The sequence below is a fragment of the Pelagibacterium lacus genome, assembly GCF_003345525.1.
Lineage (GTDB): Bacteria > Pseudomonadota > Alphaproteobacteria > Rhizobiales > Devosiaceae > Pelagibacterium > Pelagibacterium lacus.
This window is the reverse complement of sequence record NZ_QQNH01000007.1, coordinates 113,543-169,286: the sequence shown is the minus strand read 5'-3', so window position 1 is coordinate 169,286 and position 55,744 is coordinate 113,543. Positions and strand designations below refer to the sequence as shown.

Below are 55,744 nucleotides of genomic sequence, written 5' to 3'. Positions count from 1 at the left end.
GGACGCGGTGTCCTCCACCTCGGGCAACAAGGCCTTTGCCAGTTGCTTGCCCAGTTCGACCCCCCACTGATCGTAGGAATTGACGTTCCAGATCACGCCCTGAACGAACACCTTGTGCTCGTAAAGCGCTACCAGCTTGCCCAGGGTGGCCGGGTCGAGCTGGGAATAGAGTATGGTGTTGGACGGGCGATTGCCGGGAAAGACCTTGTGCGGGACGAGCGCCTTGATCTCTTCCTTGGAGAGACCGGTTCCCTTGAGATCGGCCGCCGCTTCCTCCTTGGTCTTGCCCAGCATCAGGGCTTCGGACTGCGCGAAGCAATTGGCCACCAGCTTGGCGTGATGGGGCGGCATCGCCTCGTGCGGATTGGCGGCAACGAGGAAATCGCACGGGATCACCGAGGTGCCCTGGTGGATCAGCTGATAGAAGGCGTGCTGGCCGTTGGTCCCCGGCTCGCCCCAGATGATCGGCCCGGTTTCCCAGCGCGCCGATTTGCCATTGAGGGTCACCGACTTGCCATTGGATTCCATGTCCTGCTGCTGCAGATAGGCCGGAAACCGCGACAGGCGCTGATCATAGGGCAGCACCGCATGGGTCGCGAAGCCCCAGGCATTGCGATACCAGACGCCAAGCAGGCCCATGATCACCGGCAGGTTCTCTTCGAGCGGTGCGGTGCGGAAATGCTGGTCCATTTCATAGGCGCCGCGCAGGAAGGCCTCGAAATTGTCGTAGCCGACGGCAATGGCCACCGGCAGGCCGATGGCCGACCAGACCGAATAGCGCCCGCCGACCCAGTCCCAGAACCCGAAAATACGATCCTCACGAATGCCGAAGGCCTGGCAGCCCTCGATATTGGTCGACACCGCGGCGAAATGGTCGTTGACGGCCTGTTCGCCCAGCGCGTCGGCCAGCCATTTGCGAGCCGAATGCGCGTTGGTCATCGTCTCGTCGGTGGTAAAGGTCTTGGACGCCACGATGAACAGCGTGCGCGCGGGGTCGAGGGTCTTCAGTGTGTCGTGGATATGGGCGCCGTCGACATTGGAAACGTAGTGGGCGTGCAGGTTCGGACGCATATAGGGCGCCAGCGCCAGCGTGACCATGGCCGGCCCCAGATCCGATCCGCCGATGCCGATATTGACGATATCGGTGAACTGGTCGCCCAGGGCGCCCCGGATCGCGCCGTCGCGGATGTCGTTGGAAAAGCCCTCGATGCGAGCCAGAACGTCCCGCACGCCGGCCATGACATCGGCGCCATCCACCAGCACCGGGTCGTCCCCAAAATAGCGCAGCGCCATATGCAGCACGGAGCGGTGCTCGGTGCTGTTGATCGGCTCGCCCGCCCACATGGCATCGCGACGCGCCTCGATATCCACATCGCGCGCAAGGTCGAACAGGGCCCGCATCGACTGGCTGTCGATGCGATTTTTGGAATAATCGAGCAGGAGATCGCCGGCGCTGACGGAATATGTCGAGAAGCGGTCGGGATCATGTACGAACAGTTCGCGCATTGTCGTGCGCATGAGCCGCTTTTTCTGCTGTTTCAGGCCCTCGAAAGCGGCTTTGCGCGCTTTGTTCGACATGCTTAAATCCCTATTCAAGCGCCGGCAAATCGCCCTTGATCCAGCCTTCGCGGACCGATGCGCAATATTGATCGAAAGTCGAATATTCAATCGCATTTCGCATGCCCGCCATCAACTCCTGATAATAGGAAAGGTTGATCTGGCTCAAAATCATGGCGCCCAATATCTCCTCGCACCGCACGAGATGGTGCAGGTAGGCGCGGGAAAAGCGGCGGGCGGTCGGATTGGGCGACGTCTCGTCCAAGGGGCGGGGATCGTCCTTGTGCCGTGCATTCTTGAGATTGACCACGCCAAAGCGCGTATAGGCATGCCCGTGGCGCCCGGCCCTCGTGGGATGGACACAATCGAACATGTCGATGCCCCGCGCGACCGCGCCGAGCAAATCGTCGGGCTTGCCCACGCCCATCAGGTAGCGCGGCTTCTCGGTCGGCAGATGGGGGGTGATCTCATCGAGAACGGAAAACATCACGTCCTGGGGTTCGCCGACGGCAAGCCCGCCAACGGCGTAGCCATGAAAGCCGATCTCGATGAGGTGTCGCGCTGAGCGGGCGCGGAGATGGTGATTGTCGCCGCCCTGGACGATGCCGAACAGCGCCCTGCCCTTGGCGTCGTTGAAGGCCTGCTTCGAGCGTTCCGCCCAGCGCACGGAGAGTTCCATCGCCCGGTTAAGCTCGTCCTCTTCGGCCGGCAGGCTCACACATTCGTCAAGCTGCATGATGATATCGGAATCGAGCAGCTTCTGGATTTCGATGGAGCGCTCGGGCGTCAGGCTGTGGGACGAGCCGTCAATATGGGACTTGAAGGTGACCCCCTGCTCGTCGAGCTTGCGCAGTTTGGCGAGGCTCATCACCTGAAAGCCGCCGGAATCGGTGAGGATCGGACGGGGCCAATCCATGAAGTCGTGCAATCCGCCCATGCGGGCCACCCGCTCGGCGCCGGGGCGCAGCATGAGGTGATAGGTGTTGCCCAGAACGATATCGGCCCCGGTGTCCCGCACCTGCTCGGGATACATGGCCTTGACGGTCCCGGCGGTTCCCACCGGCATGAAGGCCGGTGTCCTGATGTCGCCGCGCGGCGTGTCGATCTGCCCGCGACGGGCCCGGCCATCGGTGGCTTGAAGGGTAAACCGAAAATCCTGTGTCATTGGTCCGGCCGAAAAAGAAGCGAGGAGTCGCCGTAGGAATAGAAGCGATATTGGGTATCGATCGCGTGCCTATAGGCTTTGTGCATGGTCTCCAAGCCGCAAAATGCGGAAACCAGCATGAACAGCGTCGAGCGCGGCAGGTGAAAATTGGTCATCAGCACATCGACGACCCGAAACGGGAAGCCGGGGGTGATGAAGATATCCGTTTCGCCGGCAAACGGTTCGAGCGTACCGGTCTTTTGGGCCGCGCTCTCGAGAAGCCGCAGGCTGGTGGTGCCGACGGCGACGATGCGGCCGCCCCGCTGTTTCGCCGCCGTGACCCGCGCGACCACCTCGGCAGAAACGACGCCCCATTCCGCGTGCATCCTGTGGTCTTCGGTATCGTCTGCCTTCATGGGCAGGAAGGTGCCGGCCCCAACATGAAGCGTTATATATTCGATGCTTACGCCGATCTCTTCCAGTCTTTTCAGAAGTTCAGGCGTAAAGTGCAAGCCCGCTGTAGGCGCGGCGACGGCGCCGTCATGCTCGGCATAAACGGTCTGATAATCGGTCTTGTCGCGATCTTCCAGCGCCCGCTTGGCCCCGATATAGGGCGGCAATGGCATGGCGCCGCGCGCCTTGATGGCCTCATCGAGCCGGGCATCCGACAGATCGAAAGCGAGGGTGACCTGGCCCTCTTCGATCGCCGTCACCGTAGCCATCATCTCATCGAGGCCGTCGATTTCGGACGTCGCGCCGAAAGCGATACGATCACCCGCTTTCAGGCGCTTGGCTGGTCGGGCAAAGGCAAGCCAGGTATTGCCGTCGACGCGCTTATGCAGATTGACGGAAACCGAGGCCGAAAACGCCTCCCGATGGCGGATGCCTTTCAATTCCGCAGGGATGACCCGCGTGTCATTGACTACGAGAACATCCCCGGGTCGAAGAAGACCATCGAGATTGGACACTGTGCGATCCGACAGCATGCCTTTTTCGTCCACCACGAGCAGTTTTGCACTGTCGCGCGGCGAAGCCGGATGCAGCGCGATGCGGTCCTCGGGCAGTTCGAAATCGAAAAGATCGACTTTCATTACGCTACACTCAAAAAATGAACCCCGGCCATCGCCGGGGTTCTAGCCTGCCAATACAGGGAATGCAAAATCATTGGCGCGGCAAATATCAGGCCGCGTCGGCCGCGACTTTCATCGAGACGATCTTGTCCGGATTGCGCACGGGTTCGCCTTTTTCGAGCTGATCGACAACATCCATGCCTTCGATGACCTTGCCGAACACCGAATACTGGCCATTGAGCCAGGAGGCTTCGTCGAAGCAGATGAAGAACTGCGAATTGGCCGAGTTGGGATTGGCCGCGCGAGCCGCGGAAACGGTGCCACGCACATGCTTTTCCTGGCTGAATTCGGCCTTGAGATCGGGCTTGTCCGAACCGCCGGTGCCGTTGCCCTTGGGGCAGCCGACCTGGGCCATGAAGCCGTCGATCACGCGGTGGAAGACGATGCCGTCATAGAAGCCTTCGCGGGTCAACTCCTTGATGCGGTTGACATGTTCGGGTGCGAGGTCGGGGCGCAGTTCGATGGTGACCGTGCCCTTGGTCGTCTCCATTATGATGGTGTTTTCCGGATCCTTGATATCGGCCATGTTTGGTTCCTTATTGTCGATTATTGGGCTTGTGTGACGCGAAGCGACACCATTATGTCGGGGTCGGTGACAGCGCCATTGGCGCTGGCCGGGCCTTTCTTGAGGCCGTCGACCAGATCCATCCCCTCGATGACATTGCCGAACAGGGTGTACTGGCCGTTGAGGTGAGGAGAGTCGGCGGTGACGATGAAGAACTGCGAGTTGGCGGAATTGGGATCCATGGAACGAGCCATGCCGAGCGTTCCGCGAACGAAGGATTCATTGGAGAACTCCGCCGCCAGATCGGGCAGGTCCGATCCGCCGGTGCCATTGCCGCGGGGATCGCCGGTCTGGGCCATGAAACCATCGATGACGCGATGGAATTTCAGCCCGTCGTAAAAGCCGGAATTGGCCAATTCTGTCATCCGCGCCACGTGCTGGGGCGCCAGGTCGGGCCGCAGGGCGATGGTGACCTCGCCGGTCTCCAGGGTGAGGATCGCGATCGGCGCGTCGGCGGGAATTTCCGCTGCAGGCGCTTGCGCATTGGCGGGCGTTTGCCCAAACGGCAGATAGGGCCATGCCAGCATGACCGCGAAAAGGCCCACCAGGGCAAAGACCAGCGCGCCGATTGGACGGCTGGCGGTTTTTTGGGCGTGTCTTGCCATCATTGCTCCAGAAGTTTGAGGACGGCGCGCGGGACGAAGGGCGTTATATCCCCGCCCATCTGCGAGATCTGGCGCACCAGCGTTGCGGAAATATGGCGCACATAAGGACTGGCCGGAACAAAGACCGTCTGGATGTCGGGCGCCATCTGGGCATTCATGCCCACCATCTGCATTTCATAATTGTAGTCGGTCGTATCGCGCAGGCCGCGAATGACGATGCCGGCGCCGAACCGCTGGGCCGCCTGCACCATAAGCCCGTCGAATTCGACGATCTCGATGGCGACACCCTTGCGCGTCCCGATCGCTCCCGCCGTCTCGACGAGCAGGCTGCGCCGCTGATCGACCGAGAGCATGGGCTGCTTGGCGGCGTGCATGCCGATGCCGACCACCAGCCTGTCGACGAGTTTGCAGGCCCGCTCGATTACATCGAGATGGCCATTGGTGACCGGATCGAAGGACCCAGGATAAAAGCCTACGCGTTCGCTCATGTGCCGGGTTTTCTCATGGGTGGGGAAAGAGCGCAAGCGGCATGGAGGACCATGCCGCTCGTTGATCAGGCCGGATCGCTGTCGGTTTCGGCTTCCGGGTCGTCGCCGTGCTCGGGTTCGCTGATCCGCTCAACCGAGACCACCTTCTCATCGGCGGCGGTGCGGAAGACGGTAACGCCCTGGCTCGAGCGCCCGACGATCCGGATGCCCTCGACCGGAACGCGGATCACCTGCCCGCCATCGGTCACCAGCATGAGCTGGTTCTCGTCCTCGACGGGGAAGGAGCCGACGAGCTTGCCGTTGCGGGCGTTGACCGCCATGGCGACGATGCCCTTGCCGCCGCGCCCGGTCACCCGATACTCGAAGGACGAGGTGCGCTTGCCGAAGCCCTTTTCGGAGATGGTGAGGACGAATTGCTCCGCCGCGCTCATGGCCGCATAGCGTTCCTGTTCCAGCGGCGCATCGCCGGACCCTTCATCGTCCGTCTCCCCGCCATCGTCGGCCTCGCCGCGAACCGCGCGGCTCATCTTGAGATAGGCGGCGCGTTCGTCGGCGGTCGCCTCGAAATGCCGCAGGATCGACATGGCGATCACGTCATCGCCCTCGGCGAGATTGATGCCCCGCACGCCCGTCGAATCCCGGCCCTTGAACACGCGCACATCGGTGATGGCAAAGCGAATGCACTGGCCGTTGGCGGTGGTGATGAGAATATCGTCGGTCTCGGACGCCGTCTCGACGCCGACAATGCCGTCGCCCTCATCGAGCTTCATGGCGATCTTGCCGTTCTGGCGAACCTCGACGAAATCGGAAAGCTTGTTGCGGCGCACATTGCCCGATCGCGTCACGAACATGACGTCGAGGCTGGCCCAGCTTTCCTCGTCCTCCGGCAGCGGCATGATCGAGGTGATGCGCTCCCCTTCCTCGAGCGGAAGCATGTTGATCAGGGCCTTGCCGCGCGCCTGCGGCGCCGCGACCGGAAGCCGCCAGACCTTCATCTTGTAGACGATGCCGCGGGACGAGAAGAACAGCACCGGGGTGTGGGTATTGGCCACGAACAGCCGCGACACGAAATCCTCGTCGCGGGTCGACATGCCCGAACGTCCCTTGCCCCCACGCCGCTGGGCGCGATAGGTCGAAAGCGGAACGCGCTTGATGTAGCCGGCGTGGGAAACCGTCACCACCATGTCTTCACGCGCGATCAGGTCCTCATCGTCCAGATCGCCGGCGAATTCGTCGATCGTGGTGAGACGCGGGGTGGCGTATTGCTCCCTGATTTCGGAGAGCTCGGCACGGATGATGCCGAGAACGCGCTCGCGCGACCGCAGGATGTCGAGATAGTCCTTGATCTGCTCGCCCAGGGCGTTGAGTTCATCGCCGATCTCGTTGCGGCCCAGGGCCGTGAGGCGCGACAGGGTGAGGGCAAGAATGGCGCGGGCCTGTTCGTCGGACAGCCGGAAGGTCCCGTCCGCATTGGTCTTGTGCCGGGGATCGTCGATCAGGCTGATCAGATCGATCACATCGGCCGCCGGCCAATCGCGCTCAAGCAGCTTTTCGCGCGCCGTCGCCGGATCAGGCGAGGAACGGATCAGGCGGATCACCTCGTCGACATTGTTGACGGCCACCAGAAGCCCGACCAGCACATGGGCACGGTCACGGGCCTTGTTGAGCAGGAACCGGGTCCGACGCGTGATCACTTCCTCGCGGAAGTCGAGAAACGCCTCGAGGATGTTCTTGAGCGGCATCAGTTCGGGCTTGCCGCCGTTGAGCGCCACGAAATTGCACCCGAAGGAGGTTTGGAGCATCGAGTAGCGGTAGAGCTGGTTGAGCACCACATCGGCGACGGCGTCGCGCTTGATCTCGATGACCACCCGCATGCCCTGGCGGTCGGATTCGTCTCGGATGTCGGCGATCCCCTCGATGCGCTTGTCGCGCACCATCTCGGCGATCTTCTCGATCATCGTGGCCTTGTTCACCTGATAGGGAATCTCGTGAACGATCAGGGCTTCGCGCTCCTTGCGCACCTCCTCAACGGTGACGCGCCCACGCATGAGCACCGACCCCCGGCCGGTCTCATAGGCCGAGCGGATGCCGGACTTGCCGATGATGATGCCGGCGGTGGGAAAATCCGGCCCCGGCATGATTTCCATCAGTTCATCGACGGTGATGGCGGCATTGTCCATCAGCGCCAGACAGGCGTCGATCACCTCGCCCAGATTGTGGCTGGGGATATTGGTGGCCATGCCCACGGCGATGCCGCCGCCGCCATTGACCAGCAGGTTGGGGAAGCGGGCCGGAAGCACGGTGGGCTCCCTTTCGCTCGCATCGTAGTTGTCGCGGAAATCGACCGTATCCTTGTCGAGGTCGTCGAGCAGGGAGTTGGTGACCTTTTCCATGCGCGCTTCGGTGTACCGCATGGCGGCGGGCATATCGCCGTCGACCGAGCCGAAATTGCCCTGCCCGTCGATCAGGGGCACCCGCATGGAGAAGGTCTGTGCCATGCGGACCAACGACATATAGACGGCATCATCGGAGTGCGGATGATATTTACCGATCACGTCGCCGACCACGCGTGCCGACTTGCGATAGGGCTTGTTGTGTTCATAGCCCTGCTCATGCATGGAGAACAGGATGCGGCGATGCACGGGTTTCAATCCGTCGCGAACGTCGGGAAGCGCGCGCGAAACGATCACGCTCATGGCGTAATCGAGATAGGACTGGCGCATTTCGTCGGAAATCGAGACGGCATTTATGCCCGAGGGCAGGATGTCACCCGAATTGTCTTCTGGCGTATCGGTCACGATGCTCGTTTCTGAGACTGATTCTTCTGGACATCGGTTTATGCGATTCCGATGAAAGAAGCCAGTTTGGCGCCCGATTGTGGTGTTCCCAAACCACACTTATTCCGCAAATGGCGCCCATTGATATCGATTACACAATGTCTCTTGCGAAGGCGCCGGCAATCGGTTGAATGACGGCCAGCCTTTTTGCCTTTTTACGAGTGATCCCCATGTCCGGCATAAGTTCCTCCCGGAGCGCAGCGCCGCTTCGTTTCGGCGTGCGCCCCGATCGCATCGCGATTTCGCTGCTGTTTCTGACCAATGGATTCCTGATCGGCAGTTGGGCGCCCAAAATTCCCGTGCTCATGGGGCGGCTCGGCATCTCGGAATCGACGATGGGCATGTTCATCCTGGTGTTCGGGCTGGGATCGATCGTCATGATGCCGATCATGGGAGCGCTGACGGCCAGGAACGGCTCGGCGCTGGTGCTCAAAGTCGCTTCGGCCCTGGTCGTGCCGTTCCTGCTGCTGGTAACGCTGGCGCCCGATATCGTCACCACGGCGATCGCCATCGCCGCCTTTGGCGGGTTCACCGGCGGCATGGACGTCGCCATGAACACCAATGCCGTCGCGGTGGAAAAGCGCATGGGGCGGGCGATCATGTCGTCCTGCCACGGTTTCTGGAGCCTCGGAGCGCTGCTGGGCTCCGCCCTGGGCGGGCTGCTCCTGGGATCGGTGGGGGAACTGGGCCATGCTGTCATCCTGACCATGCTGGCGGCAGCGGCGGTGTTCTTCGCCCTGCCCATGCTGGCCGAGGACCAGCCCAGCGCGGAAGAGAGGTCGAAGACCAGATTACGCTTCCCCTCCTCGCCCCTGCCCTATCTCGTCGGCATCATGGCGCTGTTCTCGATGATCCCCGAAGGCGCCATCCTCGACTGGGGCGCGCTCTACCTGCAGCGGGACCATGGGGCCAGCATCGAACTGGCGGCGCTGGGTTTCGCGGCGTTCTCCGCCACCATGGCGATCATGCGATTTGCCGGCGACGCCATTCGCCAGCGGCTGGGCGCAGTGCGCACCTTGCGCATCTGCGGATGCTTCGCCCTCGTCGGCATGATGCTCGGCGCGCTCGCCCCTTCGGCCGAACTGGCCATTGCCGGCTTCGCCCTGGCGGGGATCGGCATCTCCAATATGGTGCCCATCGCCTTTTCCGCGGCGGGCAACCTGCCCGGCGTGCCGTCTGGCATTGGGCTCTCGATCGTGACGGTCACCGGCTATTCGGGTATTCTCGTCGCACCCTCGGCGATCGGGTTCATCGCCGAGCGGACCGGGTTCTCGCCGGTATTGTTCGGCACGGCCCTGCTGGTGCTGGTCACGCTGGCCCTGTCGCGACTGGCGCGATACGGGAACTTCTCCATCGAGTGAGCGGGAACCCGGCATCGGGTCGATGAGTTGACCGGATACCTCGCCAGACAAGGAGTTGCCCCGATGCAGGACATGGATTTCAAGCTCGACCATAAGGCCTGGGTTCTGGTCGCCGATGGGGAAAAGGCCCTGTTCTTCGTGAACAGGGGCAGCCGCACAAGGCCCGATTTTCATGTCGTGCGCGAAATGGAGCAGGACAATCCGCCCACCCGCGAACAGGGCACCGACGCGCCGGGCCGGATGAGCGATCCTGGCCCCAACCAGAGAAGCGCCATGGAGCAGACCGACTGGCATCGGCTGGCCGAGGAGCGGTTCGCCAAGGATGCCGCCGAGTTGCTGTATAAATATGCCCATCAAAACCGCTTCACGGAGATCGTCCTGTGCGCCGCCCCACGCGTACTGGGCGAGTTGCGCAAAGAATTGCACCAGGAGGTCAGTGACCGGGTGATCGGGGAAGTGCCCAAGACACTCACCAACCATCCCGTCGAGCAGATCGAGAAAATCCTCAGCGCGGGTTGATTGGCCGTGCCTGAGAAGGATCAGATCGCCAGTCCGCGTCATCTGGGCGCCGGCGACTGGAAGACGGTGGTGCTGCGGACCTTCAAGACCATGGCGCAGCCCGACACGTCGCTGCGCTGCGCCGGGGTGGCGTTTTTCAGCTTCGTCTCGATCTTCCCGGCGATCGCCATCGTGGTGCTGCTGGTCGGCATCCTCGGCGATCGCGGTTTCCTCATCGACCAGATCGAGCGCCTCTCCGATTTCATGCCCGAGATCGCCCTGACGGTCATCGTCGACCAGCTCGATTCGCTTTTGAACCAGCCGCGTAGCGGCTTGGGCATCGGGCTTGCGGTTTCGGTCGTCGCGGCGCTGTGGAGCGGCTCGCGCGGGGTGGACGCGCTGATCTATGCCGCATCGGCGGCCTATTACGAGCGGCCTCAGCGCAATTTCTTCATTGCGGCGGCGCTGTCCTTCACGGTGACCATCGCTTCGGCGGCCTTCATGATCGTGGCTCTGTCGCTGGTCGCCGCAATTCCCATCATCACCTCGTTCTCGCCCATACCGGGCACCGCGGAACGGCTGGCGCTGCTGCTGCGCTGGCCGGCCTTGATGGCGCTGGCCATCCTCGCCTTCGCGCTCCTCTATCGCTTCACCATCGACCGGCGTTCGGCGCGCATCCGCTGGATCTGGCCTGGTTCGGTACTGGCCTCGCTGTTGTGGATGGGTGTGTGCCTGTTGTTCTCGCTCTATGTGGAGAATTTCGGCGAGTTCGAAGCGAGCTTCGGCTCCCTCGCCGCAGCCGTGGTGCTGCTGTTCTGGCTCTATATCTCGGCCCTGATCTTCGTCCTCGGCGCCGCCTTCAATGCCGAGATCGAATTGCAGACGACCCGCGACACGACGATCGGCCCCGACCGGCCGATGGGCCAGCGCGGCGCCTATGTCGCCGATCACGTGGTCGACTAGGCCTCCAGAACGGCTGCGAACTGTTCCAGCGCGCCGTCGATCTCGTCCCGGGTGATCACCAGGGGCGGAGCAATGCGGATGGTATCGGTGTGGGTATCCTTGGCGAGGATGCCCAAGTCACGCAACGCATAGCAGAATTTCCGCGCGCCGCCGGCTTCGGGATAGAGGTCGATGGCCAGCATCAGCCCCCGGCCCCGGACGCCCTTCACGTGGTTCGAGCGGATCGATCCGAGGCCGTCGAGGAAATAGGGCCCGAGCCGGGCCGCGTTGTCGATCATACCCTCTTCCGAGAGCACCTTGAGGGCCATGCGTGCAACGGCACAGGCCAGAGGATTGCCGCCAAAAGTCGAGCCGTGCTGCCCAGGCTGAAGCACGCCAAGCACATCGGTGTTCGAGAGCACCGCGGAGACGGGATAAAAGCCGCCGGAGAGTGCCTTGCCCAATAGGGTTACATCGGCCTCGATCCCCTCATGCTCTTCGGCCAACAACCGTCCCGTCCGCCCCAGCCCGGTCTGGATTTCGTCGAGTATGAGCATGACGTTGTTTCGGCTGCACAGCTCCCGCACGCGTGTGAAATAGCCGGCGGGCGGGATGATGACTCCCGCCTCGCCCTGGATCGGCTCGACGAGAAAGCCCACGGTGTTGGGGCCGATCGCATGCTCGAAGGCGGCGGCGTCGCCAAAGGGAATGACCTTGAAGCCGGGCGCGAACGGCCCGAAATTGTTGCGTGCCGCGGGGTCCGTGGAAAATCCGACGATGCCCATGGTGCGGCCATGGAAATTGTTGGCGCAGACGATGATCTCGGCGGCGTTCTTCTCGACGCCCTTGACCTCGTAGCCCCATTTGCGCACGGCCTTTATGGCGCTTTCGACCGCCTCGGCGCCGGTGTTCATCGGCAGCACCTTATGCGAACCGGTCAACGCCGCCAGTTCCTCGTAGAAATAGCCAAGCTGATCGTTGCGAAAGGCGCGCGAGGTGAGGGTCAGCTTCCGGGCCTGCGCGATCATCGCCTCGAGGATGCGCGGGTGGCAGTGGCCCTGATTGACGGCGGAATAGGCCGAAAGGCAATCGAGATAACGCTTTCCATCGGTATCATAGACATAAACGCCCTCACCGCGCTCCAGCACCACATCCAATGGCTGGTAATTGTGCGCCCCAAGGGTGGATTCCAGCGCGATGAGATCTTTGGTGGTGGTCATGTGGCTCTCCAAAATCAGGCGGGCTGGGTGGGACGGTCGAAAATGCGGCGGCCGAAGGCGCTCGCGGCCAGTTCCACCATCAGCCGCGCGCTGCGCCCGCGATCATCGAGGAAGGGATTGAGCTCGACGAGATCGAGGCTGATCATGCGCGCGCTGCGATGGATCATCTCCATGGCCAGATGCGCTTCGCGGAAGGTCGCGCCGCCCGGCACGGTGGTCCCCACGCCGGGCGCGGTCTCGGGCTCGATGAAATCGACGTCGAGACTGACATGCAGAAGCGCGTCGTCGCGCTCCACCTCCCCCAGGATGCGCCGCAAAATGGCCCCGATGCCGAATTCGTCGATGGCGGCCATGTCGTTGACATCGGCGCCGCGCGCTTCCAGCAGGTCGACCTCGGCGCGGTCGATGGAGCGGGCACCGACCAGATGAAAGCGGGTGGCAGGCATTTTCGGGCATGCGAGCATGCCGTCGAAACCCGGCTCGCCGCAGAAGAACGCCGCCGGCATGCCGTGCATATTGCCGCTGGTCGAAGTGTGCGGGGTGTTGAAATCCGCATGGGCATCCAGCCAGAGAACATGCAACGCCCTTCTTTGCCGCTCGGCGAAACGGAGCGCGGCGGCAACGCTGCCGAAGGAAAGCGCATGGTCGCCCCCGAGATAGACCGCCGCGCCCTCGGCCAGCGCCGTCTCGCCCAAGTCGGCGAGGGCCGCGGCAAAGCCGGCGACGACCGCCGCGTTATGCGCCGTTCCGGGCAGTGCCAACTCTCCGGCATCGGGGGAGACGTCGCCAAAATCGGTGACGCTATGACCCAGGCTGGCGAGCGCTTCGGCGATGCCGGCGATGCGCAGGGCCTTGGGGCCCATGGAACAGCCCTGCCGGCCCGCCCCTTCCTCGATGGGAACGCCGATAAGGCCTATGGTCCGTGGATTTCCGCGCATGGATTGCCTCCCCAATTCGCCAAGCTTGGACAAGCCCGCCGGCAAGGGAAAGTTGCAATTGTGCTCACAACAGGCATAACTTCAGCCAATCTGATCAGGATGACTGAGCATAATGGCAAATCTCGACGACATCGATCGCAAGATCATCGCCATTCTGCGCGACGACGCCCGGGCGCCGATTGCCAGCATGGCTGCGGCGCTGGGGGTCACTCGTGCGACGATAAAAGCCCGCATCGCCAAGATGGAGGCGGCCGGGACGATCACCGGCTATGCGGTGCGGCTGGGTGCCCCGGGGGAGGGCGCAGGCGTGCGGGCCATCGCGATGATCGAAGTGGAAGGGCGTGGCACCGATCGGGTCGCGCGGCACATGGCGGGCCTTCCCCAGGTCCGATCGCTCCATTCGACGAACGGGAAATGGGACATGGTGGCCGAAATCGAAACGGACACGCTTGCCGAGTTCGACGACGTGCTGCGGGCCATACGCCTGATCGACGGGATCAGCCTCACCGAAACCAGCATCCTCCTGGCCCCGCGCTTGCAGCGCTGATCGGACCGGATGGACGGGCCCCGTGCATCCCCCTACCGATGGCCGCCGATCAGAACGGGATATCGTCGTCCATGCCGCCGGGCTCGAACGCCGGGGCGCTGGAGGGACGCTGACGGTTCTCGACCTGCCGGCTGCCGCCATAGCTCCCCTGATTGCCATAGCTGCCGCTCTCGCCGCTGCCTTCGCCGCGTCCGTCGAGCATGGTCAGGGTCGAGTTGAAGCCCTGCAGGACGATCTCGGTCGTATACTGGTCCTGCCCGTCCTTTTCCCATTTGCGTGTCTGGAGCTGGCCTTCGATATAGACCTTCGACCCCTTGCGCAGATAATTCTGCGCGACCTTGGCCAGCCCTTCGTTGAAGATCACCACGCGGTGCCATTCGGTTCGCTCGCGCTGCTCGCCGGTGTTGCGGTCGCGCCAGCGTTCCGAAGTCGCGATGCGCAGATTGACCACCGGGCTGCCGCTGGGCAGCGAGCGCACCTCGGGGTCGGCGCCCAGATTGCCGATCAGAATGACCTTGTTGACGCTTCCCGACATGATCGTGCCTTCCTGTCTCTCATCCGCCGGATTGCTTCCGGCCAGTCACATTCGAAGTGGCGCACTATAGCGACATCCGGTTCTCAAAGGCATGCCCCTGCCGCGGCTGTTCACAACTTCATGCACCTTCGTGCCCAGCGCCTAGTACTCTCTTTGTTCTCATGCGGACATCGCGATGTTAAGCTTGACGCGCGGCATTTGTTCTTATTATGTTCGCATGAATGGCTGAGTTGCGAATCGTTGCCTTGCGGTCGGCCGTTGGGACGCTTAAGTGAACCGGATGCATTCCACCCCCGTTATAGTGCTGCCTGCCGGCCCCCTTGCCCTGGACTTTTCGATATCATGAGCGACACAGCCAATCCCAATCGCGACATCATCATCCGTGGTGCCAAGGAACACAATCTCAAGAATATCGACGTCCGGCTGCCGCGGGACAAGCTGATCGTGATGACCGGCCTATCCGGGTCGGGCAAATCGTCGCTCGCCTTCGACACCATCTATGCCGAAGGGCAGCGGCGATATGTGGAAAGCCTTTCGGCCTATGCCCGGCAGTTCCTCGAGATGATGCAGAAGCCCGATGTGGAGAGCATCGAAGGCCTCTCGCCGGCCATCTCCATCGAGCAGAAGACCACCTCGCGCAATCCGCGCTCGACGGTGGGCACCGTCACCGAGATCTATGACTATCTGCGCCTGCTGTTCGCACGGGTCGGCATTCCCTATTCGCCGGCCACCGGCCTGCCCATCGAGAGCCAGACGGTGTCGCAGATGGTCGACAAGGTGCTGGCGCTCGAGGAGGGTACGCGGCTTTATCTCCTGGCGCCGATCGTGCGCGGGCGAAAGGGAGAATATCGCAAGGAACTGGCCGAACTGCAGAAAAAGGGCTTCCAGCGCGTCAAGATCGACGGGGAGTTCCACGAGATCGAGGACGCCCCGGCGCTCGACAAGAAGCTGAAGCACGACATCGAGGTGGTGGTCGACCGCCTGGTGGTTCGCGACGATATCGGCAGCCGGCTGGCCGAGAGCTTCGAAACTGCCCTGCGTCTCGCCGATGGCATCGCTTTTGCCGAGTTCGCCGACCAGGCCGACGCGAATGGCCAGCCCAGACGGCTGACCTTTTCGGAGAAATTCGCCTGTCCGGTGTCCGGCTTCACGATCGCCGAGATCGAGCCGCGACTGTTTTCCTTCAACAACCCGTTCGGCGCCTGCCCCGTCTGTTCGGGGCTGGGCACCGAAGCCAAGATCGACCCCATGCTGGTGGTGCCGGACGCCTCGCTCTCGCTGCGCGACGGGGCCGTCCTCCCGTGGTCGAAGACCTCCTCGCCCTATTACATGCAGACGTTGCAGGCCGTTACCCGGCACTTCAAGGCTTCGACCGGCACGGCCTGGCAGGACCTGCCCTTCGAGGTGCAGCATGGGGTGCTGTACGGCACCGACAAGACGCCCATCGAATTCGTCTATGATGACGGGCTGCGCAAATATACCACGCGGAAGCCCTTCGAGGGGGTGATCGGCAATCTCGAGCGGCGCTATCGCGAGACGGAATCCTCGGCGGCCCGCGAAGATATAGAGCGCTATATGTCGGCCGCCCCCTGCCCCGCCTGCGGCGGCTTCCGGCTCAAGCCCGAAGCTCTTGCGGTCAAGATCAACGATTGCCACATCGGCCAGGTCGCCGACCTGTCGATCAGCGCCGCCGCGGAATGGTTCTCGGACCTGCCCAACCATCTGAGCGAAACCCAGATCGCCATCGGCGAGCGGGTGCTCAAGGAGATTCGCGAAAGGCTGACCTTCCTCAACGATGTCGGACTGCAATATCTGTCGCTGTCGCGCAATTCGGGCACGCTGTCGGGCGGCGAAAGCCAGCGGATTCGCCTGGCAAGCCAGATCGGTTCGGGGCTGACGGGAGTGCTGTATGTGCTGGATGAGCCCTCGATCGGCCTGCACCAGCGCGACAATGAGCGGCTGCTGGAAACCCTGCGGCGCCTGCGCGACCTGGGAAACACGGTGATCGTCGTCGAGCATGACGAGGACGCCATCATGACCGCCGATCACGTGCTCGATATCGGCCCGGGCGCTGGGGTGCATGGCGGGCATATCGTCGCCCAGGGCACCGCGCAGGAAATCCTGGAGCATCCGGACAGTCTCACCGGGCAATATCTATCCGGCCGCATGGGCATCGGCGTGCCGGCGGAGCGGCGGCCCGCCAAGAAGGGCCGCCAGATTTCGCTCAAGGGCGCGACGGGCAACAATCTCAAGAATGTTTCGGTCGATATCCCGCTCGGAACCTTCGTCGCCATCACCGGGGTGTCGGGCGGCGGAAAGTCGACGCTTACCGTCGACACGCTCTACCAGGCGATCGCACGGCGGCTGAACGGGGCGCGGGTCAATCCGGCGCCGTATGAAAGCCTTACCGGGCTCGAATTCCTGGACAAGGTGATCGACATCGACCAGAGCCCGATCGGCCGCACGCCTCGCTCCAACCCGGCCACCTATACCGGCGCCTTCACCCATATCCGAGAGTGGTTCGCCAATATGCCGGAATCCAAGGCGCGCGGCTATGGGCCGGGGCGCTTCTCGTTCAACGTCAAGGGCGGTCGGTGCGAGGCCTGCCAGGGCGACGGCGTGATCAAGATCGAGATGCATTTCCTGCCCGACGTCTATGTCACCTGCGACGTCTGCAAGGGCCATCGCTACAACCGCGAAACCCTCGAAGTGCAGTTCAAGGGCAAGTCGATCTCGGACGTGCTGGACATGACGGTTGACGAGGGCGCGGAGTTCTTTTCCGCCGTCCCGGTGATCCGCGACAAGCTGGTGACGCTGCAGCGGGTGGGGCTGGGCTATGTCAAGATCGGGCAGCAGGCGACGACGCTTTCGGGGGGCGAGGCACAGCGCGTCAAGCTCGCCAAGGAATTGTCCAAGCGCGCCACCGGACGGACGCTCTATGTCCTTGACGAGCCGACGACGGGCCTGCATTTCCATGACGTGGCCAAACTGCTCGAAGTGCTGCAGGAACTGGTGGACAGCGGCAATACGGTAATCGTCATCGAGCACAATCTCGAAGTGATCAAGACCGCGGACTGGATCGTCGACCTGGGCCCAGAGGGCGGCGATGGCGGCGGGGAGATCGTGGCGGTCGGTACCCCCGAGCAGGTTGCGGAAAGCTCCCGCTCGCATACGGGCCGTTTCCTCAAAGCTGTGCTGGAGCGTCGCCCCATGCGCATGACCGCCGCGCAATAGCCCCGGCCCATGCAGGGCGCGCATCGGCGTCATGCGTCCCGGCGGATATCCGGCCGTCACGATTCGTGGGTACACTCGAAACGTGCTGACCTCGCATGGAGATTTCCATGTTCATTCGCATTGTCTGGAAGGCTGGCGGCGCCCTGCGGGGCCTGCGGCGGCCCATGAGTCCTCCCCGGCGGCAACTCGACGATCTCGGCATCTGCGTCCGCGATTTCGAGAAGATGACGCGCTCGCTGTTCGACCGGCAGGACTGACCGCCAAGCCATGCACCCGCCGCATAGCCGAGTTGACCAAATCTCTAGTACACAAGTCGAGTTTAAACCCTATATTGGGATCATCAAACGAAAGGAGCAATGACATGGGTATCCGCAAGACTCTCAAGCGTTGGTCGGCCTACCAGCAGACCGTTCGCGAACTCAATTCCCTCGGCTCGCGTGAGCTGAACGACCTCGGAATTACCCGCGGCGACATCGAACGCATCGCCCGCGACCATGCCGCTCAGCTGTAAGCTTCAGCCGGCCTCCGAGATCCAAGCACGAAAAAGGCATCCCTGATCGGATGCCTTTTTTCATTTCGGAACTTGCATGGTGGCCGAATGAGCATATGTGTTAACCGCATATGAATGGTCGAATGAACAGACATGCACATTTTGCAAGGCGGGAATGACCAAACCGCCCCTCCTCCTCGCCGTATCTTGCCTCTATCTGTGAGCGGCAAGACGAAAGGAGAAGAAAGATGGATATTCGCAAGACCTTCAAGCGCTGGTCGGCTTACAAGCAGACCGTGCGGGAGCTGAATGCGCTGGGCAATCGCGAGCTGAACGATCTGGGCATCGCCCGTTCCGACATCGAACGCATCGCCCGCGATCATGCCAGCCTGCTGTAAAGCTCAATCCGCCGCAGAGCTTTAAAGGGCGCCCCTTGCCGGCGCCCTTTTGCTGTTCGGCACGCTGTGACCAAACGCAGCGCGGTGATAAATTGGAAGCTGCGCGGTTTTCGTCTATAGCGGTCGCTCACGCGACATTTGAGCAGGAACGACCATGGCGGTGGTGCATGTCATCGGAGGCGGATTGGCGGGGTCGGAAGCGGCCTGGCAGGCGGCGGAGGCCGGCGTGGACGTGGTGCTCCACGAAATGCGCCCGGTTCGTCCCACCGACGCGCACCATACCGATGGGTTTGCCGAACTCGTCTGCTCCAACAGCTTCCGCTCCGACGACCACGAGCATAACGCCGTGGGGCTGCTGCATGAGGAGATGCGCCGCGCGGGGGGGCTGATCATGGCCTGTGCCGACAAGCACGCCTTGCCGGCGGGGGGCGCGCTGGCCGTCGACCGGGACGCGTTCTCGCAAGCCGTGACCGAAGCCATCGAGGGCCATCCGCGTATCACCATCGCGCGCGAGGAAGTTTCCGGGCTCCCGCCGGCCGAGTGGGAGCACGTCATCGTCGCAACCGGCCCTCTCACATCCCCGGCCCTCGCTTCGGCGCTGCAGCATCTGACGGGCGAAGACTCTCTCGCTTTTTTCGACGCCATCGCGCCGATCATCCAATATGACAGCATCGACATGGACGTGGTCTGGGCCCAGTCGCGCTACGACAAGCCCGGGCCGGCCGGAACGGGGGCGGATTATCTCAACTGTCCCCTGACCGAAGAGCAGTATAACCGTTTCATCGATGCCCTGCTTTCGGCGCCGCTGCACGAGTTCAAGGATTGGGAGATGGTACCGTATTTCGATGGGTGCCTGCCCATCGAGGTGATGGCCGAACGCGGCCGGGAAACCCTGCGCTACGGCCCGATGAAGCCGATCGGCCTTACCAATCCGCGCGACCCTGAAACCAAGCCCTATGCCGTGGTGCAGTTGCGGCAGGATAATGCCCTGGGCACGCTGTGGAACATGGTCGGCTTCCAGACCAAGATGCGCTATGGTGTGCAGACGGAAATCTTCCGCATGATCCCGGGACTGGAGAATGCCCAGTTTGCCCGGCTGGGTGGCCTGCACCGCAACACCTTCCTCAACTCCCCCAAACTCCTGCGGCCCGACCTCCGGCTCAAGGCCGATCCGCGCCTGCGGTTCGCCGGACAGGTGACCGGCGTCGAGGGCTATGTGGAGAGCGCGGCGATGGGACTGATCTGCGGCCGGTTGACCGCCGCCGAAGCGAAGGGCGAGCACCCTTCCCTGCCGCCTGCCACGACCGCTTTCGGGGCCCTGATCGCCCATATCACTGGCGGCCATCTTGAGGCCGAGGCCTATTCCGGGGCGCGGAGCTTCCAGCCGATGAACGTCAATTTCGGCCTGTTTCCACCGGTCGAGATCAAGAAACCCGAGGATTTGAAGGGGCGCTGGCGGGGGCCGGACAAAGCGAAGGCCAAGAAAAAGGCCATTACGGCGCGGGCGCTGGCCGATCTCGAGGCCTGGTTGCAATAGACCGTCAGCCGTTGCGCAGGGTCCAAAGCATGACGCCCCAGAGGCGCCGCATCGGCGAAAGAGCCGGCGGCTGCACAAAAGCGCCACGCCGCAGCGCGGGGCTCAGCGCCTTGATGTCCTGCCCCACGAGGGCGATGCTGGCGAAGCCGGGCCGCCAGGGCCTGGGCAGGTTTGCGATCGCATCGCGCGCCCGCTGCTGGTGATCGAGGGCAAGTTCGCCGACCTGCAGCAACGCCGCCCTCAGTTCCGCCGAGTCGGCGCCGGCATGGATGTCGGCTTCCCGCACGCCATGAGCGGTGAAGATCGCAAGGGGCAAAAAGAGCTGCCCCCGCGCCGCATTATAGGCAAAGGCGCGCAGATGCCCGGTCAGGGCCTGGGCGACGCCCAGATGACCAGCCGCGTCGGCAGCCTCGACGGCCGGGCCATTGGCCAGGATCATGGTGGCATATTGGTAGAGAACCGAGACGGTCTCGCCGGCATAGCCCTCGAACTGGGCCAGATCCGGCATGGGGTCGTGATAAAGGTCGAAGCGCCGGGCGGCCAGGAGCCGCAACAGGGGACCGGCCGGGAGTTGCAACCGATCGAGGGTCTGCAGCAGCGCGTCAGCAACGGGATTTTGCGCGATGGCGCCATGGCCCTCCTGCCCTTCGATGGCATCGTGCCACCATTGCAGGCGGATTTCGCCCGGCCCGGGCTCCGAGACGCGCTCGCGAATGGTCGCCACCTCCGCCGCGAAGGCGAAGATCGCCTGCACGTAGCGCCGCCGGTCCGGCGTGATGACCAGGCTGGCCGTGTAGCGGTCGCGGTCGAGCTCCCGCAGCCGGGCGGCGGCGAGCGTAAAGCTGTCGCTCATCTAGCGTGCCTTTTCGACGGCGAGGGCGGCGAGGGCAATCGCCCGCTTTTCGGCGAAGAGTACGTTATAGGTGCGCACGGCACTGCCGGTGGACACGGCTTCGACGATCACGCCCTGTTCCCGCAAGGCGGTGCGAATCTCGGACGGAATGGGCACGATATCGGGCCCGGTTCCGACGAGGAGCACATCGATATCACGCGCCTGGTCGATGACGCGCGCGAGGGTCGACAAGGTGATCTCCGCGGCCGCCGACACATCCCAGGCATACATGCCCGTGGGCAGCGCGATCAGAGAGCCGCGATGGGACATTTCGGCGAAGCGAAAACCGCCATCGCCATAGGCATCGATGGCGGCCTGGTAGGGGTAATGACCCTGTCCCGCTTCCCAATCCATGCCTATGACCACCTTCTCATGCAAACCCCGATCAGGGGGTTAGCCCCTATCAAACAGCCGCACCATCCGCCCGGCGCTCAGGCTTGGGCTTGTCGCTTTCGACTTCGGAGCGGGTCTTGACGCCGAGATAGAGCAGCAGCGGCGCGGAGACGAAGATCGACGAATAGGTGCCGACCAGAACGCCCCAGGCCATGGCGATGGTGAAGTCGCGGATGACCTCGCCGCCGAAAAAGACCAGCGCGAGCAGCGCCAGCGCCGATGTGCCGCCGGTGAGGATGGTCCGCGCCAAGGTCTGGTTCAGCGACATGTTGATGATGTCGGCCAGCGATACCCGTTTGTATTTGACGAGGTTCTCGCGAATGCGGTCGTAGATCACCACCGTATCGTTGAGCGAATAGCCGATCACCGTGAGGATGGCCGCGATACTGGTCAGGTTGAACTCGAGATTGAGCACCGCGAACAACCCCAGGGTCATCACGGCATCATGAATGATAGCCGCCATGGCGCCGAGCCCGAACTGCCACTCGAAACGCAGCCAGATATAGATGACGATGCCGATCACCGCGACGATGATGCCGATGGTGCCGCTGATGGCCAGTTCGCCCGAAACCGTGCCGCTGACCGCCTCGGTGCGGCGCACTTCGTAGTCCTCCGCCACGGCGTCCATCACCTGTGTCACCGCGACCTGCTGCTCGGAATCCCCGCCTTCCTGGATGCCGATGCGCACCAGGACGTCCTGGGGCGAACCGAATTCCTGCACCTGCACCTCGCCCAGCCCGAGCGCGTTCAGGCGCTCGCGCAGGTTTCCGATATCGGCGTCGCCTTCGCGCGCCTGCAATTCGATCGCCGTGCCGCCGGTAAAATCGATACCGAGATTGAGCCCACTGATGAAGGGTGCGGCGATGGCGCCGATGGTGAGCAGCGCACTGATGACCAGGGCCGGAATGCGCCAGCTCATGAAGGGAATCTTGGGCTCGAGCGGCAGGAGCTTTTCCAGGACGTTGACGCGCAGCGTCTTGGGACGGCGGAGGCGGAACCAGCCTTCGACCAGAATCTGGGTCACCGTGTAGGCGGTAAACATGGTGGTCACCACGCCGATGGCGAGGGTCACGGCGAAGCCCTGTACCGGGCCGGAGCCGAGGAAGAACAGGACGCCGGCGGCGATCAGGGTGGTGATATTGGCGTCCACCACCGTCAGCATGGCACGCTGGAAACCCAGGCTGATCGACTGCGCCGCCGATCGCCCGGCGGCGAACTCCTCGCGTATTCGTTCGAAGATGATCACGTTTGAGTCGACCGCAACGCCGATGGTGAGCACGATGCCGGCAATGCCGGGCAAGGTGAGCGTCGCCCCGAGGATCGAGAGGACGGCCAGCATCATCACGATATTGATCAATAGCGCTATGTTGGCGAACAGCCCGAACGTGCCATAGGCGGCGAACATGAAGATGATGACGCCCACCGTGGCAATGACGCCGGCGGTGATGCCCGAGGTGATGGAATCCGCGCCAAGGCTCGGCCCCACCGTGCGCTCCTCGACCACGTCGAGGGTCGCCGGCAAGGCACCGGCCCGCAGCAGCACCGCCAGGTCGCTGGCGGATTCGGCGCTGAAATTGCCCGAAATCTGACCGGTGCCGCCGGTGATCGGCTGCTGGATGGTCGGGGCGGTGATCACCTGGTTGTCGAGAACGATGGCGAAGCGCCGGCCGACATTGCCCGAGGTGATCTCACCGAAGGCGAGCGCGCCCTGGGTGTTGAAGCGGAAGGTCACCACCGGACGGCCGTTCTGGTCGAAGGAAGGCTGGGCGTCGACGAGCTGCTCGCCGCCCAGGGCCACGTCCTCATACAGCAATTCATCGAATCCATCGGCACTCGGCACGATGATGGTGCCCGTGGGCAGGCCTTGCGCCTGTGCCTGGGGGGCGGTCATCGTGGGATAGACCAGATGGAAGGTCAGGCGCGCCGTCTGGCTGATCAGGTCCTTCAAGCGCTCCGAATCGCCGAAGCCGGGCACCTGCACCAGAATGCGGCTGTCGCCCTGGCGCTGAATGATCGGTTCGGTGGTGCCCACCTCGTCGATACGCGACCGGATGACTTCGAGCGACTGGGCGACCAGCGACGACATGCGGCTGGAAATCGCGTCATCGGTCAAGGTGATACGAACGCGGCCGCCGGTTGTGGTGATCGTGGTCTCGGGGACGGCGGCGGTCTGGAAGAGGCCCGCATCGAGCGAACGTGCGAGCGGCGCCAGCACATCGCGCGCCTGCTGCAACTGGCTTGGATCGGTAAGTTCGACATCAAGCGCGGTGCCGTTGGTGGCAATGATGCTGCCGATGCCGGCATCGATCAAAAGCGCGCGCGCCTCGCGGCGGATGTCGCCCAGCCGCCCTTCGACGATATCCTCGCGGTTGACCTGCAGCAGAAGGTGAGAGCCCCCCTGCAGGTCGAGGCCCAGCACCAGTTCCTGCTTGGGAAGTATGTCCGGCCATCCGGCGACCGTATCATCGTCGAGAAAGTTCGGGAGCACCGCGACGATGCTGACCAGCGTCACGAGAATGACGGCGATTGTCCGGAAAGACGGAAACTTCATTTATGCTGTCCTTGATGCCAATAGCGCCGGGCCGCATGGGGTCCGGGCGCTATTGCGATTAGCGAGCGGGGCGCGTGGTCCCGCTATATCGACCGCGAGAACGACTATTTGTTGTCGTTCACCGGTTCGGTCTTGGTGCGGACATCGGCAATCATCGTCCGCACGACCTTGATCTTGACGCCCTGCGCGATCTCGACTTCCAGATCCTCGCCTTCGACCGCCTTGGTGACCTTGCCCACGACGCCGCCATTGGTGACGATGGTATCGCCCCGCTTGACCGAAGCCAGCATGGCCTGGTGCGCCTTCATCCGCTTCTGCTGGGGACGGAAGATCAGGAACCAGAAGATCACGATCAGCAATATGATCGGAATAAAGCTGGAAATGAAATCCATCCCGGACGGCGCTGCGCCAGTCTGGGCATAGGCAGGGGTTACGAACATTAAGTCACTCCAAATAGCGGTCTGCTTGTCAAAGCAGGGCGGGTTGCCCATAAGGGGGCGCCTGCTCAATACGGACGGTCCCGCCGCCCGATAAATCGCGCGGACTATACAAGCGAGCCCTCACAAACGCAAAGCCTATCAGGCGCCTTCGAGGATCATTCTACCGTGGAAAATTCAGACCAGCTTCTCCGCATGACAACCGCCCTCGAAAGCATCGCCAAGGCTCTTGATCGCCTGTCAGGAACCGAGCCCCACCCTCTCGATCTCGAAGACGGAATCAACGCCTATCTCTGGGATGGCGAGCGCAAGATCCTGCTGCCGGTTCCCCATGTCAATCGCGTGCCGCTCGACCTCCTCGAGGGGGTGGCGCATCTGCGCGACATCCTTCTCGACAATACGCTGGCCTTCGCCCGCGGCCATGGCGCCAACAATGCTCTGCTCTGGGGGGCGCGGGGCATGGGCAAGAGCTCCATGGTCAAGGCGGTTCATGCCCATATCGAAGCCCTCGCCGATCCCGGGATCGGCCGGCTTGTCCTGATCGAGATCGCGCGCGAGGATATCGCCACCCTCCCCGCGCTGCTCAGATTCGTCGTGGCACGGCCAGAACGCTTCATCATCTATTGCGACGACCTGAGCTTCGACAGGGACGAAACCAGCTACAAGGCGCTCAAATCGGTGCTGGATGGAGGCCTTGAGGGCCGGCCGGGCAATACGGTCTTCTATGCCACCTCGAACCGCCGGCATCTGATGCCGCGCGACATGATCGACAATGAGCGCTCGAGCGCCATCAATCCCGGCGAGGCGGTAGAAGAAAAGGTCTCGCTATCGGATCGCTTCGGGCTTTGGCTTGGCTTCCACAATTGCGACCAGGACACATATCTCGCCATGGTGCGCAATTATGTCCGGCACTACGGGATCGCGATTTCCGAAGAGGAGTTGCGCGCTCGCGCCATCGAGTGGGCCGCGACGCGCGGATCGCGCTCCGGCCGGGTCGCCATCCAGTTCGTGCGCCAACTGGCCGGCGAGCACGGCAAGGCAATCGACTAGAAAGAAGGAGGCCGACCCTTTCGGATCGGCCTCAAATTCGCAAGCATCAACCGGCGAGAAGCGGCATGGGATCGACCGGGGTCGCCCCGCGCCGCAGTTCGAAATGAAGCTGCGGACGGTTGACCGATCCGGTCATCCCCACGGTGCCGATGCTGTCGCCCCTGGCCACTGTCGCGCCTTTGCTGACACTGATGTTGGCCAAATGGGCATAGGCCGAGACATAGCCGTTGTCGTGCTTGATGAGGATCAGATTGCCGTAGCCCTCGACGGCATTGCCCACATAGATCACTTCGCCGTTCTCCGCGGCCCGTACCGCCGTGCCTTCGGGCGATTCGATGTTGATACCGGTTCCGCGCGAGGCGGCGAAATCGGTGATCACGCGGCCGGAGAGCGGCCAGCGAAACTTGTCGCCCGAGCTCGCCGCCGCAGGCTGGGTCGCAGCAGGAGCGGACTGGCTGGGAAGGGACGCGACCTGCGTCGGCTCCTGGCTCGGAGCCTGTGCCTGGGGGGCCGGAACTGCGGCAGGGGTTGCGGTCGTCGCCGGGGTTCCCGACGGCGTGGTCAGCGTCTGGTTGGAATTGGCGGAAGCGACCTGCTGGGGCTGCTGGCTGCGCTGGGCGAGAAGGTCGGGCCGGCCGGGGATGACCAGCGACTGGCCGACGACGATCCTGTCGGGTGCAGAAATATTGTTGGCTGCGATGATATCGGTGGCCGAGACGTCATAGCGGCGGGCGATCGTATAGAGCGATTCACCCGAAGCGATGGTGTGGGTATAGGTATCACCCTGCACCACGCCCAGCTGCGGCGCCGAACTCGTCGCGGGCTGGGTGAGCGGGGGAGACGCAGTAGTCGCGATGGCGGTTTGTGCAGGCATGGCTTGGGTACTCGTTACTGAAGACGACTGCAAAGCGGGAAGATCTTGAGAGATGACGGCGGTCTGCATGCCAGCCGGGCTCGCCGTGGTCCTGTCGATGATCGCGGGCTGGTTGGACGCGGCAAACATTCCGCCGCCGCCGACATTGGCCGGCGGCAGAAACGCGGGCATCGCCTGCCCCACCACGGCCCCACCCGAACGCGCCGTCGAATTGGTGACCGTCGGGTCGCTGCCGAACGATCCCATGGAAGAGCAACCTGCCAGAACCAGCGCTGCCACACCGATGGACAGTGCAGAGGCCGTGCCGCGCAGTTTGGGACCAGTGATACGCAAGGTCATGGGAATGCCTGTCAACTCATCTACTCGATGCAAGCAGAGTAAACTTGTTAAGGTAAAGACGACCTTAAAGTAGCGAATTATAGCGTGCGGGATCGGCCTGGGGAGAGCGGGGCAAGCCGAACCTGGCCGACCTCGGTTTCGATGAAGGTGTCGTCCTCGCGCTCGACACGCAGGATGATTTGCCGCTCGGCGGGCGCTCCCACGGCGAGAACCGCGACGCCGCCATCGGTCAGCTGATCGAACAGATCGCCCGGCATTTCAGGCACGGAGCCGGTGAGCAATATGCGATCGAAGGGGGCCTGCTGTTCGAGGCCGTTGAGCCCGTCATCGTGCAGGCCGACGATGTTGGTGAAGCCGCATTGCTGCCAGCGCGACAGGGCCAGGCCGGCCAGCGTGCGATATTTTTCGATCGAGAACACCCGGCGCGCCATGCGCGAGAGCAGCGCCGCCGAATAGCCGGAGCCCGACCCCACCTCCATGACCTTGTTCACACCCTGCGGCGCGAGATGAACCAGCATCTGGGCAAGGATGGTGGGCGAAGTGATCGATTGCCCGCATTCGATGGGCAGCGATGATTCGCGATAGGCATATTCGGCATAGGCCTCGGGCACGAAATTTTCGTGCGGGACCTCCTCGAAGGCACGCAGGATATCGGGGTCGGTCACGCCGACCTGCCGAAGGTTGAGGATCAGCCCGGCTCGCGCTTCCCAGTAAGCGGTCACGCCCGAGCCGTCCTCAGTCATCTGCCCTCGGGCCTCTCAAATGGCAATCTCCCTCCCAAGCGCCGCACGAAGTCCATATCCGTCTGCTGCAGCAGCAAAGGCGTTACCGTAATCGCGTTGTCTTCATGCAGAATATGGAAATCGGCGCTTTCGTCCAGCGGTTTGGGCGTTTGCAGGATGGTGACGAAATGCTTGCCGGCATTGTCGCTCGGATAGAGCTCGAAAGGCGAATGGGCGAATCGCTGATGGGGAACCACCCGGATGCCGGTCACATCCGCCGGATCGGCGATGGGAAAGTTGACGTTGAAATAGGTATCCTCACCGCTGAAAGCGTCGACGATCGCCGCAACCACGTCGGCCCCGTAGCGGCTGGCGCAGGCCCAGTCGATTTCGTCGCGTCCATGGTCGTAATCCATGGCCTGGCTCAGCGCGATGCCGACCGCGCCGTGCAGGGCCCCTTCCCGCGCCCCGGCCGCCGTGCCCGAACAATGCATGATGTCGCCCAGATTCTGTCCGCGATTGACGCCGGAGAGGACGATATCGGGTTTGCGGTCCTTGAGCACATGGGTCACGCCGGCGACTACGCAATCGGCCGGCGTTCCATCGAGGGCGAAGACGCGCTCGCCGCGTTCCTCCAGGGCGATCTCATAGCCCAGGGTGAAGCGATGGCCCGTTCCGCTCTGATTGGCGGCCGGCGCCACCACCCAGACATCGTCGGAAAGCTGACGGGCGATCTCGACAAGGACAGCCAGCCCCGGCGCGTCGACGCCATCGTCATTGGTCAGCAGGATGCGCGGCTTTGCCTTCATCCGCCAATCTTTTCGATGGCGCCCATATAAGGTTGCAGCGCGGCGGGAATGGAAATCGACCCATCCTCGTTCTGGTAATTTTCCATGACGGCGATCAGGGCGCGCCCCACGGCGACGCCCGAGCCATTCAGCGTGTGCACATATTGCGGCTTGCCATTGGCATCGCGATAGCGCGCATCCATGCGGCGGGCCTGGAAGTCGCCGCAGACCGAAACCGAGGAAATCTCGCGATAGGTGTTCTGGCCCGGCAGCCAGGCCTCGATGTCATAGGTGCGCCGCGCGCCAAAGCCCATATCGCCGGTGCATAGCTGCATGACGCGGTAGTGGATGCCAAGGCGTTTGAGAACCTCCTCGGCGCAGGCCAGCATGCGTTCATGCTCCGCGTCCGACTGGTCGGGCGTGGTGATCGACACCATCTCAACCTTGTTGAACTGGTGCTGGCGCAGCATGCCGCGCGTGTCCCGGCCGGCCGATCCGGCTTCGGAGCGGAAGCACGGGGTGAGCGCGGCAAAGCGCAGCGGCAACTCGTCCTGGGTGAGAAGCGCTTCCCGCACCAGATTGGTCAGGGGAACCTCGGCGGTGGGGATCAGCGCCAGCCGGCCCTCGCCATGCGGGGTAAAGAAGAAATCCCCATCGAATTTGGGAAGCTGGCTGGTGCCGTACATCGCCTCGTCGCGGACGAGATAGGGCGGGACGACCTCGGTATAGCCATGCTCGTTGACGTGAAGATCGAGCATGAATTGCCCGATCGCCCGCTCGAGCCGGGCGATCTGCCCCTTCAGCACCACGAAGCGGCTGCCGGACAGCTTCGCCGCCGTCTCGAAATCCATGCCGCCCATGGCTTCGCCGAGTTCGTAATGCTCCTTGGGCGCGAAAGCGAGGTTGGGCTTGGCCGGGCGCGTCTCGGCCGATTCGCCGGTCCGGAAATACGGCACATTGCCGGTTTCGTCCTCGCCGACCGGAACGCCTTGGGCGGGCAGGTTCGGGATCACCGACAAGGCGGCGCGAAGGTCCTCGGTGAGCTGGCGCTCGCGCGCTTCGAGCTGGCCCAGGGTTTCCTTGAGCCCGGCCACTTCCGCCATCAGCTCCTGCGCCCTGGCCTCATCCTTCTGGGCCTTGGCCTGTCCGATGAGCTTGGACGCGCCATTGCGCTTTTCCTGCGCGGCGTTCATCTCTGCCACGACCGAGCGCCGGTCGTCGTCAAGGGCGATCAGGGAGGCGGCCAGGGGCTCCGCGCCGCGCGTTGCGAGCGCTGCATCGAACGCCTCGGGATTGGCACTGATCCACTTGATGTCGAACATGATTGGCTGGTCCGCTAGAATTGGGTTTGGGCAGACGTGCCTAGCCGAGCGGCGGCGGAAACACAAGAATGCGCCGGCCCGGCGCTAGCTCTCTAGGTCCTTGAGGATCTGCGCCTCGCGCTCGAGACGGCGCTTTTCGACGATGCGGACCGAGAAGACCGACAATTCGTAGAGCAGCAGCAGGGGGATCGCGAGGCCGATCTGCGAGATCGGATCGGGGGGCGTGAGGAAAGCGGCGATGATGACGATGATGACGATGGCATAGCGCCTCCAGGCCTTGAGATTGTCGACCCCGATCAGCCCGATCTGGGCCAGGAGCGTCAGGATGACGGGAAGCTGGAAGCAGATACCGAAGGCCAAGAGCAGGGTCATGACCAGGCTGAGATATTCCGAGACCCGGGTCATCATCTCGATGGTGACGCCATTGGGGTCGGTCTGCTGCATGCCGAGGAAGAAGGCCAGCGCGAGGGGCATGACGCCATAGTAAACGACGGCAGCGCCGATCAGGAAGCAGATGGGCGTCGCGATTAGATAGGGCAGGAACGCCATGCGTTCGTTCTTGTAGAGGCCCGGCGCGACAAAGGCATAGACCTGGCTGGCGAGGACGGGGAAGGCAAGGAAGATCGCCGCGAACAGGGCCACCGACAATTTGGTGAAGAAGAATTCCTGCGGCGCGGTGTAGATCAGCCGCACCGCCTCGGGGCTTCCGGCCGCCGAGACATAGGGGCCGAGCAGGAAGGTGTAGATGCCGTCGGCAAAGAAAAAACAGATGACGAACAGGATGGCGATGGCCACGACTGAATAGATCAGCCGCGTCCTCAGTTCGGTCAGATGCTCGATGAGCGGCGCCTCGCTGCCCTTGAGTTCGTCTTCGTCGGCGCTGCCCTTTTTCGACCCCAGCATGGCCTATTCCTTCTCTGCCGAAGCGGCATCAGCAGGACTGGTCTTCGCTGCCGTGGTCTTGCGCGTGGTCTTTTTGGCCGGCGACGCAGCGGCTTCCGCCGCCGCCGCCTTCTTGGCCGGAGCCTTCCTTTTCGCCGGCGCGGCGGTGGTCGTTGCGGCCGCCTTGCGCGGAGCGGCTTTCACCCTGGCCTTGGCGGGCGGCTCGGACGGAGCAGCGGGGGGCTCAACGGGCCCCGCAGGCTGGGCCTGCAAGGTCGCCGTCGCGGCCGGAAGCTGGGCCATTCCGGCCTGGGCCTTGATCTCGTCCACCACGCTTTCCTTGCCGGGCTCGGCCGGAGCCAGCTTCCCGGACGGCTCAACCTTGCCGTCGCGGATCGTGTTGAACTCGCGGGCGATGTCGGCGCTGGTTTGCTTCAGCGGATCGGAAATCGACTTTTTGGCCTCGCGGAACTCCTCGGCCGCGATCGCCCGGTCGATCTCGCGGCGGAATTCATTGCTCATGCGCCGCACGGTTCCCATCATCCGCCCGAGATTGCGCAGCATCACAGGCAGGTCCTTCGGGCCCACGACGATGAGCACCACGACGGCGATGACGAGCATCTCGCTCCAGCCAAGGCCAAGCATCAGGACATACCTTCACTAGCGAAAACAACGAACGGGATGCGGTCAGGCATCCTTGGAGCGGTCTGCATCCTTGGCAGTGTTGCTCATGGTGGGCTCGGCCAGGCCGGGCTTCTGGTCGATGGACGCCACGGGCTTGTCGTCGGGCGTGTCCTCCTCGGCCATGCCCTTGCGGAACGCCTTGATGCCGCCGGCGACTTCGCCCATGAGGCCGGAAATCTTGCCGCGACCGAACAGCAGCAAAACCACCACTGCGATGATCAAAAGTCCCCAAGGTCCGGGATTCATTGTGTAACCTCCTGCAAATCGCCGCCGGTCGACAACGCGGAGCGGCGAACAAAATTCACGCCCACAGATATTGATTAATCGCCGGGAAAACAAGGTTAAGAGTGCGTAGTGTGATCGCCCTCGCCTTCCGGGTCGGCATCTCCCTGGTCATCGGCGTCCAGCGGGTCCTCGTCGTCCCGCAGCCCGCCATCGAAGGGCATCGGCACCTGAAACCCTGACGGCACGCGGCTGGACAGCAGGCCGGAACCCTTCAATTCCTCGAGCCCAGGCAGATCGGACAGGTTCTCGAGGCCGAAATGGTCGAGAAATCCTTCGGTCGTGCCATAGGTGACCGGACGCCCCGGCGTGCGGCGCCGTCCCCGCATCCGCACCCACCCGGCCTCCATGAGAACGTCGAGCGTGCCCTTGGAAATGCTCACCCCGCGCACCTCCTCGATTTCCGCACGGGTGGCCGGCTGGTGATAGGCGATGATGGCCAGGGTCTCGAGGGCGGCACGCGAGAGCGGCCGCGTATCGGATTCCTCCCGCCTGAGCAGGAAATTGAGATCCTCGGCCGTGCGGAACGCCCAGCGGCGGCCACGCTGCACGAGTTCGATCCCCCTGCCCGCATATTGCGCCTGCAAGCGGTCGATCAAAATATCGGGATCGGCATCATCCGACAGGAAGGGACGCACATCCTCAAGGTCCACCGGCTCGCTGGACGCGAAGATCAGCGCTTCCAGGATGCGCAGGTTTCGAGCCTCGATTTCCGGTCGGTCGTCGTCCAAGGTCCGGCTCATTGGTCGTTCCCGCCCTTTCGGCGGCGCATCAGCAGCGGGGCAAAGGCGGTGTTCTGGCGCAGTTCGACCTGGCCGAGACGGACGAGTTCGAGCGAGGCGGAAAAACTCGATGCGAGAGCCGTTGCCCGCTCCTCGGGACGCGACAGATAGGCGGCGAGATAGGTATCGAGGGAGACCCATTCGAAACTTTGCCCAATCAGCCGCTCCAGAATGTCGCGCGCTTCCTGCAGCCCCCAGACGGTTCGCTGATGCAGGGAATATTCCGCCGGAATGCCCCGCTCACGCTGGGCGGCATAGGCCCGCAGCAATTGATAGAGATCGGCCTCCCACAAAGCGTGCCGGGTGATCGAGACCGGTTCGGGCATGCCGCGGGCAAAGACGTCGCGCCCGAGTAGGGAGCGATTCATAAGCCGGCTTGCGGCGTCCCGCATGGCCTCGAGCCGGGCCAGCCGGAACTGCAGGAGAGCGGCCATTTCCTCCCCGCTGGGCTCCTCGTCGTCATCGTGCTGGGGCACCATGAGCCGGCTCTTGAGATAGGCCAGCCAGGCCGCCATCACCAGATAATCCGCGGCGACCTCGATGCGGTGCTTCCTGATCGTCTCGATGAAGGCGAGATATTGTTCGGCCAGAGCCAAGACGGAGATGCGCGAGAGGTCCACCTTCTGCCTGCGCGCCATGTCGAGCAGCAGGTCGAGCGGGCCCTCATAGCCACCGACATCCACGCGCAGAACGGCATCGCTTGCTGCGCGTTCGGCCCCTTCTTCGGGCCAGACCTCGGCGTGTTCGATCATAATGGTGCGGTGCCAGACAATTGGGGGAGCAGCATTGCCACTCCCCGTCCGAACGTCAAGGCAGGCTGGGTGGCGCCGGCTAGTTATTCAGCACGAAGCAGTCGCCGCCCTGCCCCTGGATGGCGCCGCAAACCGCATTGGCATCCGCAAGGGTCGGTTGCGGCAGGCGGACGCGATAATAGATGCCACGCTCGCCGAGATCGACGCGGTTGACCTCGGGTGCCGCGCCGTTGAACAGGGAGCCGTAGCGACGCTCCAGATCGGGAATCCCGGCCCGCGCCGCCTCTTCTGTGCGCTGCGAGGAAAGCTGCACCCATGCCGCAGGGTTCGACGTGGCCGGCGCCTGCGTGGAGGGCGTCGGCTGGCTGGCACTCTCGGGCGCAGCGGCGACGGCAATGGTTTCGGGGCGGGCCACCGGCATGGGCACACTGACCGGCTGGACGTCCGCAGCCTCCGCGGAATTGCCTGTCGCGACGACGCCGTCGCCCTCTTCGCCAACGTCTGGGGCGGCAGGGCTTTCGAAGGAGAGTTCCCCGCCCGCGCCGGCCATCGCTTCGGCAATGGCCGCGCCGATCGGGTCCGAGGTCATGGTGCTGTTGGGCACTTCGGGGACATTGGGACGGTCGACCGGCAGCACGTTGGAGCCGGCGACGCTGTCGTCGGCGGGAACGATGGTGCCATCCGGGCGCACCGTCACCGTCCGCACGGGCCGGTTTGCCAGGGCGATTTCGCCCTCATCGATAGCAATAGCGCTGGCAACGTCGCTGCCGCTGACGCCGCCGGTCTGATCCCGCGAAACCAGTTCCTCGGCAACCGGGTTGGAATTGCCCTCAATCTCGTTGAACACCACGGAATCGGCCGCAGCGCTCTGCGCCGGCGGAGCCGCCTCTTCCTTGACGGGCGAGGCGTCGGCGGTCAGCACGGGCGCTTCACCGGGCTCAGACTGGCCGGCAAAGAACATCACATAGGCGCCGCCGATCAGCGCGACCAGCACGGCCCCGGCAGCGATGGGGATCAGGTAGCCGGCCAAGAGGTTTCGCGACCGACGCGGGCGCTCCATCTCCTCCTCGGCATAAAATTCGTCGTCGTCCAGGGCAGCGGCGTCCACCCGATCATCATAAGGCGGTTGCGGCGGGGCCGCGAAAAGCGGGTCGGGGATGGATTCGTTGCGCGCCTGCGGCGGTTCCTCCTGCCCGGCCCACTGGCTTGCGGGTGCGGCGGGCTCGGGTGCCGATTCCACCCGGCGCACCGACGCACCGGTTGCGGCGGCTGCCGCAAGAATCGCCGATTCCGCCGCATCGACCGCAGAATTGGTCGCGTCGTCCTCGAGGAAGATCGACTTGACCCTGCGGCCCGGCATGGCTGAATCGGTTGTGGCAGCGGTACTGGCCCGCGCCACGTCGCCGATCAGCGCCTCGATCTCGCGCAGCGGATCGGTGTCGCGTTCAGCAGGGGACGGTGGTGCATACTGCTCAGCGGGAGCCGCCGCATAAGATGGGATCGGCTCGGGCTCATAGGCAGAGTACGGGATATCCTGCGCATCGTCCTGCCAGGCGGCCTCTTCGTCGACGTCCCTTGCATAGGCTTCCACCTCGGCATCGGCGATGAGGCCGGCGATGGGGTCATCGCTCTCGTCGACCGGGCTCTCAGGAGCCTGCTCGAACCCGAAATCGAAGGCCTCCATTCGGTCGCTGTCGTAATCCTCGACACGGTAGTGGTCGGGCTCGGGCTGCTGAACCTGAGACTCCTCGTCCCGCGCGGCCGGTTCGTCGGCGCGCGAAGGCTCCGGCACGAAGCTCGGCTCCGCCCGCGCATAGGCTTCGCTTTGTGCCGATGTCGTTCTGGCGTCTTTGGCTACCAGCCGCGCCAGTTCGGCAATCAGGTCATCGGAATCCTGCGTCTCTGGCGACGAGTCCTGCCGGTTTGAAGTCATAGAGCAGTGCCCCAATATTCTTTGGCTTTGTTTTGCCCTTCATTATCGGCCCGCCCACCAACTGCTCACAGCAATGCGCCTTAATTATGAAAGCTCTTGCGGGGCCGACACACCCAGAAGGGCAAGTCCGTTGCTGAGCACCTGGCGCACGCGGTCCACAAGCGCGAGTCGGGCTAGCGTCAGTTTCGGGTCACTGTCGTTAACAAAACGTAAGGCCGGATTTTCCTTGCCCTTGCCCCAGAAGGCATGGAAGGCCGCAGCGAGCTCGTAGAGGTAGAAGGCTATGCGGTGCGGCTCATGCGCCCGCGCCGCCGCGCTCACCTGGCGGGGCCAGGAACCCAGCAGCCGCACGATCTCCATTTCGTCGCCATTGTCGAGCAGACCGAGATTGGCCCGGGCCAGCGCGCCAGGCGAAACATCGAGGTCCGGCATGTCGCGATTTGCGTTGCGGAACACCGAATAGGTCCGGGCATGGGCATATTGCACATAGAACACCGGATTGTCCTTGGTCTGCTCCTTGACCAGCGCGAAGTCGAAATCGAGCGGGGCGTCGTTGCGCCGGAACAGCAGCATGAAGCGGGTAGCATCGACACCGACTTCATCCACCACATCGGCAAGCGTCACCAAGTCCCCGGACCGCTTGCTCATTTTTACGGGCTCGCCATCGCGGAGCAGTTTGACAAGCTGGCAGAAGCGCACATCGACGCTGGCCTTGCCGCCCGAAACCGCCTTGACCGCGGCCTGGATGCGCGAGGCATAGCCCGCATGGTCGGCGCCCAGCACGTCGATAAGCGTATTGAACCCGCGCAGCACCTTGTTGCGGTGATAGGCGATGTCGGCGGCGAAATAGGTGTAGCTGCCATCGGACTTGACCAGCGGCCGATCCACATCGTCACCGAAATCGCTGGCCCGGAACAGGGTCTGCTCCCGGTCCTCCCAATCCTCGGGCGTCTTGCCCTTCGGAGGCTCGAGGCGGCCCTCATAGACCAGCCCCTCCTGGCGCAGCCAGGCCAGGGTGTTTTCGATATCGCCTCCGGGGCCGTGCAGCGTCTTTTCGGAGAAAAACACCTCATGCTCGATATTGAGCTTTTTGAGGTCCGCCTTGATCAATTCCATCATCGCCGCGAGGGCGTGCTGCTTGACCGGCGGCAACCAGGCGGCTTCGTCCATGGCGAGGAGCGAATTGCCGAATTCGGCGACCAGCGCCTGCCCCACGGCGACCAGATAGTCGCCGGGATAGTATCCGGCGGGAATCTCGATGGTTTCCCCCAGGGCCTCGCGGTAGCGCAGATAGGCGGACCGGGCCAGGGTATCGACCTGGGAGCCGGCGTCATTGATGTAATATTCGCGCGTGACGTCGAAGCCGGTATAGGCGAGCAGCGAAGCCAGGGCGTCGCCATAGACGGCGCCGCGCGTATGGCCCACATGCATGGGGCCGGTGGGGTTTGCCGAGACATATTCGACATTGACCTTCTCGCCCCGGCCGATATCGGAGCGCCCATAGGCATCGCCCAGATCGGCAATGGCGGTCAGCACGTTGTGCCAGACGGTCGGCTTGAGGCGGAAATTGAGAAAGCCCGGCCCGGCGATCTCGACGCCGGCCACGTCCGCGTCGGTCTCGAAATGGCTGACCAGCGCCGCGGCGATCTCGCGCGGGTTCTTCCCGAGCGGCTTGGCGACCACCATGGCGGCGTTGGTCGACAGGTCCCCATGCGCCGGATCGCGCGGCGGCTCGACGACCACGCGGGCGAGAAGTTCGTCATTTTCCGCCAGTTGCGGGAAGCTGGCTTTCAGCGCGTCGGCGACGCGCCCCTCGTAGAGGGCGAAGACATCCATGGGATAAGGGCCTGTGGGTAACCTTGGGAACAGGGCAAGCCGGTTACCGGAAATCCGGTCTTTCGTCAAACAGGCGGGCATATTCGTCCAGGGCGAACGGATCGGTCATTCCGGCGATGAAGTCGCACACCACCCTGGCCCGCGCCGCGTCGCTGCGGGCCGCGCCGAAGGCCATGCCCCAGCGGCCGGGCATGTCGCCCTCTTCCATATAGCGGTCGAAAAGCCGACTCACGACGCCCTCGCCCACCTTCACCGGGGTCATGACGAGAGGATGCCGATAGACCTTGGCGAAGAGGAATTGCTTGAGCTCGACCTCCGCATCGACCACATCGGGCGAAAACCCGATAAGGAAGCGGCCCATGGCCCTCACGGCATCGGCATTGGCGGGGGCCGCCGCGATGATGGCCTCTGCGCTCTCGGCGATGACGTTTTCGATCAGGCGGGTGATCAGCCGCCGTTGCACTTCGTGAATCTGCCGGCCGCGCTCGGCCTCGGGCCACATGTCGAGCACCTCGCCGGCGATCGGCCCCACCAGAGGCAAGGCGGAGAGATCGCCGATCGAGATGAGCCCGGCCCGGGCCGCATCGTCGATATCATGCGCGTTATAGGCGATGTCGTCGGCGATCGCGGCCGCCTGGGCCTCCAGCGAGGCATAGGTGCCGGGCTCCAGATCGGCGCTGGCCACGATCTCCCGGAGCGCGATGGCAATGTCCTGCCCGTGCAGCGAGAGGCCATCGCCCACCACCGGGCCGTTATGCTTGAGGATGCCTTCCAGGGTTTCCCAGGTGAGGTTGAGCCCGTCGTGCTCGGCATAGCGATTCTCGATCAGGGTCACCACGCGCAGCGCCTGTATATTGTGGTCGAAGCCGCCCCAGGGCGCCATTTTTGTCGCCATGACGCGCTCGCCGGCGTGGCCGAATGGGGTGTGCCCGAGATCGTGCGCCAGCGCGACCGCCTCGGCCAGATCCTCATTGAGATGCAGTGCCCGGGCGATCGATCGGGCGATCTGGCTCACCTCCAGCGTATGGGTCAGCCGCGTGCGATAATGATGCCCCTCATGATGGAGAAAGACCTGGGTCTTGTGCTGCAGGCGGCGAAAGGCGGTCGAATGGATAATCCGGTCGCGATCGCGCTGGAACTCGGACCGCGTGGGGCTGGCAGAGGGCTTGTACAGCCTGCCTCGCGTATGAGCGGGATCGGCGGCGTAAGGCGCTGGCATCGATTTCTGCATGTCAGGCATGACGTGCCCCCTCTTTTCATCGTAGCCTTACGATATTATGTTCTAGACGCAGACATCACTTCCGAACCGATCGGCTGGAAAATGGTTGAGACCGAACTCGCATCGCATGACGTCGTTCTGACGGACCGGGCCGCCAAGCGGATTAGCCGGATTCTTTCCAAAGAAGAACCGGGGACCGTGCTGCGCATTGCGGTCGCCGGCGGCGGCTGCTCCGGTTTCCAGTATGAATACAATCTGGTCAAGGAAGAACCCGGCGCGGACGATATCGTGCTGCGCAAGGGCGACGCCACGGTGCTGGTCGATTCCATGAGCCTCGAATTCATGGGCGGGGCCGAGATCGATTTCGTCGATGATCTCATCGGGCAATCCTTCCAGATCAAGAACCCCAATGCCGTCGCGTCCTGCGGCTGCGGCACCAGTTTTGCCGTTTGATCCCTCTCCCCCGCGCGGGTAATCTGGCCGTCCATCATAAGGACGGCCCATGAGAATCGCGACCTGGAACATCAACGGCATCAACGCACGGCTGCCGGCCGTGCTCACCTGGCTCGACGAATCCAAGCCCGATATCGTCGGCCTGCAGGAAATCAAATGCCTCGATGAGAATTTCCCGCGGGCCGAGTTCGAAGCCCGCGGCTACAATATCGAGACCCATGGCCAGAAAAGCTTTAACGGCGTGGCCCTGCTGTCGAAAATTCCGTTCGACGAGGTCCATCGCGGCCTGGCGGGTGGTGACGAGGACACGCAATCGCGCCTGATCGAGGGCGTGTTTTCGACCGAGGACGGCGGCATCGTCCGGGTTTGCAACATCTATCTTCCCAACGGCAATCCGGTCGAGAGCGAAAAATTTCCCTACAAGCTGAGCTGGATGGACCGCCTCTACGCCTTTGTCGAGGAGCGGCTGGCACTGGAGGAGCCTTTCGTCCTCATGGGCGATTTCAATCTCATCCCGACCGGTTTCGACTGCCATGATCCCAAAGTCTGGTGGGGAGATGCCCTGTTCCGGCCCGAAAGCCTCGAGAAATGGCGCCGAATCCTCAATCTGGGGATGACGGACGCCTTGCGGGCCACCACCGACGAGCAGGCCTTCACCTTCTGGGATTTTCAGGCCGGGGCGTGGCGCCGCAATGCGGGGATTCGCATCGACCATCTGCTGCTCTCGCCCCAGGCCGCCGACCGGCTCAACGCCGTCACCGTGCACAAGGATACGAGGGGCTGGGATAAGCCTTCCGACCACGTGCCGGTCGAGGGCGATTTCGCTCTGGTGGGTGTGTCGCGCCGCACTGCTTAGAGCTTTCACCTCGTCGCGCTCCCCATCTTTGCTGGCAGCGCTCTAACGGATCGGGCGATCAGTACTCGGCGAATTGCATGCCGACCGTGTCGGCGGCCCGAACCGCCGCCTCGGCGATTTCGGGGCTGGCACCGGCCATTGCCGATTCGATCAACTCGCGAATCCAGCCTTCGTCGCTGGTTCCCAGCGCCCTGCGATAGGCGATGTTGAGCCACATCAGCCCTTCGGTCGGCTGGGCCTCGATGCCATAGCCATGCACGAGGATGTCGCCGAGTCGGGCCTGCGCGCCCGGATGGCCCTTGCGGGCAGCGAGCGAAAACCAGCGCGCGCTCTGCAGCGGGTTGGGGCCGAGTTCCTGCGGATCGAGATACAACAGGCCGACCCGATATTGCGCATCCGCGTCGCCGAAATAGGACGCGGCATGCATGATCAGCGTGCGGCCGCGGGCATTGTCCTCGGCAATGCCCGCATCGGGGGCGCCGTTGAGGAAATAGTCGCCGATCTTGATAAAGGACTGCGCCACGATATCGGCATCGACCGAACTGGGCGGCGCATCGGCATTGTCGTTGGCGATCTGCGAAAAATACTGGAAGGCCTTGGCGGGGTCCTTTTCCACGCCGGCGCCGGTCTCATACATGACGCCCAGTTGCCACAGCGCGATGGGCTGGCCGGCATCCGCGGCGCCCTCGAGCGCGGAAACGAGATTGCTGCCGTCGAGCTCGGCCCGGGACGCGCCATCGAGCATCTGGGCCAGTTCCTGCGCCGCATCCAGGGCCGTCTGGGCCTGAACGCCGCCGGCAACGAAAACCGGAGTCATGGCCGCTGCCAGAACCAGCGCGGCGCTACGAACAATCGCCATGGTACACCTTCTCGTTTCCCGCCGCGCGGAGATCGGCACGCAAAAGTGCGTCCGTTCCACAGCCGCGGAAAGCGCTACCGTCTCATCGAGAACGACAGACGAGTCTGCCGCCAACCTGCTATTTTTATTATAGAGCCGTCCGAGCCGAGCAAATGTCCGGCCGGCCCCCGCTGTCTTTGCCGACAGCCTTTGATGATCGGGAAAATAGCGGTCCATTGTGTCCGCATTAAAGCGAATGCCGCGCTGCACAGACCCATGGCCGGGAAATGCCCCGCTCCCAAGACCTGCCATTGACGCAAAAATCGCCATCTATCCCTGCTCCTTGCCTTCGCCGATTTTACGCATGGGAAGGTTTTCGGCAGGCGGCTATCGCAGAGCGGCCATCACACGCCGCTCGCCGATCATAATCCGCCCACCACCAGCGTTTGTCCGGCTGGTTTAGGGTAAGATTGTGGCGTGTGGTGTTAGGGAATCGTGACTCGCCCCGCCAGCGGACGAATCACAAACCCTTTGTGCCAATAATGTCACATCGCCCGCGCCGGCCGGTGCTCTTACAGCCCGGCGAGCGCCGATTGCAGTTTTTCGCGCCGCGTCTGGGCCTCGGCGAGGCGTTCGCGCTGCTCCTCGACGACCTCTTCGGGAGCCTTGGCGAGGAACTGCTCATTGCCGAGTTTCTTGCCGAGCCCGGCGATCTCGCCGTCCAGCTTCTTGACCTCCTTGGCCAGACGCTGCCGTTCGGCGTCGAGGTCGATCAACTCCGCCAGCGGCAGGGCCCAGGTCGCCTCGCCGACGATGAATTGCGCCGAGCTGGCGGGCACGGCCTCGGCCGCCGAAATATCGGACACCCGCGCCAGACGCTCTATGGCCGGCTGGTGAACGGTGATGCGGTTGGTGGTTTCGCCATTGCCGCCGATGACGACGAGCGGCACCTTGGCACCGGCCGGCACGTTCATTTCAGTCCGGACCGAGCGTATGGCCGAAATCACCTCGACCAGCCAGTTGAGCTCCGCCTCCGCCTTGGGGAACGACAGGCCCGAAAGGTCGGGCCAGGCCGAAAGCATCAGATAGCCGTCGCGACGGGGGCCGCTTTTGCCGGTCTCGGCCCACAACTCCTCGGTCACGAAGGGCATGAAGGGGTGGAGAAGCTTCAGGATCTGATCGAGTGCCCAGGCCGCCGTGGCGCGCGTCTCGGCCTTGGCGGCTTCGTCGCTGCCCGAGAACAGGGGCTTGGCCAGTTCCACGAACCAGTCGCAGAACGTGCCCCAGACGAAATCATAAGCGCCATTGGCCGCTTCGTTGAACTTGTAGTCCCCGATCGCCCTGGTCACGATTTCGGCCGCCTTGGCGGTTCGTCCGACGATCCAGCGGTTGAGGGAGTTTTCGACCGAAGCGGGGTCGAACCCTTCCACGCGGACGCATTCGTTCATTTCGAGGAAGCGCGCCGCGTTCCAGAGCTTGGTGACGAAGTTGCGGTAACCCTCAACGCGGCCCATGGCGAGCTTGATATCGCGCCCCTGCGCCGCCATGGCCGCCAGCGTGAAGCGGGTGGCATCGGCGCCGTATTCTTCAACCAGTTTTAGAGGATCAATGACGTTCCCCTTGGACTTGCTCATCTTCTGCCCCTTCTCGTCACGGACGAGAGCATGGACGTAGACGTGCTCGAAGGGCTCGGTCTCCATGAAATGGAGGCCGAACATCATCATCCGTGCGACCCAGAAAAAGATGATGTCGAAGCCAGTGACCAGATCGCTGGTCGGATAGTAGGTCTTGAGTTCGTCGGTCTCGTCCGGCCACCCCATGGTCGAGAACGGCCAGAGGGCCGAGGAAAACCAGGTGTCGAGCACGTCGGGATCGCGCTCCAGCGCGGTGTCCGAACCATAATGGCTCCTGGCTGCCGCGAGCGCAGCCGCCTCGGTCTCCTCGACGAAGATCGTGCCATCCGGCCCGTACCAGGCGGGAATCTGGTGTCCCCACCAGAGCTGGCGGGAAATGCACCAGGGCTGGATGTTTTCCAGCCAGGCAAAGAAGGTATTTTCCCAGTTCCTGGGAACGAATTTGGTCCGCCCCTCGCGCACCGCGGCAAGCGCCGGCTGGGCCAGAACTTCGGCGTTCACGAACCACTGGTCGGTGAGATAGGGCTCAACGGGCACGCCGCCGCGATCGCCATGGGGCACGGCGTGGCGGTGGGCGTCGATCTTGTCGAGCATGCCGCCCTCTTCCATGATCTGGACGATCAGCTTGCGCGCCGCGAAGCGATCCATCCCCTCGAGCTGTTCCCAGACCTGCTCCTGCATGGCGGACGGGGTCAGTCCCTCGCGGAAATCTTCGTTATCGCGCAACCAGATAGAGGCATCGGGATACATGACGTTGATGACGCGCAGCGCGTTGCGCCTGCCGACTTCGAAGTCGTTGAAATCATGGGCCGGAGTGATCTTGACCGCGCCCGAACCCGCTTCCGGGTCCGCATATTCGTCCGCCACGATGGGTATGCGGCGTCCAGTGACCGGCATATGCACGAATGTGCCCACAAGATGCGCGTATCGTTCGTCCTCGGGATGAACGGCCACGCCGGTATCGCCCAGCATGGTTTCGGGCCGGGTCGTCGCCACGACGATATAGGTCGAGGAATCCTCCGGGTCGTATCGCACGCCGTCGAGGGGATAGCGGAAATGCCACAGATTGCCGTCGAGCTCGCGCTGTTCGACCTCGATGTCGGAAATCGCCGTCTGGAGCTTGGGGTCCCAGTTGACGAGGCGCTTGTCGCGATAGATCAGCCCTTCCTTGTGGAGCCGGACAAAGGCCTTGAGCACCGCCCGCGACAGGCCCTCGTCCATGGTGAACCGCTCACGCGACCAGTCGCATGAGGCGCCAAGGCGCTTGAGCTGATTGAGGATGGTTCCGCCGCTCTCGGCCTTCCATTCCCAGACCTTCTCGATGAATTTTTCCCGTCCCAACTCGCGGCGGCCCGGTTGCTGGGCCTCCCTCAGCCGGCGCTCGACCACCATCTGCGTCGCGATGCCGGCGTGATCCATGCCCGGTTGCCAGAGCACGTTCTTGCCCCGCATGCGCTGGAACCGCACCAGCACGTCCTGGATGGTGTTGTTGAGCGCATGGCCGATATGGAGCGAGCCCGTGACGTTGGGGGGCGGGATGACGATGGAATAGCTCTCGGCGCCGGGCTTGCTGCCCGCGCCGGCGGCAAAGGCGCCCGCCCCTTCCCAGGCCTCATAAATTCGCCCCTCGACCAAAGCCGGTTCGTAGGTCTTGTCGATCATGTTTGCCGATACCTGCTGTCACAACGACAACCCGCCCCAATGCCTGGGACGGGCCGCAAAAAGAATGGGTTCACTGTCTAAAACCGAGCCGGGGGCCCAAGTCAACCGCCGCGCGAAACCCGCTCGATTTCCTGGGTCACGATGCGCTCGACCATGGAGGGCAGGTTTTCATCCAGCCAGTCCTTGAGCATGGGGCGCAGCATCTCGCGGATCATGGCCTCGATGGTCAGCCCATTGGCCCCGAGCGCCATGTCGGGCGACAGCCTGGGCGTGTCAAGCCGGGAGAAGGCGCTACGCACGGCCGCCGAGGTCGCCGGTTCGAGCAATTGGTCGGCCAGATCGCTGGAAAGCCGGGAATCGGGCATGGGCGCCGCCTGGGAGATGTTGGGCTGCGTCCTGGCGGATTCGACGGGCCGCTCGATGCGCACCGGCTCGGCGCGCAGCGCGGGCCCCTCGTCCCGATCCTCGGCAAAGGTGACATGGTCCGGCACCACCGGCTCGGCAACTGCATCCAGGCCAGCCGGGGACGGCATTTCCATCTCGACCGGCTCCTCGGGCTCGGGCTCGGCGACGATCTGCTCGGGCGAGAGGGCGAGCGGCGCGACCTCGTCCTCATCGTCGTCGCTGAAGGGATCGATCAGAGCCGCCTTAAAGGTCTGTGGCTCGGGGTCGGGCACGGGGACCGGCTTGGGCGCCATCGGCGCGGCGGCGCGGGGCGACGGCATCTTCTGGGCGGCCGCCTCGTCGTCATCGGCGATGATCTGCCGGATCGATGAGAGGATTTCATCCATTGTGGGTTCTTTGGATGCCGGCTGGTTCATGTTCGCCCCGCTGTCGATGGCCCATGGGGCCGGTACGCTGCACTGTGCGGATCGCCGGCACGCGCGGGCGATTCGCTTTACAGCACCTTAACGCGAGACGTTCGCACCCGAAAAGCCCGCGCCGTGGGCGAGAACGGGTTCTCCACGGAAAAGCAGGACCGCTGGGCTAGCGGAGATTACCCCAGGCATCGGTCGTGGGCGCGGGGACGCTGACGATCACCTCGCCTTCCACCGTGCGTGCCTGGACGGGAAGTCGCAGGTCGGCCGCGCTGAGTTGGCCGATGGCGGCGATCAGCGAATAGGCGGCGAGGGTCCGCTGGGATTGCGCCGTGATCAGGGCCTCCTCCACGGTCGCCACCGAGGCGCGGGCGTCGAGCACGTCATTGGTCGTGGCCTGGCCCACCTCGTTCTGGTCCATCACCGCCTGCAGCGCGATGCGGCTGGCCGCCACGGCGGCGGTCGCCGCCTCGATCTGTGCGGTGGTCGCCTGGATGCCGGACCACCCCTGACGCACGGCCTCGACGATCTGGTCGCGGGTGGCCAGGCCCTGAAGCTGGCTCTGGATCTGGGATATATTGGCCTGCTCGATGGCAGGGTCGCGCTGCGGCGTATAGATGGGCACCGAGAGGCGGAGGCTGACGCTGGCCTGGGTCGTCACAGTATTGCCGGTAAAACCACCTGCCCCGACATTGCCCGAGAAGGACAGGCTGGGGCCGAAGCTGGCGATGGTTTCCTCATAGCCATATTGCGCCGCCTGCAACTGGGACGCGGTGGCCAGCAGGGCCGGATGGGAGGTCGTGGCCTGTGCGATCGCTGCCTCGAGCGAGGGCGGCATCAGGTGTTGATAATTGTATCCGCCTTCGAGGCTCGACGGCGCGCGCCCCACATAGCGCTGGTAATTGGCTTCCGCGACCCGCAGATTGTTGACCGCCGCCTGATAGGAAGCCTGCGACTGGGCGAGGCTCGCTCCCGCCTGCGCCACGTCGAGCCTTGTGCCTTCGCCGAGATCGAGACGGTCGCGCGCCGCCTGCACCTGAGCCTCGACGAAGCCAATGCTTTCATTACGGATTTCCACGATCCGCCGCGTGGTCACCACCTGCACATAGGCCTGAACCACGGCGAGCAGCACGTTCTGCTCGGCGTTCTGCGCGCCGTAGATGGCCGCATCATACTGCGCCTGCGCACCCTTGATTGCGGCGCTGCTGGCATTGTTGTCGAAAAGATTCTGGTTATAGCCAATGCCGATGCTGTCGCTGGAGGTCCAGGCATTGGTGGCGCTGTTCCAGGACGCGCCGAGCGTGCCTTCCGCACCGATGGTGGGAAGATGGGCGCCTTCCGCGGCGCGGATGCCCTGCCTTGCGGCCCTGACGGAAAGAAAGGATGATGCAATATCGGGGTTGTTCTCATAGGCATAGGCAAGAGCCGACGTCAGTGTTTCCGCCTGCGCCGCCGATATCAACGCCGAGAACCCGAGAAGCGCCGTCGCTCCAAGCCGCAATACTCTAAATACAAACATAAACTGTCAGCCTCCAGCGTCCGCGCAGGGTACGTGCCGGCGGGACGGCGTTCAATCGCAAATGCCGATCTAACCAAGTTTTAATGTCGGTAAGATGCCATCCGTGCTGAGTCGGCAACACTGTAGCAGTGTGCCACAGGGCGCGACGGGCGAAAAGCGTTCCCCTGCCGGATCAGAACACGAATTCGGGCTTCGGCGCGAACTGCCCCAGCATGGGCAGGCTCAGGTTGAACGTCGGGGTCGACGCCACGTCGTCGCCCGTCTTGACATAGAGATGGGCCACCGCCGCGTGGCCGCTGCCGATCACCGCCACGAGCTTTCCGCCGTCGCTCAATTGCTCGAACAGGGCCGGCGGCACGGCGTCGACGGCGCCCTGGAGGATGACGGCACCGAAGGGGGCCTCGCGGGGCACGCCCCGCTCGATCGGTCCGGTGACGATCCCCGCATTGCCGATATCGAGATGCGCGAGGATATCATTGCCCCTGGCCGCCAGGGCTTCCTCGCTCTCGAGCGCCACGACCGCATTGGCCAGGCCGGCGATGACCGCCGTAGAATAGCCGGTGCCGCAACCGACATCGAGCACCACGTCCTGGCTGCCGATCTCGGCCAGCTGGATCAGACGGGCCAAGGCCGAGGGAACCATCATCGCACGGAGCGGCGAGAGCTGTATCGCCTCCTCGCTATAGGCGAAGGCGACCTGGTTTTCGGGGACGAAGCGTTCGCGCGGAACACGGTTCATCGCATCGAGAATCCGCCAGTCGGTAATCCCGCTGGTCCGCAACTGGTTGTCTACCATCGTGCGGCGCGCGCGTGCGAAATCGACCATTTTCAAGCCTCGTCCTGTCCAGGTGCCGTACTCGGCTCCATAGCGCCGCCACGGAACCGAAGCAAGGGCCTAGCCCGCCTCCCCGCCCGCAGCGCGGGCAAGGGTCGGCGTGGCGGCGACGAGGGCCTGCGTATAGGGATGCCGGGGGCGGGACAGAACGTCGCCGGTCTCCCCCTCCTCAACGATCCGCCCATCCTTCATCACCAATACCCGGTCGGTGATGGCGCGGACCACATGCAGGTCGTGCGCGATAAAGAGCAGCGCCACGCCTCGCGTATTGGAGATATCGGCCAGAAGGTCGAGGATCTGGGCGCGGATGGAGACGTCGAGCGCCGACACAGCTTCATCGAGCACGATCAGCTCCGGCTCGACGATCAAGGCCCGCGCCAGGGCGATCCGCTGGCGCTGGCCGCCGGAAAATTCGTGGATGTAGCGGTCGGCCATCCGGGGCGATATTCCCACCGCCTCCAGCGCCGCAGCGACCCTGCGGCTGCGCTCGTCCGCCCCGGGTCGGTCGCGGCCCAACAGATGCAGTGGCTCGGCGACGAGCCGGTCCACGCGATGGCGCGGGTTGAACGACCCATAGGGGTCCTGAAACACCATCTGCATGTCGCGCAGGATGGCGGTCGTCCCCCCGCCGGCCGGACCGATCTCGACCGCGCCCATCCGCACCCGCCCCGCCTGCGGGCGGTCCAGCCCGACAATGGCGCGGGCCAGCGAGGATTTGCCGCTTCCGCTCTCGCCTACCAGTCCGACGCTTTCGCCACGCCGGATGACGAAGCTCACATCGTCGACGGCCCGGACGCTTTGCGGCGGCGCGAAAAGGCCGCGCCGGGGCAAGGCATAGTCGCGCACCACATGCTCGACCGACAGCAGGACATCGCTTCCGGCCCGCGCGATGCGCTGGGGGCGGTGCAGGGTCGCGGCCAGAAGCTGGCGCGTATAGGCTTGCCGTGGCGCCGCAAGGACCGCCCCGGTCGGTCCGGTCTCCACCACACGCCCCGCATGCAGCACGGCGACCCGGTCGGCCATGCTGCTGACGATGCCCAGATCGTGGGTGATGAGCAGCAGGGCCATGTCGAGGGTTTTGGTCAGTTCGGCCAGCAGCGCGAGAATCTGCGCCTGGGTCGTCACGTCGAGCGCGGTGGTCGGCTCGTCGGCGATCAGGAGTTTCGGACCGAGCGCCACCGCCATGGCGATCCCGACCCGCTGCCGCTGGCCACCGGACAATTCGTGCGGGTAGCGCGAGGGGGACACCTTTTCGCTCGGTAGTCCCACCTGTGCGAGGATATCGCCGGCCGATCGAAGCGCCCTGCCCCGGCCCCAGCCCTTGTGGATGCGGATGGTTTCGGCCACCTGGTCGCCTATGGTCATCAGCGGGTTGAGCGCCGTCATGGGCTCCTGGAAGATCATGCCGATCTCGGCGCCGCGCCGCCGGGTCATCTCCCGCTCGGAGAGGGCCGAAAGCGCCGTGCCGTCGAAATCGATCCGGCCCGACAGCCGCGCGCCGCGCGGCAAGAGGTTCAGGATCGACAGCGCCGTGAGCGACTTGCCCGACCCCGATTCCCCGACCAGTCCGAGAACCTCCCCTTGCGCGACGGACAGGGAGACGCCATCGAGAATCCGGTGATCGTCGATCGTGAGGCCGGCATGGTCGAGGGTGAGCAGGCTCATGGCCGACGTCCCCGCATGCGGGGATCGAAAATATCGCGAAGACCGTCGCCCAGCAGGTTGAGCCCCAGGACGGTGACGACGATGGCGAGGCCGGGAATGATCGCCACATGCGGCGCGAGGGCGATCATGGTCTGGGCCTCGGCCAGCATCCGCCCCCAGCTCGGCATGGGCGGTTGCGCGCCGAGCCCCACATAGGCCAGCCCCGCCTCGGCCAGGATGGCGAGGGAAAACTGGATCGTGGCCTGGACGATCAGCGTATTGGCCACATTGGGCAGGATGTGCTCGATGGAGATCAGCACGCGCCCCTTGCCCGCCAGCCGCGCCGCCTTGATGAAATCGCGCGGCCACAGGGCCAGCGCCGAGCCGCGGGTCAGGCGGGCGAAGACCGGGATGTTGAAAATGCCGATGGCGACGATCGCATTGATGGCGCCCGGGCCGAAGATGGCGGTGATGAGAATCGCTATGATCAGGGCCGGAAAGGCAAAGACAATGTCGTTGCCGCGCATGACCAGATCGTCGAGCAGCGATCCCGCATTGGCGGCCGCGGCAAGTCCGAGCGGGACGCCCAGGCCGATGCCCAGCCCCACCGCCACCACGGCCACCGCGATCGAGGTCCGGGCGCCCACCAGGATCATCGAGAAGATGTCGCGGCCGAAATGATCGGTCCCCAGCCAATGGGTTCCGTTGGGCGGTTGCAGGCGGTCGCCCACCACGAGGACCGTCACGTCGAACGGCGTCCAGACGAGCGACAGCAGCGCCATGGCGAGAACCAGCAGCGAGATGGCGGCGCCGATCAGGAGGTTGGGCTGGAGCCTCGTCCCTTTCTTCATGGCCGGCCCTGCCGCAGGCGCGGATCGACAAGAGCATAGGCGATGTCGACGAGGAAGGTCACGACGATCACGGCAAAGACCAGGATCATCACCACCGAGCGCACCACGATCAGGTCGCGCGCCGATATGGCCTGGAAGGCCAGCCTGCCCAGGCCGGGCAGGTAGAAGACGTTCTCGATGATGATCGCCCCGGCCAGCAGGAAGGAAAACTGCAGGCCCATGATGGTGATCACCGGGATCAGCGCATTGCGCAGGGCATGGCGGATGAGAGCTTGCGTCCGCGTCAGCCCCTTGGCCCGCGCGGTCCGCACATAATCCTCTTCCAGGGCGTCGATGAGGCTGGAGCGCATGATGCGGGCCAGGATCGAGGCCTGCGGCAGGGCAAGGGCGATGGCGGGCAGCGTCAGGGCGGCCATGGCGGCCCCTGGGTCCTCCCAGCCGGGAAACCCTCCGGAGGAAAACCAGCGCAGGCCCACCGAGAACACCAGCACCAGCAGCATGGCGAACCAGAAATTGGGCAGCGCGATGCCGATCTGCGCCAGGCCCATGGCGCCCAGATCGACCGCGCCATTGCGGTTGGCCGCCGCGAGCAGCCCGACGGGAATGGCGATCAGTGTCGACAGGGTGAGCGCATATATGGCCAGCGGCAGGGAAACCCAGAGGCGATCGGCGATCAGCCCGGCTACCGGAACCCGATAGGTGTAGCTGATCCCGAAATCGCCCCGCACCATGCCCGACAGCCACGCCCCGTAACGGGCGAGAACCGGCTGGTTGAGCCCCAATTGCTCGCGCAGGGCCTGCAACGCCTCGGCGGAGCTGTTGAGGCCGAGCATGAAAGCGGCAGGATCGCCGGGCAGCACTTCGAGCACGAGGAATATGACGATGCTGGCCACCAGCAGGCTGGCCAGCATCATCGTCACCCTGCCCAGCACGAAGCGGGTCATGCCCTTGCCGCCCTCATGTCAGGGGCCGCTCAGTCGGCCCAATAGACCTGGGTGAGGTCGGTCGCCTGGGTCGGCGCGTTGATCCACATGCCTTCGAGGTCGACATTCTGCACGCCCGCCTTGGCGAGCTGGAAAATATAGGCGTTGACGAAATTTTCCGAGATGTTGCGTTGAAGATCGCCCAACAACGCATTGCGCCGGTCGGGGTCCAGGGTGAGGTTGAGCTCGTCCCACAATGCCTGGAATTCCGGCGCTCCATAGCCGAAATAATAGTCTTCGCGCCCGTAGATCTCGATATCCATGGGCTCGGTATGGGAAATCACCGTCAGGTCGAAATCGGCATTGCCGAAAACCTGTTCCAGCCATTGGGCCCATTCGAGATTGACGATGTCGGTCTCTATGCCCACGTCGCGCAATTGCGCCGCGATGATCTCGCCCCCCCGGCGCGCATAGACCGGCGGCGGCAGGGCCAGCGACAGGCGCAGGCCCTCGACGCCGGCTTCGGACAGCAAATCCCGCGCGCGCGCCGGATCATGGGCCGAAAGCCCGGTCAGGTCGACATAAGCCGGGTGATGCGGCGCGAAATGGGTGCCGATGGGCGTGCCATAGCCGAACATCGCCCCATCGATGATGGTCTGCCGGTCGATGGCGTGGGCGATCGCCTCGCGCACCCGGATGTCGTCGAGCGGTTCGCGGCGATTGTTCATGGCGAGGATGGTCTCGCCCTCGGTGGTCCCGACAACGGTTTCGAAGCGCGGATCGGCGTCGAGGATGGAGAGGGTTTCCGGGGCGGGAAACACCGGGAAGGTATCGACATCCTCGGCCATCATGGCGGCGAAGGCGGCGGTGGGATCGGAAATGAACCGGAACGTCGCCCTTTCGAGCCGGGCCGGCTCTCCCCAATAGGACGGGTTGCGCACCAGAGTGACGCTGTCGCCCTGCCGCCAGGTTTCGAACCGGAACGGTCCGGTCCCGATCGGCTGCGTCGCATTGGTCCCGGCGCTGGCCTCCGCGACGATCACCGCATCGCCCCAGGCCATGTTGAAGAGGAAATTGCCGTTGGGGCGGGCAAGGGTCACGACCACCGTGCGGTCGTCCTCGGCCACGACAGCCTCGATATCGGCGAAGAGGAATTTCTGCGCGTTGACCGAATCGCCGGCCCGCGCCCGGTCGAGGCTGAAAACCACATCCGCCGCCGTCAGCGCCGCACCGTCATGGAACGTCACGCCGTCGTGCAGGGTAAAGCGGTAGGTGAGCCCATCGGGCGAAATGTCCCAGCTTTCCGCCAGCGCCGGCAGGATATCCCCATTGGCCCCGAAGCGGGTCAGCCCCTCGAAGAGATTAGCATAGACCACCTCGTCTATGGCCGCCGCCGCATTCGAGGTGGGGTCGAGATGGGGCGGCTCGAGCACCAGGCCGACCACCACATCGGTCCTCTGCGCCGCTCCCGGTGCCGTCATGGCGAGCACGAGGGCCAGTGAAGCCAAAACCAACGATCCGCCGTGCCGCATATGCCACTCCCTGCCTGCCGCTTCCATTGCGATTCCCGGCGAGACCTTATAGCAATCGCCTTTCCTGTGCGATCCGTCTGGCATGTGCCGGCAAACGCAGCATGGAACGATCGCCTTGCGTTTACATTGTTCATGCAATTGCCATAGTTATAGCGACAAGAATTCCGTAACCATGATGGAGGTTTGAATGGCCTACAGAGACGATTCGATCTTCACCCGGCTGAAACTGCGCCGCCCCCAATCGGCCCTGACCGCCCCCGAACCCGAATGGCGCGAGAACATGCGCGACGTCGGGCTGATGCTCTCGGGCATCTACCAGGATCTGCGCGGCGATCTGCAGGACGGATTCTATCACTTCCGCCGCGGCGTGCGCGCAGGCGTGCGCAGGGTGTTCGGCCCGCGCAACGGATAATATCCGCCCCGAAAGGAGCCGGTTGCATGCCCATACGCCAGATTTCCCTTCTTAGCATCGCCTCGGCAGCGCTTCTCGCCGTGGGCGCCTGCTCCAGCACCACGACGCCCCCGGACACCTCCATGCCGCCGCCGATCGACTGCGGCGCCAGCGCCCTGGCCAACAAGGCCGGCGGGGTGGTTACGGGCAGCACGGCGCAGGACGTCCGAATCGACGGGCAGCCTGTCAGGAGCACCGGAACGGTGCGCATCTACCAGTCGGGGCAGCCGGTCACCCAGGACTACAACCCCAATCGCCTCAACCTCGAGGTGAGCGTCGCCCGCACGCTGGTGCGCGCTTCCTGCGGCTGACCGCGGCAGGCGCGGCGTTTCTGCCACGTTTTCCCCATGCCGCCTTTCCCCGGCCTGAATAGGTTTGCTTCTTGCCGCGTCTGCACGTAAACGGGCAAAGCAGCACGCTCGAGGGAGACCATGGACGTCGCGTTTGTCATTCCGGCCCACAATGAAGAAGCCCTGCTGGGCGATTGCCTGAAATCGGTCCTCGAAGAGATCGATCGCAGCGCACTGTGTTCTCGAGCCGAGGTCGTCGTCGTGGACAATGCCTCCACGGACGGCACGAGCGCCGTGGCCGGCGCCTTCGACCGCGTGAAGGTGGTGCTGGAAACCCGCAAGGGGCTCGGCTATGCCCGCTCGGCGGGCTTCGAGAATTCCACCGGGCTCTATGTCGCCAATATCGACGCCGACACCATCGTGCCCCCCGGCTGGCTCGACACCGCCCTCTCCGAATTCAAGAAGGACGAGGGCCTCGTCTGCGTCAGCGGTCCCTATATCTATCACGACCTTCCCTGGACGAGCCGGGCCATCACGGAAGGATTCTACTGGCTGACCAAGGCCATCTACCTGATCAACCGCTACGTCCTGAAAGTGGGATCGGTGGTCCAGGGCGGCAATTTCGTGTTCAGGCGCGATGCCTGGCTGAAGGCCGGCGGCTACAACCAGTCGATCACCTTTTACGGCGAGGACACCGATATCGCCGTGCGGCTCTCGCGCGTGGGCGGGGTCAAATGGACCTTCAAGCTGCGGATGCTCACCTCCGGCCGGCGCCTGCAAAAGCAGGGCGTCGTGCGCACCGGATTGACCTATACGCTGAATTTCTTCGCCGTCACCTTCCGCGGCAAGCCGGTCACTTCGGACTATACCGACTACCGGGACTAAGAGCCAAACCCCTCCCCCAAAGCCATTGGACTCGTGCGGCCCCGGCCGCATGAGCGCGGCCGCCATGGGCCGGCCACAACCAAAAAGCGCCTCCAGTCGGAAACGCTCAAACATACTGAAAATATTTAGAAAAAATGGCGGGAGTGACGGGACTCGAACCCGCGACCTCCGGCGTGACAGGCCGGCGCTCTAACCAACTGAGCTACACCCCCTCGTGCTCCGAAGCGTTCCGCCCCGGCAAGGTGGGCTCCGTTTATAGGGGTCCCCCAAGCAAGTCAAGCGACATCATCCGGCGCTTCCGAAGTTTTTTCGCCCGGACGGTTTTTAAAGCCGACCTGGCGATGGCGATTCGCCTAAATCCTTGATTATACGTGTATTAATTCCCATGGCGGCCCCAAGCTGTTTCTTTGACGTCGCCCCTGATAGATTGGCCGGGGTTATCCACAGGCCGGCTGTCCGCCTGAAGGAATCGGATCGGCGATAGAGGTTTGCCAATGGTCGAATATCTGGACATCAAGCCCGGCCTCTCCATCCCCCTCTCGGAGATCGAACTGAGTTTCGTGCGGGCATCGGGACCGGGCGGCCAGAACGTCAACAAGGTGGCCTCGGCCGTCCAGCTACGCTTTGACGTGCAGAACTCCACGGTGCTCACCGAGGCGGTCAAGGCCCGGCTGCTGGCCCTGGCCGGCTCGCGCGCCACCAAGGACGGGGCCATCGTGCTCTTTGCCGACCGGCACCGCTCGCAGCCCCTCAATCGCGACGATGCGCTGTCCCGGCTTGCCGAACTGGTCCGCAGCGCGACGCGGGTGCAGCGCAAGCGGCGCCCCACCAAGCCGACGCTGGCGTCCAAGCGCAAGCGCCTCGATGCCAAATCGCGGCGCGGCGCCATCAAGACGCTGCGCCAGACGCGGCCCGGACTGGACTAACGACACGGCGCCGACATCAAAAAGCCACCCGGAGACGGCATAGGCAATACTCGTTTTCCTCGTCTTCCGGTGCTGCCATTCCTACCGACACCTACGCCTTTATCGGGATCGCATTCGCGGCGCTTTTCGTCTTCTGGCTGGTCTTTTCGCTGGCCCGCAAGGTGCTGGGGCTGATCGTCGTGCTGGCCGTGGTCATCGGCGCGTGGGTGCTCTGGAACGATCCGCAGATGCTGCAGGCCGTTTCGGGGTTTCTCGGCCGTCCATAGCGATCCGCCGCAACCTCAAGCCATATCGGTCATTTCAGTATAGACTCGCGCGGAAAACCGAGGAGGACCCCATGAACGTCTCCAATCTGCAGCTCCAAGGCCTCTATCTGGCCATCGCGTCGATCAACAACGCGCTGGTCGCCAAGGGGGTGATGACCCGGGATGAGATCACCATCGCGCTCCAGCGCGCCGAGCAGATCGCGCTGGGCGACGATCGGCTGGCCGAGGACATGAGCCCCGCCAGCCGGGACGCCGTGGCCTTCCCGGCCCGCCTGCTCATCCTGGCCAATACGACCGCATCGGAAACCGAAACCGGTTCGTTCTCGGAACTGGCCAGGATGGTAGGCCAGACCAAGGGCCATTATCCCGACGAGCAATGATCCATCGCCAGCGGACCCGCATCGTGGCGGGAGCCGCACAAAAGGGTCATCAAATCGTCTCGTCTTCGTCCCATTCGCTGCCCACGGTCGGCCGCGGAGGAGGGAATCCATGATGAAATGCATGAGCCTGCCGATTGCCCTGATCCTCGCCGCCATGCCCCATGCGGCCAGTGCGCAACAGGGGGATGAGGTCGAGGTCGTGGAAGCGCGTCCGCATATGGAGGTCGAGCTCATCGATGCGGATTTCCTCCGGCCAGAAGATCCTTCCGATTCGGTGTTCGGGGGCACGACGCAATTTCTCTCCGGCGCCCCGATCCTCATCGAGCTGGAGCTGATCGAGCCCATCAGCGCCTTCCAGCTCGATGCCATGAAGGCCGCAGCCTCCGATGGCCGGACGCATTTCTCCTGCGAGGAAGCGGTTCTCTACCTCGCCAATGGCTGGCACGTCGCCATGGGCCACCGATGCGCGCCGGCCGATCTGCCCCAAGGAGAAACCCCGTGAGACACCTGCTGCTCGCCGCCCTTCTGGGGCTGGCCGCATCGCCCGTCCCGGGTCAGGAGACGATGCTTTTTCCCGACGCCACCGAAACCGTCCCGGAACTGATCGACCTCTATGAACAAGAGGACGACCAGTGCAGGCTCTCGATGAACCGGGACGTGCAGATCGCCGCCGCGTGCCATGCCCGCTCCCTCTATGGCGCCGCCCTCAATGAACGAGGATGGTGCTACGGGCGAGAAACCGAAGCCAATGCCGATATGAGCTGGCACGAATGCGCCGGCGATTCCATGCGCTTTTCCCCGCTCGCCTTCGATATCTGGTAGCCGCGCGGAACCACTCCCCGATCCATCTCATTGCTGAGCAATCTGACGCGCGCCCGGACGCCCGGCGTGGCGCGCGCTGATTTGGGGCTTTATTCTGATTTAGAATTATGCTTAGCTCAACATTCTAATATCGGATCGATGCGATGGAACTGCGGCCTCTCGAATCCTTTCTCGCCGTCATTTCGGCCGGCAGCGTGACCGCTGCGGCCCGCGCCATCGGGCGGTCCCAGCCCGTGGTGACGCGGCATATCCAGGAGCTCGAGGCGGAAATCGGCTTTGACCTGTTCACCCGCAACGGTCCCCGGATCACGCCGACGGAGCGCGGCCTGCGCTTCCACGCCGAGGTCGAGCGGCTGATCACCGGGATGAAGCAGCTCTCGGAACGGGCTGCGGCC

General features: G+C 63.8%; 56 protein-coding genes and 1 tRNA gene (2 of these 57 cut by a window edge). 20 read left to right on the top strand and 37 right to left on the bottom strand.

From position 1 onward, the window contains the following. The 8 genes from pgi to DVH29_RS16585 form a co-directional block, all read right to left on the bottom strand. Positions 1-1,578, bottom strand: partial view of a glucose-6-phosphate isomerase gene (gene pgi / locus DVH29_RS07670; protein WP_114645576.1) — the 5' portion only. It extends 63 nt beyond the left edge of the window; 1,578 of the gene's 1,641 nt are visible here — the first part of the coding sequence; the start codon lies at positions 1,576-1,578; the stop codon falls past the left edge of the window. Positions 1,579-1,588: 10 nt separating this feature from the next. Then, a complete protein-coding gene (tgt, locus tag DVH29_RS07665) occupies positions 1,589-2,722 on the bottom strand; it encodes a tRNA guanosine(34) transglycosylase Tgt (RefSeq protein WP_114645575.1) in 1,134 nt (377 codons plus the stop codon). Then, positions 2,719-3,792 carry a tRNA preQ1(34) S-adenosylmethionine ribosyltransferase-isomerase QueA gene (gene queA, locus DVH29_RS07660; protein WP_114645574.1) on the bottom strand — a complete coding sequence of 358 codons (1,074 nt, stop codon included), beginning with the start codon at positions 3,790-3,792 and terminating at the stop codon, positions 2,719-2,721. The genes tgt and queA overlap by 4 nt, the downstream gene beginning before the upstream one ends. Positions 3,793-3,880: 88 nt before the next feature. Beyond that, on the bottom strand, positions 3,881-4,357 hold the full coding sequence (locus DVH29_RS07655; protein WP_114645573.1) for a peptidylprolyl isomerase: 477 nt from the start codon (positions 4,355-4,357) through the stop codon (positions 3,881-3,883). A 20-nt stretch (positions 4,358-4,377) separates the two neighbouring features. Next, on the bottom strand, positions 4,378-5,001 hold the full coding sequence (locus tag DVH29_RS07650) for a peptidylprolyl isomerase (RefSeq protein WP_114645595.1): 624 nt from the start codon (positions 4,999-5,001) through the stop codon (positions 4,378-4,380). Then, positions 5,001-5,489, bottom strand: a complete 489-nt coding sequence (gene coaD, locus DVH29_RS07645) for a pantetheine-phosphate adenylyltransferase (RefSeq protein WP_114645572.1) — start codon at positions 5,487-5,489, stop codon at positions 5,001-5,003. The genes DVH29_RS07650 and coaD overlap by 1 nt, the downstream gene beginning before the upstream one ends. A 65-nt stretch (positions 5,490-5,554) precedes the next feature. Further along, entirely contained in the window at positions 5,555-8,287 is a 2,733-nt protein-coding gene (gene gyrA, locus DVH29_RS07640; protein ID WP_281270812.1) for a DNA gyrase subunit A, read from the bottom strand. Positions 8,288-8,417: 130 nt separating this feature from the next. Continuing rightward, positions 8,418-8,669 carry a hypothetical protein gene (locus DVH29_RS16585; RefSeq protein WP_245944921.1) on the bottom strand — a complete coding sequence of 84 codons (252 nt, stop codon included), beginning with the start codon at positions 8,667-8,669 and terminating at the stop codon, positions 8,418-8,420. Here DVH29_RS16585 and DVH29_RS07635 point away from each other — a divergent pair. The 3 genes from DVH29_RS07635 to DVH29_RS07625 all read left to right on the top strand — a co-directional run bounded on the left by DVH29_RS07635 (position 8,560) and on the right by DVH29_RS07625 (position 11,148). Continuing rightward, positions 8,560-9,687: an MFS transporter gene (locus DVH29_RS07635; RefSeq protein ID WP_245944919.1), complete on the top strand. Its 1,128-nt coding sequence runs from the start codon at positions 8,560-8,562 to the stop codon at positions 9,685-9,687. The two genes, DVH29_RS16585 and DVH29_RS07635, sit on opposite strands and share 110 nt — an antisense overlap. Before the next feature lie 63 nt (positions 9,688-9,750). Next, positions 9,751-10,206 (top strand): host attachment family protein, encoded by a 456-nt coding sequence (locus DVH29_RS07630; RefSeq protein ID WP_114645570.1) that lies wholly within the window; start codon positions 9,751-9,753, stop codon positions 10,204-10,206. 6 nt (positions 10,207-10,212) lie between these two features. Continuing rightward, positions 10,213-11,148 carry a YihY/virulence factor BrkB family protein gene (locus DVH29_RS07625; protein WP_147276033.1) on the top strand — a complete coding sequence of 312 codons (936 nt, stop codon included), beginning with the start codon at positions 10,213-10,215 and terminating at the stop codon, positions 11,146-11,148. On the opposite strand, the gene rocD is transcribed toward DVH29_RS07625, so the two are convergent. Both rocD and rocF read right to left on the bottom strand, forming a co-directional pair. Further along, entirely contained in the window at positions 11,145-12,347 is a 1,203-nt protein-coding gene (gene rocD, locus DVH29_RS07620) for an ornithine--oxo-acid transaminase (RefSeq protein WP_114645593.1), read from the bottom strand. The two genes, DVH29_RS07625 and rocD, sit on opposite strands and share 4 nt — an antisense overlap. A 14-nt stretch (positions 12,348-12,361) precedes the next feature. Continuing rightward, the gene (gene rocF / locus DVH29_RS07615) at positions 12,362-13,285 is read right to left on the bottom strand and encodes an arginase (RefSeq protein ID WP_114645592.1); all 924 of its coding nucleotides are present in this window, start codon (positions 13,283-13,285) and stop codon (positions 12,362-12,364) included. A 112-nt stretch (positions 13,286-13,397) separates the two neighbouring features. Here rocF and DVH29_RS07610 point away from each other — a divergent pair, with 112 nt between their 5' ends. Then, complete coding sequence (locus DVH29_RS07610; protein WP_114645568.1) at positions 13,398-13,832, top strand: Lrp/AsnC family transcriptional regulator; 435 nt, start codon at positions 13,398-13,400, stop codon at positions 13,830-13,832. 49 nt (positions 13,833-13,881) lie between these two features. Here the strand turns inward: DVH29_RS07610 and ssb are convergent, their stop codons facing one another. After that, a complete protein-coding gene (ssb, locus tag DVH29_RS07605) occupies positions 13,882-14,367 on the bottom strand; it encodes a single-stranded DNA-binding protein (RefSeq protein ID WP_114645567.1) in 486 nt (161 codons plus the stop codon). A 342-nt stretch (positions 14,368-14,709) separates the two neighbouring features. Between ssb and uvrA the strand changes: the two genes are divergently transcribed. The 5 genes from uvrA to trmFO all read left to right on the top strand — a co-directional run bounded on the left by uvrA (position 14,710) and on the right by trmFO (position 20,026). After that, positions 14,710-17,601 carry an excinuclease ABC subunit UvrA gene (uvrA, locus tag DVH29_RS07600; protein WP_114645566.1) on the top strand — a complete coding sequence of 964 codons (2,892 nt, stop codon included), beginning with the start codon at positions 14,710-14,712 and terminating at the stop codon, positions 17,599-17,601. Between the two features lie 107 nt (positions 17,602-17,708). After that, positions 17,709-17,858 (top strand): hypothetical protein, encoded by a 150-nt coding sequence (locus tag DVH29_RS16375; RefSeq protein WP_158541603.1) that lies wholly within the window; start codon positions 17,709-17,711, stop codon positions 17,856-17,858. Positions 17,859-17,962: 104 nt separating this feature from the next. Continuing rightward, positions 17,963-18,112, top strand: a complete 150-nt coding sequence (locus tag DVH29_RS07595) for a DUF1127 domain-containing protein (RefSeq protein WP_114645565.1) — start codon at positions 17,963-17,965, stop codon at positions 18,110-18,112. A gap of 227 nt (positions 18,113-18,339) precedes the next feature. Continuing rightward, entirely contained in the window at positions 18,340-18,489 is a 150-nt protein-coding gene (locus DVH29_RS07590) for a DUF1127 domain-containing protein (protein ID WP_114645564.1), read from the top strand. Positions 18,490-18,643: 154 nt separating this feature from the next. After that, positions 18,644-20,026, top strand: a complete 1,383-nt coding sequence (gene trmFO, locus DVH29_RS07585; RefSeq protein WP_114645563.1) for a methylenetetrahydrofolate--tRNA-(uracil(54)-C(5))-methyltransferase (FADH(2)-oxidizing) TrmFO — start codon at positions 18,644-18,646, stop codon at positions 20,024-20,026. 4 nt (positions 20,027-20,030) lie between these two features. Here trmFO and DVH29_RS07580 read toward each other — a convergent pair whose 3' ends face one another. The 4 genes from DVH29_RS07580 to yajC form a co-directional block, all read right to left on the bottom strand. Beyond that, the gene (locus DVH29_RS07580; RefSeq protein WP_114645562.1) at positions 20,031-20,879 is read right to left on the bottom strand and encodes a phytoene/squalene synthase family protein; all 849 of its coding nucleotides are present in this window, start codon (positions 20,877-20,879) and stop codon (positions 20,031-20,033) included. Then, on the bottom strand, positions 20,880-21,272 hold the full coding sequence (locus tag DVH29_RS07575) for an Mth938-like domain-containing protein (RefSeq protein WP_114645561.1): 393 nt from the start codon (positions 21,270-21,272) through the stop codon (positions 20,880-20,882). Between the two features lie 49 nt (positions 21,273-21,321). Continuing rightward, the gene (gene secD / locus DVH29_RS07570; protein WP_114645560.1) at positions 21,322-23,862 is read right to left on the bottom strand and encodes a protein translocase subunit SecD; all 2,541 of its coding nucleotides are present in this window, start codon (positions 23,860-23,862) and stop codon (positions 21,322-21,324) included. 104 nt (positions 23,863-23,966) lie between these two features. Then, positions 23,967-24,302 carry a preprotein translocase subunit YajC gene (yajC, locus tag DVH29_RS07565; protein ID WP_114645559.1) on the bottom strand — a complete coding sequence of 112 codons (336 nt, stop codon included), beginning with the start codon at positions 24,300-24,302 and terminating at the stop codon, positions 23,967-23,969. A 192-nt stretch (positions 24,303-24,494) separates the two neighbouring features. Between yajC and DVH29_RS07560 the strand changes: the two genes are divergently transcribed. Then, positions 24,495-25,349: an ATP-binding protein gene (locus DVH29_RS07560; protein WP_114645558.1), complete on the top strand. Its 855-nt coding sequence runs from the start codon at positions 24,495-24,497 to the stop codon at positions 25,347-25,349. Between the two features lie 46 nt (positions 25,350-25,395). Here the strand turns inward: DVH29_RS07560 and DVH29_RS07555 are convergent, their stop codons facing one another. From DVH29_RS07555 to DVH29_RS07500, 12 genes are all read right to left on the bottom strand, one after another. Beyond that, positions 25,396-26,562 (bottom strand): peptidoglycan DD-metalloendopeptidase family protein, encoded by a 1,167-nt coding sequence (locus DVH29_RS07555; RefSeq protein ID WP_114645557.1) that lies wholly within the window; start codon positions 26,560-26,562, stop codon positions 25,396-25,398. Between the two features lie 77 nt (positions 26,563-26,639). Continuing rightward, positions 26,640-27,305, bottom strand: coding sequence for a protein-L-isoaspartate(D-aspartate) O-methyltransferase (locus DVH29_RS07550; RefSeq protein ID WP_114645556.1), 666 nt, complete (start codon positions 27,303-27,305; stop codon positions 26,640-26,642). After that, entirely contained in the window at positions 27,302-28,093 is a 792-nt protein-coding gene (gene surE, locus DVH29_RS07545; RefSeq protein WP_114645555.1) for a 5'/3'-nucleotidase SurE, read from the bottom strand. The genes DVH29_RS07550 and surE overlap by 4 nt, the downstream gene beginning before the upstream one ends. After that, positions 28,090-29,394 carry a serine--tRNA ligase gene (gene serS / locus DVH29_RS07540; RefSeq protein WP_114645554.1) on the bottom strand — a complete coding sequence of 435 codons (1,305 nt, stop codon included), beginning with the start codon at positions 29,392-29,394 and terminating at the stop codon, positions 28,090-28,092. Before serS ends, surE begins: the two co-directional genes overlap by 4 nt. 84 nt (positions 29,395-29,478) lie before the next feature. Next, positions 29,479-30,297 (bottom strand): twin-arginine translocase subunit TatC, encoded by an 819-nt coding sequence (tatC, locus tag DVH29_RS07535; RefSeq protein ID WP_114645553.1) that lies wholly within the window; start codon positions 30,295-30,297, stop codon positions 29,479-29,481. A 3-nt stretch (positions 30,298-30,300) separates the two neighbouring features. Then, on the bottom strand, positions 30,301-30,921 hold the full coding sequence (gene tatB, locus DVH29_RS07530; RefSeq protein WP_114645552.1) for a Sec-independent protein translocase protein TatB: 621 nt from the start codon (positions 30,919-30,921) through the stop codon (positions 30,301-30,303). A gap of 42 nt (positions 30,922-30,963) precedes the next feature. Beyond that, a complete protein-coding gene (gene tatA / locus DVH29_RS07525) occupies positions 30,964-31,206 on the bottom strand; it encodes a twin-arginine translocase TatA/TatE family subunit (RefSeq protein WP_114645551.1) in 243 nt (80 codons plus the stop codon). 95 nt (positions 31,207-31,301) lie between these two features. After that, positions 31,302-31,985: an SMC-Scp complex subunit ScpB gene (scpB, locus tag DVH29_RS07520; protein WP_114645550.1), complete on the bottom strand. Its 684-nt coding sequence runs from the start codon at positions 31,983-31,985 to the stop codon at positions 31,302-31,304. Then, entirely contained in the window at positions 31,982-32,776 is a 795-nt protein-coding gene (locus tag DVH29_RS07515; RefSeq protein ID WP_114645549.1) for a segregation and condensation protein A, read from the bottom strand. Before DVH29_RS07515 ends, scpB begins: the two co-directional genes overlap by 4 nt. A gap of 79 nt (positions 32,777-32,855) precedes the next feature. Next, on the bottom strand, positions 32,856-34,709 hold the full coding sequence (locus DVH29_RS07510; protein WP_114645548.1) for an SPOR domain-containing protein: 1,854 nt from the start codon (positions 34,707-34,709) through the stop codon (positions 32,856-32,858). A gap of 84 nt (positions 34,710-34,793) precedes the next feature. Further along, complete coding sequence (argS, locus tag DVH29_RS07505) at positions 34,794-36,545, bottom strand: arginine--tRNA ligase (protein ID WP_114645547.1); 1,752 nt, start codon at positions 36,543-36,545, stop codon at positions 34,794-34,796. A gap of 43 nt (positions 36,546-36,588) precedes the next feature. Continuing rightward, complete coding sequence (locus DVH29_RS07500; protein ID WP_245944913.1) at positions 36,589-37,785, bottom strand: deoxyguanosinetriphosphate triphosphohydrolase; 1,197 nt, start codon at positions 37,783-37,785, stop codon at positions 36,589-36,591. Positions 37,786-37,866: 81 nt separating this feature from the next. On the opposite strand from DVH29_RS07500, the gene DVH29_RS07495 reads away from it, so the two are divergent. Beyond that, positions 37,867-38,217, top strand: a complete 351-nt coding sequence (locus DVH29_RS07495) for a HesB/IscA family protein (protein ID WP_114645546.1) — start codon at positions 37,867-37,869, stop codon at positions 38,215-38,217. Between the two features lie 49 nt (positions 38,218-38,266). Next, complete coding sequence (xth, locus tag DVH29_RS07490) at positions 38,267-39,073, top strand: exodeoxyribonuclease III (RefSeq protein ID WP_114645545.1); 807 nt, start codon at positions 38,267-38,269, stop codon at positions 39,071-39,073. A gap of 58 nt (positions 39,074-39,131) precedes the next feature. Here xth and DVH29_RS07485 read toward each other — a convergent pair whose 3' ends face one another. From DVH29_RS07485 to DVH29_RS07445, 9 genes are all read right to left on the bottom strand, one after another. Continuing rightward, on the bottom strand, positions 39,132-39,932 hold the full coding sequence (locus DVH29_RS07485) for a tetratricopeptide repeat protein (RefSeq protein WP_158541601.1): 801 nt from the start codon (positions 39,930-39,932) through the stop codon (positions 39,132-39,134). A 551-nt stretch (positions 39,933-40,483) separates the two neighbouring features. Further along, on the bottom strand, positions 40,484-43,207 hold the full coding sequence (locus tag DVH29_RS07480) for a valine--tRNA ligase (protein WP_114645543.1): 2,724 nt from the start codon (positions 43,205-43,207) through the stop codon (positions 40,484-40,486). 101 nt (positions 43,208-43,308) lie between these two features. Beyond that, positions 43,309-43,998 carry a DUF2497 domain-containing protein gene (locus tag DVH29_RS07475; protein ID WP_158541600.1) on the bottom strand — a complete coding sequence of 230 codons (690 nt, stop codon included), beginning with the start codon at positions 43,996-43,998 and terminating at the stop codon, positions 43,309-43,311. 196 nt (positions 43,999-44,194) lie between these two features. Continuing rightward, on the bottom strand, positions 44,195-45,544 hold the full coding sequence (locus DVH29_RS07470) for a TolC family outer membrane protein (protein WP_114645541.1): 1,350 nt from the start codon (positions 45,542-45,544) through the stop codon (positions 44,195-44,197). Between the two features lie 172 nt (positions 45,545-45,716). Further along, positions 45,717-46,370: a protein-L-isoaspartate O-methyltransferase family protein gene (locus tag DVH29_RS07465; protein WP_114645540.1), complete on the bottom strand. Its 654-nt coding sequence runs from the start codon at positions 46,368-46,370 to the stop codon at positions 45,717-45,719. 69 nt (positions 46,371-46,439) lie between these two features. After that, complete coding sequence (locus DVH29_RS07460; RefSeq protein WP_114645539.1) at positions 46,440-48,044, bottom strand: ABC transporter ATP-binding protein; 1,605 nt, start codon at positions 48,042-48,044, stop codon at positions 46,440-46,442. After that, a complete protein-coding gene (locus DVH29_RS07455; RefSeq protein ID WP_114645538.1) occupies positions 48,041-48,874 on the bottom strand; it encodes an ABC transporter permease in 834 nt (277 codons plus the stop codon). The genes DVH29_RS07460 and DVH29_RS07455 overlap by 4 nt, the downstream gene beginning before the upstream one ends. Further along, the gene (locus DVH29_RS07450) at positions 48,871-49,818 is read right to left on the bottom strand and encodes an ABC transporter permease (protein ID WP_114645537.1); all 948 of its coding nucleotides are present in this window, start codon (positions 49,816-49,818) and stop codon (positions 48,871-48,873) included. Before DVH29_RS07450 ends, DVH29_RS07455 begins: the two co-directional genes overlap by 4 nt. Before the next feature lie 29 nt (positions 49,819-49,847). Further along, positions 49,848-51,329, bottom strand: coding sequence for an ABC transporter substrate-binding protein (locus DVH29_RS07445; RefSeq protein ID WP_114645590.1), 1,482 nt, complete (start codon positions 51,327-51,329; stop codon positions 49,848-49,850). Between the two features lie 187 nt (positions 51,330-51,516). Between DVH29_RS07445 and DVH29_RS16370 the strand changes: the two genes are divergently transcribed. The 3 genes from DVH29_RS16370 (at position 51,517) to DVH29_RS07435 (ending at position 52,955) form a co-directional block, all read left to right on the top strand. Next, positions 51,517-51,741, top strand: coding sequence for a hypothetical protein (locus DVH29_RS16370; RefSeq protein WP_158541599.1), 225 nt, complete (start codon positions 51,517-51,519; stop codon positions 51,739-51,741). Positions 51,742-51,767: 26 nt separating this feature from the next. Further along, entirely contained in the window at positions 51,768-52,091 is a 324-nt protein-coding gene (locus DVH29_RS07440) for an I78 family peptidase inhibitor (protein WP_158541598.1), read from the top strand. Positions 52,092-52,211: 120 nt separating this feature from the next. Then, positions 52,212-52,955 carry a glycosyltransferase family 2 protein gene (locus DVH29_RS07435; RefSeq protein WP_114645535.1) on the top strand — a complete coding sequence of 248 codons (744 nt, stop codon included), beginning with the start codon at positions 52,212-52,214 and terminating at the stop codon, positions 52,953-52,955. A gap of 135 nt (positions 52,956-53,090) precedes the next feature. Here the strand turns inward: DVH29_RS07435 and DVH29_RS07430 are convergent. Beyond that, positions 53,091-53,167, bottom strand: a tRNA-Asp gene (locus DVH29_RS07430). 282 nt (positions 53,168-53,449) lie between these two features. Here DVH29_RS07430 and arfB point away from each other — a divergent pair. The 5 genes from arfB to DVH29_RS07405 form a co-directional block, all read left to right on the top strand. Beyond that, entirely contained in the window at positions 53,450-53,881 is a 432-nt protein-coding gene (gene arfB / locus DVH29_RS07425; RefSeq protein ID WP_114645534.1) for an alternative ribosome rescue aminoacyl-tRNA hydrolase ArfB, read from the top strand. Positions 53,882-54,218: 337 nt separating this feature from the next. Next, positions 54,219-54,527: a hypothetical protein gene (locus tag DVH29_RS07420; protein ID WP_114645533.1), complete on the top strand. Its 309-nt coding sequence runs from the start codon at positions 54,219-54,221 to the stop codon at positions 54,525-54,527. A 109-nt stretch (positions 54,528-54,636) separates the two neighbouring features. Beyond that, positions 54,637-55,029 carry a hypothetical protein gene (locus DVH29_RS07415; RefSeq protein WP_114645532.1) on the top strand — a complete coding sequence of 131 codons (393 nt, stop codon included), beginning with the start codon at positions 54,637-54,639 and terminating at the stop codon, positions 55,027-55,029. Beyond that, positions 55,026-55,349 carry a hypothetical protein gene (locus DVH29_RS07410; protein WP_114645531.1) on the top strand — a complete coding sequence of 108 codons (324 nt, stop codon included), beginning with the start codon at positions 55,026-55,028 and terminating at the stop codon, positions 55,347-55,349. Before DVH29_RS07415 ends, DVH29_RS07410 begins: the two co-directional genes overlap by 4 nt. A 143-nt stretch (positions 55,350-55,492) precedes the next feature. Beyond that, on the top strand, positions 55,493-55,744 hold the 5' end (the start) of the coding sequence (locus DVH29_RS07405; RefSeq protein WP_114645530.1) for a LysR family transcriptional regulator. The gene runs 723 nt beyond the window's last position; 252 of the gene's 975 nt are visible here — the first part of the coding sequence; it begins with the start codon at positions 55,493-55,495; its stop codon lies beyond the right edge, outside the window.

What these genes read in the sequence shown, in the direction of transcription:
- DVH29_RS07470 (WP_114645541.1), bottom strand. Translation starts at nt 45,544, where the DNA reads ATGTTTGTATTTAGAGTATTGCGGCTTGGAGCGACGGCGCTTCTCGGG.
- DVH29_RS07450 (WP_114645537.1), bottom strand. Translation starts at nt 49,818, where the DNA reads ATGACCCGCTTCGTGCTGGGCAGGGTGACGATGATGCTGGCCAGCCTG.
- surE (WP_114645555.1), bottom strand. Translation starts at nt 28,093, where the DNA reads ATGAAGGCAAAGCCGCGCATCCTGCTGACCAATGACGATGGCGTCGAC.
- tatA (WP_114645551.1), bottom strand. Translation starts at nt 31,206, where the DNA reads ATGAATCCCGGACCTTGGGGACTTTTGATCATCGCAGTGGTGGTTTTG.
- DVH29_RS07415 (WP_114645532.1), top strand. Translation starts at nt 54,637, where the DNA reads ATGATGAAATGCATGAGCCTGCCGATTGCCCTGATCCTCGCCGCCATG.
- DVH29_RS07460 (WP_114645539.1), bottom strand. Translation starts at nt 48,044, where the DNA reads ATGAGCCTGCTCACCCTCGACCATGCCGGCCTCACGATCGACGATCAC.
- DVH29_RS07650 (WP_114645595.1), bottom strand. Translation starts at nt 5,001, where the DNA reads ATGGCAAGACACGCCCAAAAAACCGCCAGCCGTCCAATCGGCGCGCTG.
- argS (WP_114645547.1), bottom strand. Translation starts at nt 36,545, where the DNA reads ATGGATGTCTTCGCCCTCTACGAGGGGCGCGTCGCCGACGCGCTGAAA.
- DVH29_RS07445 (WP_114645590.1), bottom strand. Translation starts at nt 51,329, where the DNA reads ATGCGGCACGGCGGATCGTTGGTTTTGGCTTCACTGGCCCTCGTGCTC.
- DVH29_RS07560 (WP_114645558.1), top strand. Translation starts at nt 24,495, where the DNA reads ATGACAACCGCCCTCGAAAGCATCGCCAAGGCTCTTGATCGCCTGTCA.
- DVH29_RS07580 (WP_114645562.1), bottom strand. Translation starts at nt 20,879, where the DNA reads ATGAGCGACAGCTTTACGCTCGCCGCCGCCCGGCTGCGGGAGCTCGAC.
- uvrA (WP_114645566.1), top strand. Translation starts at nt 14,710, where the DNA reads ATGAGCGACACAGCCAATCCCAATCGCGACATCATCATCCGTGGTGCC.
- DVH29_RS16585 (WP_245944921.1), bottom strand. Translation starts at nt 8,669, where the DNA reads ATGCCCATCGTCGATTCCGAGATGCCGAGCCGCCCCATGAGCACGGGA.
- yajC (WP_114645559.1), bottom strand. Translation starts at nt 24,302, where the DNA reads ATGTTCGTAACCCCTGCCTATGCCCAGACTGGCGCAGCGCCGTCCGGG.
- secD (WP_114645560.1), bottom strand. Translation starts at nt 23,862, where the DNA reads ATGAAGTTTCCGTCTTTCCGGACAATCGCCGTCATTCTCGTGACGCTG.
- xth (WP_114645545.1), top strand. Translation starts at nt 38,267, where the DNA reads ATGAGAATCGCGACCTGGAACATCAACGGCATCAACGCACGGCTGCCG.
- tatB (WP_114645552.1), bottom strand. Translation starts at nt 30,921, where the DNA reads ATGCTTGGCCTTGGCTGGAGCGAGATGCTCGTCATCGCCGTCGTGGTG.
- queA (WP_114645574.1), bottom strand. Translation starts at nt 3,792, where the DNA reads ATGAAAGTCGATCTTTTCGATTTCGAACTGCCCGAGGACCGCATCGCG.
- DVH29_RS07435 (WP_114645535.1), top strand. Translation starts at nt 52,212, where the DNA reads ATGGACGTCGCGTTTGTCATTCCGGCCCACAATGAAGAAGCCCTGCTG.
- tgt (WP_114645575.1), bottom strand. Translation starts at nt 2,722, where the DNA reads ATGACACAGGATTTTCGGTTTACCCTTCAAGCCACCGATGGCCGGGCC.
- scpB (WP_114645550.1), bottom strand. Translation starts at nt 31,985, where the DNA reads ATGAGCCGGACCTTGGACGACGACCGACCGGAAATCGAGGCTCGAAAC.
- trmFO (WP_114645563.1), top strand. Translation starts at nt 18,644, where the DNA reads ATGGCGGTGGTGCATGTCATCGGAGGCGGATTGGCGGGGTCGGAAGCG.
- DVH29_RS07440 (WP_158541598.1), top strand. Translation starts at nt 51,768, where the DNA reads ATGCCCATACGCCAGATTTCCCTTCTTAGCATCGCCTCGGCAGCGCTT.
- ssb (WP_114645567.1), bottom strand. Translation starts at nt 14,367, where the DNA reads ATGTCGGGAAGCGTCAACAAGGTCATTCTGATCGGCAATCTGGGCGCC.
- DVH29_RS07420 (WP_114645533.1), top strand. Translation starts at nt 54,219, where the DNA reads ATGAACGTCTCCAATCTGCAGCTCCAAGGCCTCTATCTGGCCATCGCG.
- DVH29_RS07515 (WP_114645549.1), bottom strand. Translation starts at nt 32,776, where the DNA reads ATGATCGAACACGCCGAGGTCTGGCCCGAAGAAGGGGCCGAACGCGCA.
- DVH29_RS07480 (WP_114645543.1), bottom strand. Translation starts at nt 43,207, where the DNA reads ATGATCGACAAGACCTACGAACCGGCTTTGGTCGAGGGGCGAATTTAT.
- DVH29_RS07495 (WP_114645546.1), top strand. Translation starts at nt 37,867, where the DNA reads ATGGTTGAGACCGAACTCGCATCGCATGACGTCGTTCTGACGGACCGG.
- DVH29_RS07655 (WP_114645573.1), bottom strand. Translation starts at nt 4,357, where the DNA reads ATGGCCGATATCAAGGATCCGGAAAACACCATCATAATGGAGACGACC.
- DVH29_RS07595 (WP_114645565.1), top strand. Translation starts at nt 17,963, where the DNA reads ATGGGTATCCGCAAGACTCTCAAGCGTTGGTCGGCCTACCAGCAGACC.
- DVH29_RS07485 (WP_158541601.1), bottom strand. Translation starts at nt 39,932, where the DNA reads ATGGCGATTGTTCGTAGCGCCGCGCTGGTTCTGGCAGCGGCCATGACT.
- rocF (WP_114645592.1), bottom strand. Translation starts at nt 13,285, where the DNA reads ATGCGCGGAAATCCACGGACCATAGGCCTTATCGGCGTTCCCATCGAG.
- DVH29_RS07465 (WP_114645540.1), bottom strand. Translation starts at nt 46,370, where the DNA reads ATGGTCGATTTCGCACGCGCGCGCCGCACGATGGTAGACAACCAGTTG.
- DVH29_RS07555 (WP_114645557.1), bottom strand. Translation starts at nt 26,562, where the DNA reads ATGACCTTGCGTATCACTGGTCCCAAACTGCGCGGCACGGCCTCTGCA.
- serS (WP_114645554.1), bottom strand. Translation starts at nt 29,394, where the DNA reads ATGTTCGACATCAAGTGGATCAGTGCCAATCCCGAGGCGTTCGATGCA.
- DVH29_RS16370 (WP_158541599.1), top strand. Translation starts at nt 51,517, where the DNA reads ATGGCCTACAGAGACGATTCGATCTTCACCCGGCTGAAACTGCGCCGC.
- coaD (WP_114645572.1), bottom strand. Translation starts at nt 5,489, where the DNA reads ATGAGCGAACGCGTAGGCTTTTATCCTGGGTCCTTCGATCCGGTCACC.
- DVH29_RS07510 (WP_114645548.1), bottom strand. Translation starts at nt 34,709, where the DNA reads ATGACTTCAAACCGGCAGGACTCGTCGCCAGAGACGCAGGATTCCGAT.
- DVH29_RS07610 (WP_114645568.1), top strand. Translation starts at nt 13,398, where the DNA reads ATGGCAAATCTCGACGACATCGATCGCAAGATCATCGCCATTCTGCGC.
- DVH29_RS07550 (WP_114645556.1), bottom strand. Translation starts at nt 27,305, where the DNA reads ATGACTGAGGACGGCTCGGGCGTGACCGCTTACTGGGAAGCGCGAGCC.
- DVH29_RS07455 (WP_114645538.1), bottom strand. Translation starts at nt 48,874, where the DNA reads ATGAAGAAAGGGACGAGGCTCCAGCCCAACCTCCTGATCGGCGCCGCC.
- arfB (WP_114645534.1), top strand. Translation starts at nt 53,450, where the DNA reads ATGGTCGAATATCTGGACATCAAGCCCGGCCTCTCCATCCCCCTCTCG.
- DVH29_RS07590 (WP_114645564.1), top strand. Translation starts at nt 18,340, where the DNA reads ATGGATATTCGCAAGACCTTCAAGCGCTGGTCGGCTTACAAGCAGACC.
- DVH29_RS07475 (WP_158541600.1), bottom strand. Translation starts at nt 43,998, where the DNA reads ATGGATGAAATCCTCTCATCGATCCGGCAGATCATCGCCGATGACGAC.
- DVH29_RS07575 (WP_114645561.1), bottom strand. Translation starts at nt 21,272, where the DNA reads ATGGATTGGGAAGCGGGACAGGGTCATTACCCCTACCAGGCCGCCATC.
- DVH29_RS16375 (WP_158541603.1), top strand. Translation starts at nt 17,709, where the DNA reads ATGTTCATTCGCATTGTCTGGAAGGCTGGCGGCGCCCTGCGGGGCCTG.
- rocD (WP_114645593.1), bottom strand. Translation starts at nt 12,347, where the DNA reads ATGACCACCACCAAAGATCTCATCGCGCTGGAATCCACCCTTGGGGCG.
- DVH29_RS07500 (WP_245944913.1), bottom strand. Translation starts at nt 37,785, where the DNA reads ATGCCTGACATGCAGAAATCGATGCCAGCGCCTTACGCCGCCGATCCC.
- DVH29_RS07630 (WP_114645570.1), top strand. Translation starts at nt 9,751, where the DNA reads ATGCAGGACATGGATTTCAAGCTCGACCATAAGGCCTGGGTTCTGGTC.
- tatC (WP_114645553.1), bottom strand. Translation starts at nt 30,297, where the DNA reads ATGCTGGGGTCGAAAAAGGGCAGCGCCGACGAAGACGAACTCAAGGGC.